Here is a 55,066-nt window from a genome sequence, read left to right as displayed (position 1 = left end):
CGCGGCAGGCTTTTGTCTTAATCACTCTGGCTGCGGCGCTATTAGCGGCGGTAGGTGTTATCGGCGAACGGCTAACATTCATCCCTGAATGGGTCATGTTGGCACTATTCTTGCTTGCATTTCTGTTGTACGGCTACTGCATCAAACGGGCATGGCGAGTGGCGCGTTTTATCAAGCGTATGAAGCGCCGGATGCGTCGTGCATCGCAAAATAAGCATGAATCTTAATCAGAGGCTTTTAGGCAGTGATGAAATCAGAATCTATGTCGTCGGATAAAACAGGATCTACCCATAATGAGCCTACTGTGGATAACGAATTAGATATCCGTAGCCTGTGCCGCACACTTTGGCGTGGCAAGGTGTGGATTATCGGTATGGCTATTCTTTTCGCTGCACTCGCGGTGGGTGTCTCTTATCTGGTGAAGCAGCAGTGGAGCGCAACGGCCATTACTGACAGACCAACAGTCAATAATCTTGGCGGTTTTTATTCTCAGCAGCAATTTTTGCGTAACCTGGACACCCGGATTAATAGCGGTGTTGCCAGTGAGCAGCCGGGGATTTCTGACGAAGCCTACAGCGAGTTTATTACCCAGTTAGCGGCCTACGATACCCGTCGTGACTTCTGGCTGCAAAGTGATTACTACAAGCAGCGGTTAGAGGGTGATGCCAAAGCAGACGCGGCATTACTGGATGAGCTGGTGAATAATATTGTTTTCACTCCCCGTGATGACAAAAAAATACTCAATGACAGTATTAAGCTAACGGCAGAAACCGCGACAGATTCCAATAAATTACTTCGCAGTTACATTGATTTTGCCAGCCAACGTGCGGCCAGCCATTTGAATGACGAGATTGAGGGGGCATGGGCTGCTCGAACTCAATCAATGAAAGCACAAGTCAAACGGCAGGAGGCGGTGGCACAAGCGGTGTTTGATCGTGAAGTTGCTGCGGTGAAGCAAGCATTGAAAGTCGCCAGCCAGCAAGGGATTAACCGTAATCAAACGGAGACCCCCGCTGAGCAGTTGCCAGACTCCAAAATGTTTATGCTAGGCAAGCCCATGCTCGAAGCTCGCCTAGAGACATTAGAGGCGACCGGCCCTAGTTTTGATATTGATTACGATCAGAACCGCGCCATGCTGGCCACATTGAATGTCGGCCCGACACTGGATAAAACATTCCAAACTTACCGCTACTTGCGTACACCGGAAGATCCGGTAACTCGTGATAGCCCGCGTCGTGTGTTCCTGTTGATTATGTGGGGCGCGATTGGGGCATTGGTCGGGGCCGGAGTGGTATTGGTTCGTCGCACCAGCACACAGCCATAATTGGCACTGTGGTTTAGATTCTAAATAAGCAGGTTAGATTCTAAATAAGTTGTTTAGACCCTAATAAATTGGCGTCGCAGACTGACAAAAAAAGTCGTTCTACGACGTCAGGTAAGAAGCGTATAAATCGCTAATGGGCGCATCGTGCGCCCAACTTGCAGGCGTTGTCTGCGGCTAACTGACCTTAAAGAGATTCACTGTGAAAGTGTTGACTGTTTTTGGCACCCGGCCTGAAGCCATTAAAATGGCTCCTCTGGTGCATGCTTTGGCTCAGGACGAAGCCTTTGAATCGCGAGTTTGCGTGACGGCTCAGCATCGTGAGATGTTGGACCAGGTGCTGCGTTTATTCGAGATTCAGCCGGACTATGATTTGAATATCATGAAGCCGGGACAGGGATTGACGGAGATAACCTGCCGTATTCTGGAGGGTTTAAAGCCGGTGCTGGCTGAGTTTAAGCCAGACGTGATCTTAGTTCATGGTGATACCACCACGACACTGTCGACCAGTCTCGCTGCGTTTTATCATCGCATTCCTGTCGGTCATGTCGAAGCGGGTTTGCGCACTGGGAATCTCTATTCTCCGTGGCCGGAAGAGGCCAACCGCCAACTGACGGGCCACCTTGCCATGTACCATTTCGCGCCGACGGAGAATTCTCGGCAAAATCTGTTACGTGAAATGGTGCCGGAGAGCCGCATTTTCGTGACCGGCAATACGGTGATTGATGCGCTGTTCTGGGTCCGTGATCGGGTGATGAACAATCCAGAACTGCGGGCCAGCCTGGCGCAACGTTACCCGTTCCTCGATACCAGTAAAAAGATGATTCTGGTCACTGGTCACCGCCGCGAGAGTTTTGGTGGTGGTTTTGAGCGGATTTGCAGCGCGTTAGCGGAAATTGCCCGTAAACACCCGGAAGTGCAGGTGGTTTATCCAGTGCATCTCAACCCTAACGTCAGTGAGCCGGTCAACCGCATCCTGAAAGGGATTGATAATATCATTCTGATCGACCCGCAAGATTACCTGCCATTCGTTTACCTGATGAATCATGCCTACCTGATCTTGACGGATTCTGGCGGTATTCAGGAAGAGGCACCTTCATTAGGTAAACCGGTACTGGTTATGCGGGATACCACCGAACGTCCGGAAGCTGTCGATTCAGGTACGGTTCTGTTGGTGGGCACTAATATTAATAAGATAGTTGATGCAGTGACCCGCTTGCTGACTGATGAATCTGCCTATCATCAGATGACCCGGGCACATAATCCTTACGGTGACGGGCATGCCTGTCAACGCATCCTTGAAGCTTTAAAGAATCATCAGGTGACGCTATGAGTTTTGAAACTATTTCTGTTATCGGTCTTGGGTATATTGGTCTGCCAACGGCTGCCGCATTCGCCTCGCGCAAGAAGAAAGTGATTGGTGTTGATGTCAACGCCCATGCTGTTGAAACCATTAATCGCGGTGCTATCCATATTGTCGAACCCGATTTAGACAAAGTGGTGAAAATTGCGGTTGAAGGGGGCTACCTTCAGGCGGTGACCAAGCCACTGGCCGCAGATGCGTTTCTTATTGCCGTGCCGACACCTTTTAAAGGCGATCATGACCCAGATATGGTTTATGTGGAATCCGCCGCTAAATCTATCGCACCGGTACTGAAAAAGGGTGACCTGGTCATTCTGGAGTCCACCTCGCCAGTGGGTGCCACTGAACAAATGGCCCAATGGCTGGCTGAAGCTCGCCCAGATTTGAGCTTCCCACAAAACGCCGGTGAAGAGGCTGATATTAGTGTTGCCTACTGCCCTGAGCGCGTGTTGCCGGGTCAGGTGATGGTTGAGCTGATTCAGAACGACCGTGTGATTGGTGGTATGACGCCAAAATGTTCTGCTCGTGCCAGTGAGTTGTACAAAATCTTTTTGGAAGGCGAATGTGTGGTGACCAACTCCCGCACTGCTGAGATGTGCAAGCTGACTGAAAACAGCTTCCGCGACGTTAACATCGCTTTTGCCAATGAGCTGTCACTGATTTGTGACGCACAGGGCATCAATGTGTGGGAATTGATTCGTCTGGCGAATCGTCATCCGCGCGTCAATATCTTGCAACCCGGCCCAGGCGTTGGCGGTCACTGTATCGCGGTAGACCCATGGTTTATCGTTTCTCAGAATCCAGAGTTGGCGCGCCTGATTCACACCGCACGTCTGGTGAATGATGGCAAACCGCTGTGGGTGGTTGACCGCGTGAAAGCCGCGGTGGCTGATTGTCTGGCCGCGACGGACAAACGTGCGTCTGAAGTGAAAATTGCCTGCTTTGGTTTGGCCTTTAAGCCAAATATCGACGATCTGCGCGAAAGCCCAGCGGTTGAAATTGCCCATTTAATCGCTGAATGGCACTCTGGCGAAACATTGGTGGTTGAACCCAATGTTGAGCAGCTGCCAAAATCACTGGTTGGTCACGTGACCTTGAAAGATACCGCCACGGCATTGCAGCAGGCTGATGTGCTGGTGATGTTAGTTGATCACCGCCAGTTCAAAGCCATCAAACCTGAAGATGTGAAGCAAACGTGGATTGTGGACACCAAAGGAGTATGGCGTTGAGACGTATTCTAGTCACAGGCGGGGCCGGTTTTATCGGCTCTGCGGTGGTAAGACATATTATCGATGGCACTTCAGATAGCGTGGTGGTGGTGGATAAACTCACCTACGCCGGTAATCTGGAGTCACTGGCGGTGGTCGCAAAAAGCGAGCGCTATGCATTTGAGCAGGTCGATATTTGTGATCGCGCTGAGTTAGACCGCGTTTTTGCACAGTATCAGCCGGATGTGGTGATGCATCTGGCGGCTGAAAGCCATGTTGACCGCTCCATTGATGGGCCAGCGGCCTTTATCGAAACTAACGTGGTGGGCACTTACACCCTGTTAGAGGCGGCGCGTCACTACTGGCAGCAACTCAGTGCTGAGGCCAAACTGGTGTTTCGCTTCCACCACATCTCAACGGATGAAGTGTATGGCGATCTGCATGGCACCGACGATCTGTTCACCGAAACCACCCCCTATGCGCCAAGCAGCCCCTATTCGGCATCTAAGGCATCCAGCGACCATTTAGTCCGCGCCTGGTTACGAACCTATGGTTTACCGACATTGGTGACCAACTGTTCAAATAACTACGGCCCGTATCATTTCCCTGAGAAATTGATCCCGCTGGTGATTTTGAATGCGCTGGCAGGCAAACCGCTGCCGGTATATGGCAATGGCGCGCAAGTCCGTGACTGGCTGTATGTTGAAGACCACGCGCGGGCGCTGTATCAGGTCGTGACAGAAGGCACAGTGGGTGAAACTTACAATATAGGCGGTCATAACGAACGCAGAAATATTGAAGTGGTTGAGACCATTTGCGCACTGCTGGACGAATTGGTGCCAGCAAAACCTGCGGGTATTGCTCAGTACCGGGACTTGATCACCTTCGTCAAAGATAGGCCAGGCCACGATATGCGCTATGCCATTGATGCAAGTAAGATTGAGCGGGAACTGGGCTGGCGGCCACAGGAGACCTTCGAAAGTGGGATCCGCAAAACCGTATTGTGGTATTTGAACAACGAATCTTGGTGGCGGCGTGTTCAGGATGGCTCCTACGCCGGTGAGCGTCTGGGTGACTTAGGGTAGATTCGAGTCTATTTATCATTGGGATGACGTCATTCAATCGTTTGCATGATGTTTTGCCTATTTATAACGTCTGCCTGATGGTTTCAGCAGATGGTATGTTTCAGGAGATCGTATGAAAGGCATAATTCTCGCTGGTGGCTCTGGCACCCGATTGCACCCCATCACCCGTGGCGTCTCTAAGCAACTGCTTCCGGTTTATGATAAGCCGATGATCTATTATCCGTTGTCAGTGCTGATGCTGGCCGGGATCCGTGATGTCCTGATCATCTCTACGCCAGAAGATCTGCCGTCGTTCCAGCGCTTGCTGGGTAATGGCGACGAGTTTGGTATTAATCTGAGTTATGCTGCACAACCAAGCCCTGATGGGCTGGCACAGGCATTTATTATCGGCGAAGAGTTTATCGGTAATGAACCTTGCTGCTTGGTGCTGGGCGATAATATCTACTTTGGTCAAGGCTTTAGCCCGAAACTGAAAGCCGTGGCGGCCCGTGAGCACGGAGCGACGGTGTTTGGCTATCAGGTTATGGACCCAGAACGTTTTGGTGTGGTGGAGTTTGATGATAACTTCCGCGCTTTATCTATCGAAGAGAAGCCGAGTCAGCCAAAATCCAATTGGGCGGTGACTGGGCTTTATTTTTATGACAATCAAGTGATTGATTTTGCGAAACAAGTTAAACCTTCTTCTCGCGGTGAGCTGGAAATAACTAGCATCAACCAGATGTATCTGGAACGCGGTGAGCTAACAGTTGAGCTGCTAGGTCGTGGTTTCGCCTGGTTGGATACCGGCACCCATGACAGCTTGATTGAAGCCAGCACTTTTGTGCAAACCGTTGAAAAACGGCAAGGTTTCAAAATCGCCTGTCTGGAAGAGATCTCATGGCGCAATGGTTGGCTGGATGATGACGGCGTAAGACGCGCAGCAACCGCGCTAGCCAAAACTGGTTACGGCAAATATTTGTTGGATCTGTTACATGCCCGTCCACGCCAGTATTGAGCCACTGGCCTGGGAGAGTGAATTTTTCCAGCGCCACAGTGCAAAACTGATTTTTTCCGACTCAGCCCCGCAACTTAATCCGGCTGAGTTGGAGCCTTATACCCTTACCCAAGCCAAAGTGCCCACCCATCGCCTTGATCTCATTGATTCCCTTGGTCAACTCGGCTTCAAATTAGTTGAGGGGGAGGTCGACTTGTCACTGGCCGTGGATATCAATACCGGAATTGGCACGGAAAATGCTTCATCTGAGGCAGATGGCAAACTTAGGGTCGCCACTGCTGAGGATATTCCGCTGTTGCGCAGTGTCGCCGCCAGCACTTTTACATTAAGCCGCTTTCGCGCACCTTGGTATGACCCACAAGACAGCGGGCGATTTTATGCATTGTGGGCTGAAAAGGCGGTATTGGGCACCTTCGACCATCAATGCTTATTGGTGATGAATTCGTTAGGGCAGCCAGCGGGTTTTGTGACGTTACGGGATCTGCAAGATGGCAGCGCACGTATCGGCCTATTAGGGGTATTCCCTGATTCGCAGGGTAAAGGTATCGGCACATCATTAATGTTGGCGGCAAAGCAGTGGTGCCATAGTCACGGGTTACCGCGGTTACGGGTGGCCACGCAGATGAGCAATATTGCTGCTTTGCGTCTTTATATTCGCAGTGGTGCTTCGATTGAGAGCACCGCGTATTGGTTATGCAGGGGATAAAATGATTCCATTTAACGCTCCACCGGTAGTGGGTACTGAACTGGGTTATATGCAGGCCGCGATGGCCAGTGGCAAATTATGTGGTGATGGTGGATTTACCCACCGCTGTCAGCAGTGGATGGAGCAGCATTTCGCTTGCCCAAAAGTGTTACTGACACCTTCTTGCACCGCCTCGCTGGAGATGGCCGCGTTATTGCTGGATATCAAGCCCGGCGATGAAGTGATTATGCCAAGCTTCACTTTCGTTTCGACCGCCAATGCCTTTGTGCTGCGTGGGGCGAAAATGGTGTTTGTTGATATCCGCCCAGACACTATGAATATCGATGAAACCAAGATTGAAGCGGCGATCACCGACAAAACTAAAGTGATCGTGCCGGTCCATTATGCAGGTGTAGCCTGTGAGATGGATACCATCATGGCGCTGGCGAAAAAGCATAATCTGTTTGTGGTGGAAGATGCCGCGCAGGGCGTGATGTCCACTTACAAAGGCAAAGCACTAGGCACTATCGGCCATATTGGTTGCTTTAGCTTCCATGAAACCAAAAACTACACCGCAGGCGGTGAAGGCGGCGCGACACTGATCAATGACCCGTCACTGATTGATCGTGCCGAAGTCATCCGCGAAAAAGGCACCAACCGCAGCCAGTTCTTCCGGGGTCAGGTAGACAAATATACCTGGCGTGATATTGGCTCCAGCTATTTGATGTCTGATTTACAGGCCGCTTACCTGTGGGGCCAATTGGAAGTGGCGCAACAAATTAACGAACGCCGTCTGGCGCTGTGGCATAGCTATTACCATGCTTTCAAGCCGCTGGCTGATGCGGGGCGCATTGATTTGCCGGTGATCCCCGCCGATATGGAACAAAATGCGCACATGTTTTACATCAAACTGCGCGACATCGACGATCGCTCTAAATTTATCAGTTTCCTAAAAGAAGCCGGGATTATGGCGGTCTTCCACTACATCCCTCTGCATGCTTGTCCGGCGGGTGAGGAGTTTGGCCGTATGGCGGGTGAAGATCGCTTTACCACCCAAGAGAGTGAGCGCCTGGTTCGCCTGCCAATCTTCTATAACCTGACGGATACCAATCAGAAAACGGTCATTAATACTGTTCTGAGTTACTTCGCCTGATATGTCTCTGGCAAAAGCATCGATTTGGACTGCTGGCTCTACGCTGATTAAGATTGGCGTAGGGCTGTTAGTGGTTAAACTGCTGGCGGTGACCTTTGGCCCCAGTGGTGTTGGGCAGGCGGGGAATTTCCGCCAGCTAATTACGGTATTAGGCGTGCTCTCCGGCGCGGGTATCTTTAACGGAATTACCAAATATGTTGCTGAATATCATCAGCAACCTGAACGCCTACGTGCGGTTCTGGGCACCTCATCCGCCATTGTGCTGGGGTTCTCGACGCTGCTGGCACTGATTTTCCTGCTGGCAGCGAAACCTGTCAGTATTGCGTTATTTGGCCATAGCGATTACCAGAATGTGGTGCGCGCGGTAGCGCTTATCCAGATGGGGATTGCCTACGCCAACCTGTTCCTGGCGATCCTCAAAGGCTATCGCGATGCGATGGGTAATGCGCTGGCGGTGATTGGCGGCAGCCTGATTGGGGTGCTGGCTTACTATATTTGCTTTCGCATTGGCGGCTATCCCGGCGCATTAGTGGGCTTGGCATTAGTCCCTGCGTTGGTGGTGATCCCTGCGGCAACCATGTTGATTCGCCGTAAAACCATTCCGCTGAGCTATCTTAAGCTGAGTTGGGATAAAGCTTTAGCCAGCCATTTAGGCAAATTTACTATCATGGCGCTGATTACCTCAGTGACCTTGCCGGTAGCCTACGTGATGATGCGAAACTTGCTGGCTGGCCAATATGGCTGGGATGCAGTGGGGATCTGGCAAGGGGTGAGCACTATTTCCGATGCTTATCTACAATTTATTACGGCGTCATTTACCGTCTATTTGCTGCCAACTCTGTCGCGACTCAAAGCGAAAGCGGATATTTCCCGCGAGATTCTGCGCTCACTGAAATTTGTCTTACCGGCAGTGGCGACCGCCAGTCTACTGGTCTGGCTGTTACGTGACTTTGCTATCTGGCTGTTGTTCTCACATCAGTTCACGGCGATGCGTGATCTCTTCGCCTGGCAACTGGTAGGTGATGTGTTGAAAGTGGGGTCGTACGTGTTTGGTTATCTGGTTATTGCCAAAGCCTCGCTGCGCTTTTACATTTTGACGGAAGTGAGCCAGTTCTTACTGTTGACCGGGTTTGCCCATTGGTTAATCCCAATGAATGGCTCGTTGGGCGCGGCACAAGCCTATATGGCGACTTATATTGTCTATTTCGCGCTCTGTAGCTGCGTATTCATTATGTATCGTAGACATTCATCACCGTAAACACTCTTTACAGCAGAAAAAAATGACAACCCTGATTCATGTACTGGGATCTGATATCCCGCACCATAATCTGACTGTGCTGCGCTTCTTTAATGATGTGCTGGCAACTCGCGTGCCCACAGAGCAGGTGCGGCACTTTATGGTGGCGGCAAAAGAGACAGCAGCATTTTCACTATTCACGCAGCTGGATATTGAAACGCACGGAAATAAAAAAGCTTTGGCTGAGGCGGTTATCGCCCGCGCACAGGCAGATCACAGCACGCGCTTCTTCTGGCACGGTCAGTTTAATGCCACCCTGTGGCTGGCGCTGTTGAGTGGCAAAATCAAACCACGGCAGGTCTATTGGCATGTCTGGGGCGCTGATTTATATGAAGACGCCAAAAGCTGGAAGTTTCGTCTGTTTTACCTGTTGCGCCGCCTTGCTCAAGGGCGAGTGGGTCATGTCTTTGCGACCCGTGGCGATTTAATCTATTTCCAGCAGCGCCATCCTCGGGTGCCTGCGTCACTGCTCTACTTCCCGACCCGTATGGACCCAGCATTAACAGCTATCAACGTGGAGAAGCCGTTGGCGGGGCCAATGACGATTTTAGTGGGGAACTCCGGTGACACCACTAACCGCCATATTGAAGCGCTGAAAGCGATTCATCAGCAGTTTGGCCCGGATGCCAGAGTGATCCTGCCGATGGGTTATCCGGCGAATAATGAGCTGTATATCGAGCAGGTCAGGCAGGCGGGGCTGGCACTGTTCGCCGCAGAAAATCTGCGCATCCTGACAGATCAGATCCCCTTTGATGACTACCTGAATATCCTGCGCGAATGTGATTTGGGCTATTTTATTTTCAATCGTCAGCAAGGCATTGGCACCCTGTGTCTGTTGACGCAATTTGGCGTGCCTTTTGTCTTGAGTCGTAAAAACCCCTTCTGGCAAGATTTGGCCGAACAGCATATTCCGGTGCTTTTCTATGGCGACTCACTGGATGAGCCATTGATTCGCGAGGCACAGCGCCAATTAGCCGGGCTGGATAAGCACGCTATCGCGTTCTTCAACCCCAACTACATTGAGGGCTGGCAGCAAGCGCTGGCACTGGCCGCAGGAGAACACCCATGACACTGGGGCAATTTGGCGGTCTGTTCGGCGTCTACCTGATCGCGGTCATTTTTATCCTGATCTTGACGTATCAGGAGTTTCGGCGCGTCCGCTTTAACTTCAACGTGCTGTTCTCCATGCTCTACCTGCTCACTTTCTATTTTGGCTTCCCGCTCACCTGCATGTTGGTGTTCCAATTTGGGGTGGCAGTGGTGCCGGTTGAGTACTTGCTGTATGCCATGCTCTCCGCCACGGCGTTTTATGCCATTTACTATGTGAGCTACAAAACACGGCTGACCAAGCCGCGCACTCAGCTGCGCACCCCGATTTTCACCATGAATCGGGTGGAGACCAATCTGACCTGGATGCTGCTGGCGCTGGTGGCTATCGGCACCGTGGGCATCTTCTTTATGCAGAATGGTTTCCTGCTATTTAAGCTGGATTCCTACAGTAAAATCTTCTCCAGTGATGTTTCGGGTGTCGCGTTGAAGCGCTTTTTCTACTTCTTTATCCCAGCCATGCTGGTGGTCTACTTCCTGAAACAGGACATGCGCGCCTGGTTCTTCTTCCTGGCGAGCACCGTGGCCTTTGGCATCCTGACCTATGTTATCGTCGGCGGGACGCGAGCTAACATTATTATCGCGTTCTCACTATTCCTGTTTATCGGCATTGTGCGCGGCTGGATAACCCTGTGGATGCTGGCGGCAGCGGGGGTCTTTGGCATTGTGGGGATGTTCTGGCTGGCGTTGAAACGCTATGGGCTGGATGTTAACGGGGCCGAGGCATTTTACACTTTCCTCTACCTGACACGGGATACCTTCTCGCCGTGGGAAAATCTCGGGTTGCTGCTACAGAACTACGACAAAATAGATTTTCAGGGCTTAGCGCCGATAATCCGTGATTTCTATGTGTTTATCCCCAGCCTCCTGTGGCCGGAGCGCCCAGACCTGGTGCTAAATACCGCCAATTACTTTACCTGGGATGTGCTGGATAACCACTCAGGGCTGGCAATCTCCCCCACTCTGATTGGCTCTTTGGTGGTGATGGGCGGGGTACTGTTTATCCCGCTGGGTGCCATTGTGGTCGGGTTAATCATTAAGTGGTTCGACTGGCTTTACGAACAGGGCAAAGCGGAAAAGAACCGCTACAAAGCGGCCATTCTGCAAAGCTTCTGTTTTGGTGCGATATTTAACATCATCGTCTTGGCCCGCGAAGGGTTAGACTCCTTTGTCTCGCGCGTGGTGTTTTTCTGCGTGATTTTTGGTGCCTGTCTGATACTGGCAAAATTGTTGTACTGGTTGTTCGATACGGCGGGTTTGATAACGCAGCGGGTTCAGCGTCGTGTTAACAGATCCAAACGCCTGTCCATGCCTGAAGCGGGCAATCAACTGTAAGGATTGTAATGGAACCGAATACTGCTATTCCAACCCAAGAAACTGACATTCCAAAATATAATGTCCGTGGTTTCGAGATCTGGGGCTTTCGTGACATGGCTCAGACACTGGATCATCTGTTGAGCAGTGGCCCGGTAAAAACCGGCACGCTGGTGGCAATGAATGCAGAGAAACTGCTGAAAGCCGAAGATGACGCCGCGCTGCGTGAACTGATTAACGAGGCTGAATATCTGTATGCCGATGGTATCAGCATGGTGCGGGCTATTCGCCGTAAATACCCGCAGGCGCAGCTCTCGCGGGTCGCAGGGGCGGACCTGTGGGAAGCTTTGATGCAACGCGCAGGCCAGCAAGGGACGCCGGTCTTTTTAGTCGGTGGCAAGCCGGAAATTCTGGCTGAAACAGAAGCCAAGCTGCGTGCGCAATGGAGTGTGAATTTGGTGGGGAGTCAGGATGGCTATTTCACACCAGAGCAGCGTGAGGCACTCTTTGCCCGTATTGCGGCCAGTGGCGCGGCGATTGTCACGGTTGCCATGGGCTCGCCTAAACAGGAGATGTTTATGCGCGACTGCCGTAAATTCTATCCTGACGCGCTGTATATGGGCGTTGGTGGGACTTACGACGTCTTTACGGGTCACGTCAAACGTGCGCCGAAGATCTGGCAGAATCTGGGGCTGGAGTGGCTTTATCGCCTACTGGCGCAGCCCAGCCGCATTCGTCGCCAATTCAAACTACTTAAGTTTGTGGGTTATTATTACAGCGGTCGCTTGTAATATTTTGAGCTAAGCAGGGTCACCTAAGGCCCTGCTATGATAACGATTCCACATATTCCCTCTGCTAATACCACGCCACTGTAATTCCATTCTGGAACCAATTTAATTCTTTTTATTCCATAAAGTTTTAGTTTCCTGTTTGCTAATCTGCCGCAGATACGGAACGATACGGCCCGGTTAGAGTTTTGCAGTCACTCGCTTTTTCATTATGTCTTTAACCTGTCGTTATTAATAATTAGGCTGAATACCTTATTCAGTCGCGTATTTTATTTTTTATAACTACAACAACCGGGGATCCGGAGCAGACACACACCAGTTGGTTTACAGAGGGATATATGGCAGACAACGAAGAGAAAAAAGGATTACACCGTGGGCTGGAAGCTCGGCATATTGAGTTGATAGCGCTTGGTGGCACTATTGGTGTCGGGCTGTTTATGGGGTCAGCCAGTACATTGAAATGGGCCGGGCCGTCGGTATTGCTGGCTTACATGATTGCCGGCTTATTTGTGTTTTTCATCATGCGCGCAATGGGCGAAATGCTCTATCTGGAGCCGGTGGCTGGCTCCTTCGCCGTATACGCACATAAATATCTCAGCCCCTATTTTGGCTATCTGACCGCCTGGGGCTATTGGTTTATGTGGATTGCGGTGGGGATATCCGAAATTACCGCCATTGGCGTCTACGTTCAGTTTTGGTTCCCAGAAATACCCCAATGGTTGCCCGCTATCGCCGGGGTCGCCATCGTGGCACTGGCTAATCTGGCGGCCGTCAGATTATATGGCGAGTTAGAGTTCTGGTTTGCGATGATCAAGGTCACCACCATCATCGTGATGATTCTGGTGGGGCTAGGGGTCATCTTCTTTGGTTTTGGCAATCACGGCCAGCCCATTGGTTTTGATAACCTGACCGCTCACGGCGGCTTCTTTGCGGGCGGCTGGAAAGGATTTATGTTCGCGCTGTGTATTGTGGTGGCATCCTATCAGGGTGTTGAATTGGTCGGCATTACCGCCGGTGAAGCCAGAAATCCGCAAGTCACCTTAAAGCGTGCCATCAATAATATCTTGTGGCGCATTCTGATTTTCTATGTCGGCGCGATATTTGTCATTGTCACCATCTTCCCGTGGAACGGCATCGGCACGGAAGGTAGCCCCTTTGTGCTGACCTTCGCTAAGATAGGGATCACCGCCGCCGCTGGGATTATCAACTTCGTGGTGCTGACCGCCGCACTGTCCGGCTGTAATAGCGGCATGTACAGTGGCGGGCGCATGTTGTATGCCCTGGCGAAAAACCGTCAGTTACCCGCTTGCCTGACAAAACTCTCCGCCAATGGTGTCCCGGTTAACTGCATTGCCGTCACTATCCTGTGTCTGCTGGTAGGATCTAGCCTCAATTACATCATTCCAAATCCGCAACAGGTGTTTGTGTATGTATACAGTGCCAGCGTCTTACCGGGTATGGTGCCGTGGTTTGTGGTACTGGTGAGCCAGCTACGTTTCCGGCAACTACATAAAGAGGCATTGAAACAGCATCCGTTTAAATCGATCATGTTCCCGTACGTCAACTACCTCACAATCGCCTTTTTGATTTGTGTGTTGGTGGGGATGGGGATTAATCCAGAGACGCGCTTATCTCTATTAGCTGGCGCAATTTTCTTAGGATTAGTCACCGCAGGCTATTTCGGCCTGAAAATGCATAAGCCAGTGCTGGTCGAAACGAAACGCCTATAAAACCAGCGAACAAGGCGAGGTGAGGGCTACCAACGGCTGACTTTTGTGGCAGACTGAGCAAAGCGTAAGCAAACAGGCCATTTCTTCTAAAAAAGCACTAGACAGCCAACTATTAAAACCGTAGTATCCTCACCCGCAACGGCGCTAAGCGCCCGTAGCTCAGCTGGATAGAGCGCTGCCCTCCGGAGGCAGAGGTCTCAGGTTCGAATCCTGTCGGGCGCACCATTAATTTTGTGTGCAAGAGCTGCGGTGGTAAGATTGCCGCGTACGACGAGTACGAAGTAAGTTGTAAGAAGTTATGGTGGCTATAGCTCAGTTGGTAGAGCCCTGGATTGTGATTCCAGTTGTCGTGGGTTCGAGCCCCATTAGCCACCCCAAATTTTGTGGAACATGCGATGGTGGCGGAATTGGTAGACGCGCTAGCTTCAGGTGTTAGTGTCCTTACGGACGTGAGGGTTCAAGTCCCTCCCTTCGCACCACACAAACATGTAGATTTTATTAATATTTACATGGACATAGGTCGCAAGACCATGTAGAGTAACAAGCAAGAAATCGGCGAGTAGCGCAGCTTGGTAGCGCAACTGGTTTGGGACCAGTGGGTCGGAGGTTCGAATCCTCTCTCGCCGACCAATTTCAGAAAAAACCCCGCAATGCGGGGTTTTTTTTCGTCTCTATTTTCTCTGTTTTTCTCTAGATAATATTGCCCCCGAGTTATCCCCATTCATTCTCTCCCTGTTTTGTTCACGACCAACGGCGCACTATCATTGTCATTTTCTTTATGCCCGAAACTTTGTTGCCGCCTTTTGATCAAATTAGACGGTTAGATTGCCCCGATCCGTGATTTATCCCCTCAGATCTTAAGTGTTGGCTTTTCGCGACAAAAGATGAATGCTTTGTCTCTAAATAGAGACATATAATAGATTGATAAATAAAAAGAAAAATGATGATGGTCTATTGCGTCGTTTTGTAGCGACAGATCACTCAGGGCGTGTTGCCATCAGTCAGGGCAGAGCAGGGCATGGAATGCCAAATGGGCATAAAAATAAATATATTGTTTATCAGCTGGTTAGATATTTATTTGCAGGCGATTGAGTGAAAATACTGCCGATTACGCAATTTGGCACGCTAACTGCAATATCTACCCAGTAGATGCTCATCTCACTTATTATGATAGCTTGGCTTTATAACCACTTCATAAACCCAGAGATGATGCAGAGCCGATTTTAGGGTGCCTATTGTCCATGTAAACGATGTTGAATATCTTCATCACATACCGGGCATAACGTTGAGTGAGGCGCCAACATGTTGTCTGTAGACCTGAAAATTTTAGACGCTTGCTGAAAACGGCAAGCGTTTTTTTTTGAATGCCCTTCGTATTTGAAGCCGCAGGGTTGTTAACTGCGCTCTTTCACCCGAATCACTTACCTAAGTAAGCTCATCAGGATTCATTCGCTTGCCGCCTACCTGCAACTCCAATTACTTTGGGCATTATCTCAGTTTAAAGTGGTTCGCCATTCTGCCGCAGGGTCGATAACAACCCCTCACGACGCGCTTGTGCGGCATCCTCAGGGCGATGCAGTTTATCCAAGGCATCCGCTAACCATGCATAATCATACCCATCTGGGCGCTGCGCAAGCGCGGCGGCAAAGGCTTCTCTGGCTTTCTCCCACTCACCGTGTTTCAGCATAAGCTGGCCCAAAGTGCTATTGAGTAACGGTGTCGCGCCATGCTGCTTGATTTGCTGGCGCAATGATTTCTCTAGCGGCTCGGGATTACCTGACTTCAGGCGTGGGATCAATAGCACCAAGCGCTCATCATATTGCCGCTTCAAACCATCCAGAATGATCTGCTGGGCAACATCATGATCATCACACTCAATCAGATGCTCAGCTAACGCCACTTGTAGCGGGATCTCGTTGCGAACTTTGCGGCTCTGATCTTTCCACCAACGTTTCAGGCCATCGCTACCCTCTTCCGCCATGCACTGATTCATCATGCCGATGTAAGCTTGCTGCTCAAGTGCGGCGATCTCCTCGGGCGAATGAAGCTGAACCTTGCCAATCGCCGGTAAAATTTCCAGCAATGAGCTGTAAGCGCCAGAGCGTAGGTAAGCTTGTTCCGCCAGGCGCAGGACTTCCGGATGGCGCGGTGCTTGATCCAGCAGGCGATCGACACCATGGCGCGCGGCATGAACGTGGCCCTGTGCCAGCTGAATGCGCACGCGGGTGATATCCACCGGCAGTTGGTCGGTATCGGCCACTTCTGCCGCCCGCTCCAGATATTGATTGGTGCGGAACTCATCACCGCGCTGCTGGGCGGCTTCCGCTGCCAGCAAATAGTTCACCATCGGTTGTTCAGCGTGATCAGCATTGCGGGTGAGCAACTTCTCCACCTGCTTAAAATCACCTTCAGCCAGTTTGATCAGCGCAGCTTTGGTTTGCTTACGGGCGCGGGTACGTTTACGACCCATAAACCAGCCACGGGTACGAGCTCCGGTGCGGAAAATCCGGCGCAGTATCCACTCCACTATCAGGAATGCGACCAAAACCAGCACCAGCATAATGACCAGACCGGTCACACTAGTCTCAACGTTATAGTTGTCGGTCTGGATCAACACATAACCTTGATGGCCAGCCAACATTGGGCCAAGGATGATACCGGCGGTCAGAATGAGGAATAACAGTAAAACACGCAGCATACTTATTCCCCCTGAGCGGCAGCTGGCGCTTGCGCCAGTAAGTTACGAACCCGAGTTTGCATCAATTTCTCCAGCATTGGCTGGCTCTTCAACTGATCAGGCACATCCATTGATATCGACTGCTGACTCAAGCTCTCTAATTCATCCAGAAAAGCCTTGGTGCTTGGGTCGTTCACATCAAAATAGGCGCGAACCCAAGTGGAGATAGTCTCGAGCGACTGTTTGTACACTTCATCCTGATGGCGAGGCACTGCCTGGGCCGCCACCAACAGGCGCGAGCGGATATTCTCGCGCAGATAAATGTCCTGATTCGGTGCCAACAGTGGCTCGGCGCTGCTATCACGGCGGCGAATAGTCATAAAATCAGACATAAAGCTGTGCCAGCTTTTGGTCAAGTTTTGGCGCCATTCAGATAATGAACTGGACAGCTCATCGCTATCGGCATCCATCGGCGAATCATCAATATTGTTGTCAGCCAGACGCAGATTATCGACCTGATTGGACAGCTGATTTAATTTGAGGATGATGCCGTCGAAGTCCACCTGGCTGACCGCCGAAAGGGTGCTGATATCCTCGGTCAAGGCGCGGCGCACATCTATCAGGCTGGGATCATTCATGTCAGCGAGGCTGGCATCGGCGCTTTTCAATAATGTGGCGGCGGTGGTGACGTCCTGATCGCTCCACAGTTTGCGGCCAGCCATTTTCACCAGAAAATCAGCCTGTGCCAGTAGCCAGGTTTTGGCGTCACTCCCTGAAATGGTGGCGACTTTTTCCTGCAACTCATTGAGTTGGCGAGTCAGCGAGGTCTGTTGGCGATCGGCGGCTTCCAGCGCCTTACCTTGTTGCTGCAACAATGACTCAAACTGTTGTTTTTCCTGCAACTGGCTCTGTTTTAGTTCCGCCAGCTGTTCTTGCAGCGAAAGGGTCGCCGCATCTTGTAACTGGGCCTGCTGGTGTCCGTAATAATAAAGCCCGGCACCCAGCGCGATAGCCAATGCAATAGCAATAGCCCCCAGAATTGGCCCGGTGCGTTTTTCCCGGCGGTTTTCAGGTGCTGGCTGTTGGTGCCTCTCAACCGCAGTGGTTGTCTCTTCCACTGGTGCGGATGGGGTATTTTGTTCCGTCATATTGGGCATCCCATAGTCAGGTTTCAGGTATGTTTTAGGTCTTGTAGCGCGCGGATCAGCGCGTCATTATCAGCATTCTCTGCCACCCGGATATCACTCCAGCCCATTTGGGCGGCCAGGGTAGCCAAACGATCACTCACCACCACCAAGCGGCAGCGTAGCAACCAGGAAGAACGATAGTAATCAGGAACTAAAGTATAGATCTGTTGTAACATTTCGCCGCTGGTCACCACTAGAATATTGACGCCAGCACGTTGCCAGTGAGCACTTTGTTCACTGCCATCATAAAAGATCGGGCTGCGTTGATAACATTCGCAGAAGGTTACCTCCGCCCCTCGCTGTGCAAGGCTCTCACCCAGCAGCTCTCGCCCGCCATTACCGCGCAATAACAGCGCCTTTTTACCGGCCAGTTTTTGCAGATCTGGCAATAATAACAGCATCTCGCTGGTCTCACCCATCGGCGGAAAGGTGACGTGCAACCGGTTGGCGGTATGCAGTGCCAGCGCGGTGCCACGACCAATAGCATAATAGGATAACTGCGCAGGCCATAACAGGTTATTTCTTTTTAACAGCGGGTTAGCGTAGCGCACGGCGTTCTGTGATAGCGCAAAAACCAGATCACCCGCCTGCATATTTTGCAGCAAGGCGGGCAGTTTTGGCAGGTCATCACCGGGCGAGAAATCAATCAAGGGGGCATGATAGGCAACCCGGCCCAGCGCACGCAGGCGGCTGACTAACTGCTCCCCAGCGGGGGAGGGACGGGTCACCAGAATGGTCATTGCGGTGGGTTATCCTGATAAACAGCGGCTAATATATCCCGCGCGCCACGTGAAAGTAGCTCATCGGCCAGCTCAATTCCCATTTGCTCGGCATTGTTAGCCGGGCCACGGCGCTCACCACGAATGATCTCACTGCCATCCGGTGCACCCACTAAGGCACGAAGCCACAGCACGTCGCCTTCCAATTCAGCATAGCTGCCAATCGGCACCTGACAGCCCCCTTCAAGGCGGGTATTCATGGCTCGTTCCGCACAGACGCGTAATTCTGTGTCGCGATGATTGAGTGGTGCGAGCAGTTGGCGAGTAAAATCATCGTCCAGACGGCACTCGATACCCACTGCGCCCTGACCCACCGCCGGTAACGACTCTTCGGCTGGCATGGCATAGCGGATACGGGTCTCCAGCCCAAGGCGGTTAAGGCCCGCGACGGCAAGAATAATCGCGTGGTAATCGCCGTTATCCAGCTTGGCGAGACGAGTACCGACGTTACCCCGCAGGTCACGGATAATCAGGTCGGGGCGGCGTTCGCGCAACTGGCACTGGCGGCGCAAGCTGGAGGTGCCGACGATGCTGCCAGCCGGTAGATCATCCAGATGGGCGTAATTTGATGAGACGAATGCGTCGCGCGGATCATCACGTTCGCAAATGGTGACCAGACCCAAGCCTTCAGGGAAAGCGATCGGCACATCTTTCATCGAGTGCACGGCAATATCAGCCCGGCCATCCAGTAGCGCTAACTCTAACTCTTTGACGAACAAACCTTTACCGCCCACTTTTGCCAGTGGCGTGTCTAGAATGATATCGCCGCGAGTGACCATCGGGACCAACTCAACGTGCAGGCTGGGGTGATTGGCTTGCAGTAAATGTTGAACATAGTGTGCTTGCCATAAGGCGAGCGGGCTTTGTCGCGTGGCAATTCGAATAATTTTGTCTAACATTGCTTGTTACCGTTTTATATTTTGCGGCCCATCCTACCATTGACCGACGAGTGCTGTCAGTGTGGTAGCCACATGATCAAGGCGGGTAAGAGTACAAGAAAGCAACTATTGTAACAAATGTGTGGCTGGATAAGGGGTTTATGCCTTCCTGCCGCGTATTGCTGCGTTGGCAGCGGCTTTCGCTGAAATTCATTGGTCCGTTGCCTGATTGCAGCGCGAATGATTTTAGTCAGAGAGAGACGTTATAATTGTAGGGATAGCTTTACTTTCTTTACGGTCAATCGGCAAGGTGTTAGATTGATCACGTTTCCAGCAATCATTCGTTAAATATTCTTCAAACAAACTGTTTTTTGGTCATTTCAACAAAAAGTATACGTTTTTTGAAAATACCCAATAAGCAACAAACGAATGTGGAACGCGGGTTTCTTTCTAAGCACCGGAACAATCAGGCGAGACGTCTTGTACCTCTACATCGAGACACTGAAACAGCGACTGGATGCGATCAACCAATTACGAGTCGATCGCGCTTTGGCGGCCATGGGGCCAGCCTTCCAAAAGGTTTACAGTCTGCTACCGACCCTACTACATCATCATCATCCACTGATGCCGGGTTACCTTGATGGTAACGTTCCCCATGGCGTCTGTATTTTCACGCCTAATGAAACGCAACAGGATTATCTGTCTGAGGTTGAAGCCAAGTCAGGCGCACCTCTAGAGCAGAGTGTCGGCGGCGAACTGCCGATTACGGGCGTCTATTCCATGGGCAGCACCTCCTCCATCGGGCAATGTCATACCTCGGATCTGGATATCTGGGTGTGCCATCAGGCTTGGCTTGACACTGAAGAGCGCCATCGCCTACAGCAAAAATGTAGCCTGCTGGAAAAATGGGCCGCATCAATGGGTGTTGAAGTCAGCTTCTTCCTGATTGATGAAAACCGCTTCCGCCACAATGCTAGTGGCAGTTTGGGTGGCGAAGATTGCGGCTCGACCCAACATATTTTATTGCTAGATGAATTTTACCGCAGCGCGGTTCGTCTGGCTGGGAAACGTATTCTATGGAATATGGTTCCGGTTGAAGAAGAGAATAATTACGATGATTACGTGCTGTCGCTCTATGCGCAGGGCGTATTAACGCCGAATGAATGGCTGGATCTGGGCGGTTTAAGCACCCTATCAGCGGAAGAGTATTTCGGTGCTAGTTTGTGGCAGCTGTATAAAAGTATCGATTCGCCGTATAAAGCGGTGCTAAAAACCCTGCTGCTGGAAGCTTACTCTTGGGAATACCCTAATTCCCAATTATTGGCGATGGAGATCAAACAGCGCCTACATGCCGGTGAAATTGTGGCCTTCGGCCTTGATGCTTACTGCATGATGCTCGATCGCGTCACCCGCTATCTGACCCAAATCAATGACACCACTCGGCTGAATCTGGTGCGCCGCTGCTTCTACCTGAAAGTGTGCGAGAAACTCTCTCGTACCCCAGCGAGCGCGGGCTGGCGGCGTGAAATCCTCAGCCAACTGGTCAGTGAGTGGGGCTGGAGCGATGAGGATCTGGCAGTGCTGGATAATCGCGCCAACTGGAAGATTGAACGGGTGCGTGAAGCGCATAACGAGCTGTTGGATGCGATGATGCAGAGCTATCGCAATTTGATTCGCTTTGCGCGCCGCAACAACCTGAGTGTCAGCGCCAGCCCGCAGGATATCGGGGTACTGACCCGTAAACTGTACGCAGCATTTGAAGCTTTGCCGGGTAAAGTGACACTGGTTAACCCGCAAATTTCGCCGGATCTTTCCGAAGAGCACCTGACCTTTATTCATGTTCCGGCTGGCCGCGCGAACCGCCCTGGCTGGTACTTGTATAATCAAGCGCCTGCTATGGACACTATCGTCAGCCATCAGCCGCTGGAATATAACCGCTACCTGAACAAATTGGTGTCGTGGGCCTATTTCAACGGCCTGTTGACCAGCAAGACCCGACTGCATATTAAAAGCGCCAATTTGTGCAATACCACCAAACTGCAAGAGTTGGTGACGGATATCTCCCACCACTTCCCGCTGCGCCTACCTGCGCCAACGCCGAAGGCACTGTATAGCCCGTGCGAGATCCGCCACCTGGCGATTATCGTCAATTTGGAACATGACCCGACTGCCGCTTTCCGCAATCAGGTGGTGCATTTTGATTTCCGTAAACTGGATGTATTCAGTTTTGGCGAGCAGCAGCAGTGCTTGGTCGGTAGTATCGATTTGCTGTATCGCAACTCGTGGAACGAAGTGCGTACCCTGCATTTCAGCGGTGAACAGGCGGTATTGGAAGCGCTGAAAACGATTTTAGGTAAGATGCATCAGGATGCTGCGCCGCCAGAGTCGGTGGATGTGTTCTGCTATAGCCAGCATTTACGCGGCTTGATTCGTACCCGAATTCAGCAACTGGTCTCTGAGTGCATTGAGCTGCGCTTATCCAGTACTCGTCAGGAGCCGGGCCGCTTCAAAGCGGTGCGTGTTTCCGGTCAGACGTGGGGATTGTTCTTCGAGCGCCTGAGTGTATCAGTGCAGAAGCTGGAAAACGCGGTCGAATTCTACGGGGCTATCTCCAATAACAAACTGCATGGGTTATCGATTCAGGTCGAAACCGATCAAATTCATCTGCCGCCGGTTGTCGACGGTTTTGCTAGTGAAGGGATCATTCAGTTCTTCTTCGAGGGCACCGCAGATGAAAAAGGTTTTAATATTTACATTTTGGATGAATCAAACCGCGTTGAGGTCTATCACCATTGCGAGGGCAGTAAAGAGGAGTTGGTGCGGGATGTCAGCCGGTTCTACTCCTCTTCTCATGACCGCTTTACCTACGGCTCCAGCTTTATCAACTTCAACCTGCCACAGTTCTACCAAATTGTGCAGTTAGATGGCCGCACGCAAGTTATTCCGTTCCGCAGCAATACGTTGTCTCAGCTGTGTGCCAATATTGCCGAGAAAGAAGCCAGCATACCCACACAGCGGTGCCAGCGGCATTGATAATTTTAGATGTCTCAAGGGGCACATAAAAAATTGTGTCCCTTGAGGTTAATGATAATTCACCACGTAGAGAACTTTTAGATCGTAAAGATGTCTTCCCTTTGAATAGAAAGGTATTCTTGGTGGTCTTGTTCTCACAAGCTAAGATGGAGTCATCAGGGGGTCGCACTCTGAACAAATAAAATGAATTTAATATTTAAATCAATTTAATTTTTCATTTTCAAAAAAATCGCGATAGGCATTGAATATATTAATGTCTAAACTTATGGCTGGATTTATTTTTGTTCTGTCTAATGACTGGTTTATATCATATAAATTGGTTTTTCTATATATATCTGTTGTTAACCTTCGTTCTTCAACAGCAGTAAATACTTCATCGGTGTTCTTTTGCATAAATTCCAAATGTTCTTTATCAACAGGTCCGTGTAAATAAATATAATGTGACATTCCATTTAATACCGAAAAGGGTAGTTCATCTAAATGAATGGTAAAACAATCCCTAATAATCTGGCTTGTCCGTCCATTTGCATTTGGTAGTAGATGTAAATATTGGAAATCTGAGGTTAATTTAAATATTTTAAGAATGTCATTTTCTTTATGGGCATTGACTAATTCATTAGCAAAATTATAAAAAGATTTTTTTTTGTTTTCAATGGAAAAATCAGCAATTCCATTTATTGCTACAAACCCTTTTGTGTCGATGGACATTTCTATTTCACACTCTAATGCACTGAGTGTTAACTTCCCATTTTCTATTTTATTAAATGCATCTTCAAATTTATACATAGTTGTTTTATGAATTTTAAACCCGGATCTGCAATTGTCATACATGGCATTAGGCGAGACTAATAAAGTGATAATATCTTCTATACTTGACACTATTCTTGCTACTTTTTCATCATGCTGGATATTTTTGTGATTATTAAACGTGTCATTTAATGCAGAGAGAAATTTGGCATACCCTTTTATCATAAGTGCATTATCATCTTCGTTATTAGCACAATGACCAAGGTCTTTTTTATTGTATGCGATGATAGGGTTGATTTCATGTACTGCTTCAACATACAAACAAGGAAGTAATATTTGTAGTTGTTTGTTATCTAATTGATTAAATCTTGCTTGTACTTTGTTTTCTATATCAAGTGATTCTCTGAATAGATTAATGGCTTTCTCTTCTTGATGAAGAACGTCATAGGTTTTTAATTTTTCTACACAGGCATTAAGTTTTATATATTTGTCTTTATCAGAAAGAGGAAGCATTACAATATCATCTAACTCTATCGTCACATCAGTAATATCAACATTATCCCAAATTATATTAGTAAGTTTAGCTCCGGAAAGGTCAGCGCCATTTAACTTTGTATTTGTCATATTTGCACCGCTGAGATCGGCATTTGTAAAATCAACGTGGGATAAATCAAGGTTACTGAAATCTACCCCTTTAAAGTCGATCCCCGCAAAAGATAGCCTCATTGAGGCATTCGAGTTAAATTTACATTGCTCTGATACTATTTCTCTCTTTAGAACTAGAATTTTTTTTATATCTTCAGGTTTATCATTTTCTGATGTTTTTGTATTAAGAATATTATCTATTTCATTAATATTCAGTGTATTGTATTGATCGCTATCATAATAACTTGCCAGGTTGGTATAGTATATGCTTGATATCATTCTTATTGATTCCTCTTGAATAGGTCTACCGCTTTCCAAACAGTATTAAGTATTAATTTGTTGAGGCATAAGTATTCCATTATTTTTATTATAAGATATAGGGTGTTCACTGGGGATTGTTATTGGTTTATCTTTAATCAAGAGAGGAGGCCAGAACGTATCTTCCATACCAGACAGGTTATTGTTACCTAACTGGTATGGAAATTCTTGCCGTAGGGATTATTTGCCGAAACTCACTTCTTCACCGGCCTGCTCACTGGCGGCTGTGGATAGTTTGGCGAAAAATTCTACGCCGCTGCGTGAGCAATACCAGTGCCCATCACGGTAATCAAAATGGTAACCACCCGCTTTGGTGGCCAGCCAGACCTGATGTAGTGGCTCTTGGCGGTTAATCACGATTTTGCTGCCATTCTCAAAAGTCAGGGTCATCACCCCGCCATTGGTTTCATAATCGATATCACTATCGCCGCTAAAACTATCCAGTGTTTCTTCAATGCAAAGCATCAATTGATCGGCTAACTGATGAAACTCACTATCGTTCATATTCAATTCCTATTGCTTTTCATGATCCACCTGCGATTATAGAGACCTTGGACGCATGAATCACAGGCATTTAGGTGCTAAAACAATTTACAGGCGTTAGAAATGAAAAAAGAACTAGGTTGGCCACTGGTGGCGATGCTGCTGCTCGCGCTCTCCGGCTGTGGCCTGAAAGGCCCACTATACTTTCCGCCGTCAGACAAACCAAAAACAGAAACAACGCAACCCGATAGTGGCAAGATAGAACGCAATCAGCAGGATTTATCTGGCGCAAAACAGAGTCAGACTATCGCCGGGCCACAGTGATTAGCCCGATCGCCGCCAGAGAGTGTCAGTGTCGAGCTTAGCCAGTACCGAATTGAGCCAGCAATAAAAATGAAAGTCAGCGGAGTATGAAATGCAGTTCTCCAAAATGCACGGTCTTGGCAACGACTTTATGGTTGTCGATGCAGTTACCCAAAATGTTTACTTTTCGCCGGAGTTAATCCGCCGATTAGCAGACCGGCACACTGGCGTGGGCTTTGATCAAATGTTGGTGGTTGAACCGCCTTACGATCCTGAGCTGGACTTTCACTACCGTATTTTTAATGCCGATGGCAGCGAGGTCTCTCAGTGTGGCAATGGCGCGCGCTGCTTTGCCCGTTTTGTCCGGCTGAAGGGGTTGACCAACAAGCGCGACATCAGTGTAAGCACCCAAACTGGCCGCATGATCTTGAGTGTCACGGAAGATGAAGAGGTTTGCGTGAATATGGGTGAACCCAACTTTGACCCGCAAAGCGTCCCTTTCCGGGCAACTAAAGTTGAGAAAACCTATATTTTTCGCGCGGCAGAACAGACGGTTTTATGTGGTGTGGTGTCGATGGGCAACCCTCACTGCGTGCTGCAGGTCGATGATGTTTCGGTTGCCAATGTTGCGCTGCTGGGTCCAGTATTAGAAAGCCATGAGCGCTTCCCTGAACGGGCGAATATCGGTTTTATGCAGGTGGTTAGCCGTGACAATATCCGCCTGCGGGTGTATGAGCGCGGAGCCGGTGAAACCCAAGCTTGCGGCAGCGGCGCTTGTGCTGCGGTGGCCGTCGGTATTCAGCAAGATCTGTTGGATGAAGAGGTCACGGTGGAGCTGCCGGGTGGTAGTTTGCTTATCAGTTGGAAAGGGCCTGGTCACCCACTGTATATGACGGGGCCAGCAACCCATGTGTACGACGGATTCATTCACCTATAACAGTACCCTGCATCCTTGACACCGCAGGGGTGTTAGCTGCACATACTCACCCGAATCACTTACTGATGTAAGCTCATTGGGATGAGTTTGCTGGCAGCCTACCTGCAACGCCAATGATTTTGGGTATACTATCAAAGGTACTGAAGTATGACGGGTGTGACATGAAAAGTTATGAGGAGCAGGCGTTAGAGGGTATCGCGTTAGACGACGATGCTGTCATGCAGTACTTATTGCAAAATCCCGACTTCTTTATCCGCAATGCCCGTCTGGTCGAACAGATGCATATTCCCCATCCGGTTCGAGGCAGTGTCTCGCTGGTGGAGTGGCAACTGGGGCGACAGCGTAACCAGATTGGCCAGTTGGAAGAGGAGATCACCTTGCTGATGGAGCAGGCTGGCCTGAACGAAGTGCTGTTCAACCGCTTACTGCAACTGCAAAGTCATCTGGCGGCGGCCAGCAGCTTGCAAGATATGCTCAATCGCTTACAGCGCTGGGCCAGAGATTTCGGGCTCAGTGGTGCCAATGTCCGGTTATTCAGCGACCGCTGGCATATTGGTGCGCCATCTGACTTCACTCATTTAGGGCTTTCTCGCCACGCCTTTGAGCCGCTACGCATTCAGCGGCTAGGCAGTGATAACCACTATCTCGGCAGCTTGAATGGGCCGGAACTGCTGCTGTTACTGCCTCAGGCGAAGCAAGTCGGTTCGGTGGCGCTCTCATTGCTGGGCAAAGAGGGTGATTTGGGCGTGATTATCTTCAGCAGCCGCGACACACAGCACTATCAGCAAGGCATGGGCACCGTGATGCTCAATCAGCTATCCACGCTATTGCCAAGCCTGCTGGCGCGTTGGATCGAGCCGGCATGACCGAGTTCAGTACCTCACTTGCCCCGCAGGTCGAGGCTTTTCTGCGTTACCTCAAAGTGGAGCGCCAACTCAGCCCGCTCACCATCACCAGCTATCGACGCCAGTTACAGGTGCTGATGGAGATGGGCGAGCAGATGGGGCTGGCACACTGGCAGCGGCTTGATGCCGCGCAGGTTCGCTCACTGGTCTCCCGCAGCAAACGCGCGGGTTTGCACGCCTCCAGCCTGGCATTGCGGCTCTCGGCGTTGCGCAGTTTTCTCAATTGGCTGGTTAGCCAGGGTGTCATGCAGGCCAACCCCGCCAAAGGGGTGAGTACGCCGCGCTCTGGTCGCCATCTGCCGAAAAATATTGATGTCGATGAAGTGGATAAACTGCTGGATATCGACCTCAACGATCCTCTGGCGGTGCGCGACCGCGCGATGCTGGAAGTGATGTACGGCGCAGGTCTGCGGCTCTCTGAACTGGTGGGCATGAACTGTAAACACGTGGATTTAGCCAGCGGTGAAGTCTGGGTGATGGGTAAGGGTAGCAAAGAGCGCAAAGTACCGATCGGCAAAACGGCAGTGACATGGCTGAATCACTGGCTGGCGCTGCGCGAACTGTTTGAGCCGCAAGATGACGCTATCTTCTTAGCCAATACCGGCAAGCGAATTTCGGCGCGTAATGTGCAAAAGCGCTTTGCCGAATGGGGCGTGAAGCAGGGGGTCAGTAGCCATATCCACCCACATAAATTGCGCCACTCCTTCGCCACACACATGCTGGAATCCAGCGGCGATCTGCGCGCAGTACAAGAGCTACTGGGCCACGCCAATCTGACCACCACACAAATTTATACCCATCTCGACTTTCAACATCTGGCAACCGTGTATGATGCTGCTCATCCACGGGCCAAACGAGGCAAATCCTGATGCATTTTTATCGTCCACTTGAGCGTATTTCCGCCATTACCTTCGATTTGGATGACACGCTGTATGACAATCGCCCGGTAATCACCCGCACTGAACAAGAGTCAGTGGCTTTTTTGCAGCAGTACCATCCTAATTTGGCGCAGTTGCAAGCAGCGGATTTCCAGCGTTTTCGCAGTGAGTTACTGGCGCAAGACCCGGATATCTACCACGATGTGACCCAGTGGCGCTGGCATGCCATTGAGCTGGGCCTAATCCGCCATGGCCTGAGCAAATCAGAGGCGCAATGTGGGGCCGATGCCGCCATGGAGAACTTTGCCCTGTGGCGCAGTCGCATTTATGTGCCGGCAGAGACTCATGACACGCTGAGCGCGCTGGCTGAGCACTATCCGCTGGTGGCTATCACCAACGGCAATGCTGACCCTAAAGCTTGCGGCCTCGACCACTATTTTCAGTTTGTGCTGCGCTCCGGCCCCCATGGCCGTGCCAAGCCGTTCCGCGATATGTACCATAAAGCGGCTAATCATCTGGATATCCCGCTGAAACATATCTTGCATGTGGGCGATGATCTCACCACGGATGTAGCAGGTTCGCTGCGTTGCGGAATGCAGGCGTGCTGGATCAATGACCGGCAACAAAGCCTGATGACCGCCAGCGATAGTCGATTATTACCCCATATTGAGATTTCTCAGTTGGCATCTCTGACAGCATTGCTATAATCCCCTGCAATAACTCTGTATAAATTCACAGTGGAATGGTGGTAAAATACTCGGATAGCCGGTAATTTGACCATCTTCCCTTATCCGATAAACGGTGCCTATGGACGTTTCTGATCTGCTCGACAGCCTAAATGAAAAACAACGCGAAGCCGTGGCTGCGCCACGCTGCAACCTGTTGGTACTGGCCGGTGCAGGCAGTGGCAAAACCAGGGTGCTGGTGCATCGTATTGCCTGGCTGCTATCAGTAGAAAACGCCTCGCCCTATTCGATTATCTCGGTCACCTTCACCAATAAAGCGGCGGCGGAAATGCGCCACCGTATCGAGCATCTGATTGGCACCAGTCAGGGCGGAATGTGGATCGGCACTTTCCACGGGTTGGCACACCGGCTGCTGCGCGCCCACCATATGGATGCCAATCTGCCGCAAGACTTTCAAATTCTGGACAGCGACGACCAACTGCGCTTATTAAAGCGTCTGGTTAAAGCGTTGAATTTAGATGAAAAACAGTGGCCGCCACGTCAGGCCATGTGGTACATCAACGGCAAAAAAGATGAAGGATTACGTCCGCAGCACATTGAAAGTTATGGTAATCCGATTGAAGCCACCTGGTTGCGGATTTATCAGGCGTATCAGGAAGCCTGTGACCGCGCAGGGCTGGTGGATTTTGCTGAGCTCTTGCTGCGCGCCCATGAACTGTGGCTCAACAAACCCCATATTCTTAACCACTATCGCGAACGCTTTACCAACATTCTGGTGGATGAGTTTCAGGATACCAACAACATCCAATATGCCTGGATTCGCCTGCTGGCGGGCGACCGTGCGAATGTGATGATCGTCGGCGACGATGACCAGTCAATTTATGGCTGGCGCGGGGCGCAGGTCGAGAATATCCAGCGTTTCCTGAAAGACTTCCCCGGTGCCGAAACCATCCGGCTGGAGCAGAATTACCGCTCAACCAGCAATATTTTGACGGCGGCCAACGCCCTGATTGCCCACAATGATGGTCGCATGGGGAAAAACCTCTGGACCGAAGGGGCTGAAGGCGAGCCAATCTCGATCTATTGCGCCTTTAACGAGCTGGACGAAGCCCGCTTTGTGGTGAACCGCATTCGCGCCTGGCAGGACAATGGCGGCGCGCTGAATGATTGCGCCATCTTGTATCGCAGCAACGCCCAATCGCGCGTATTGGAAGAGGCTTTGTTGCAAACGGCGATGCCGTACCGCATCTATGGTGGTCAGCGCTTCTTCGAACGTCAGGAGATCAAAGATGCGCTGGCCTACCTGCGCCTGGTCTCTAATCGCAATGACGATGCCGCTTTTGAACGAGTGGTCAATACGCCAACCCGTGGTATCGGCGATCGCACGCTAGATGTGGTGCGCCAGACCGCCCGTGATCGCCAGTTAACCTTGTGGCAATCAACCCGCGCCATGTTGCAGGAAAAAGTGCTGGCAGGCCGCGCGGCCTCTGCACTGCAACGTTTTGTCGAGTTGGTGGACTCACTGGCCCATGAAACCGCAGATATGCCGCTACATGTCCAAACTGACCGGGTGATCCGTGACTCTGGTTTGTGGTCGATGTACGAGCAAGAAAAAGGCGAGAAAGGTCAGGCGCGGGTAGAGAACCTTGAAGAGCTGGTCAACGCGACCCGCCAGTACAGTTATCAGGATGAAGATCAGGACTTAATGCCACTTCAGGCATTTCTCTCTCATGCAGCCTTGGAGGCGGGAGAGGGGCAAGCGGATGCCTATCAGGATGCCGTGCAGCTAATGACGCTCCACTCAGCCAAAGGTTTGGAGTTCCCGCAGGTATTCATCGTGGGCATGGAAGAGGGGATGTTCCCAAGCCAGATGTCACTCGATGAGGGCGGGCGTCTGGAAGAGGAGCGCCGACTGGCCTATGTCGGCGTCACTCGTGCGATGCAAAAACTGACATTGTGTTACGCCGAAAGTCGCCGATTGTACGGCAAAGAGGTGAATCATCGTCCCTCCCGCTTTATCGGCGAACTGCCGCCGGAGTGTGTCGAGGAAGTGCGGCTGCGCGCGACAGTCTCTCGCCCGGTGAATCACCGCAGCATGGGGACGCCAATGAATGAGAATGACAGCGGATTTTCATTGGGCCAGCGCGTGCGCCACCCTAAATTTGGCGAAGGCACCATCGTTAATTTGGAAGGTAGCGGCGAACATAGTCGCTTGCAAGTGGCATTCCCCGGTGAGGGGATTAAGTGGTTAGTCGCGGCCTATGCGCGATTAGAGGCCGTTTAAATTACCCTTCGGCCTTGATGCCGCAGCGGTGTTAGCGGCTCTCATTTTGGGTCGCCTGTTTTGCATCGGTTTCGGCCTGCAATAAAATAGCTTTCGCCATCCATTGGGTGACATCCTGAATATCGGCATCATCCAGATGCCAAATATCTTTCAGCACCATAAATACTTCTGAACCATAAATTAGCGAAAACGCGTGGATCACCCGTTGCAGAGCTTCTGGTGTCAGTTTTCCTTCCAGAGGCTCTACCGCCAATTTTAACAATCGCTTACGGTTACCACGGACCAATTTCTCTTCATTGTTCGGGTTGCTGCGGTTATCAGCCCATTGCTGCAATGACAAATGCAGTGCGGCACGTAGCACGCCCTCATGTTGCAACATGCGCGGATAAGCAAAAGAGAGCAGTTCGGCAATGCGCTGCCCTGCATCAGGCTGGGTCGGTTGCCATGCCAATATTGGACCGAGACTTTCATCGACCATAGCGGAGACTAACGCACTTTGTGTCGGGAAATAGCGGTACGCCGTTGCACGAGAAAGCTGGGCGGCGTTTGCCACCTCGGTTATCGACGGAAACGCCCCTTGCTCGTACATCGACATGGCGGTATCAATCAGTAACCGCCGGGTCCTCGCCTTGATGGTGGTTAACGATGGAGGGGCGCTGTCCTGTTTATCTTGATTATTCACGGTCACTCCAGGGTCTACAGATCGTCTGCGCGCCCACTATAACAAACCGTCGACACAAGTCTCTATGAAAGCATTTCATGCGCAAATTAATTTTGAGACTACAGTCTCATATTTCAGTCATGCACTTTGCAGAAATGATACTCTAGTCTCAATATGATTCCATCTTAACCAACTCGCTTCATTGTTCGGCTATAAGCAAAAAAGATAAGCCCCCAATAAAAAAAAGTGAGCTGCTTAAATTTTGTGACATTCCGCACTCATAGAAGGATGTTCAGATGCCCCGTCATATTTTTATCGCGACAACCTCAGATACCAAAGGCGAAGAGCTGGCCTATGTCAGCGCATTGATTAAGGCAACCGGACTGACGACGGTCACGGTTGATTTATCGACCAAGGGAGGGAAGCGCGACAGCGGCGCGGATATCACGGCTGAGCTAGTGGCGAGCTACCACCCTGATGGGTGTCAGGCGGTTTTCTGTGGTGACCGAGGGCGAGCGATTAGCGCAATGGCGGTGGCATTTGAGCGATTTATGGTGAGCCGTGATGATGTCGCCGCACTCTTAGGTTTGGGCGGCTCCGGTGGAACGGCGCTAATCACACCAGCAATGCAGAGTTTACCTATCGGTACTCCTAAACTGATGGTGTCGACTATGGCTTCTGGTGATGTTTCTGGCTACATCGGCGCGAGTGATATAGCCATGATGTATTCTGTTACCGATATTGCTGGGCTAAATCGTATCTCTCGGCGGGTGCTGAGTAATGCGGCCCACCAAATTGCGGGGGCGGTCTATTTCGCCAAAGAGGAGTTACAGGTAGAGGATAAACCGGCGTTGGGTTTGACCATGTTCGGTGTAACAACCCCCTGTATTCAGGCGGTTAGCGCAGCATTATCAGCAGAGTATGACTGCCTGGTCTTCCATGCCACTGGCAGCGGCGGCAAAGCGATGGAAAAACTGATTGAAAGTGGTTTGCTGGCGGGGGCGCTTGACCTAACCACCACCGAAGTCTGTGATCTGTTATTTGATGGTGTATTGGCCTGTGGCCCAGAGCGCTTTGATGCCATTGCCCATTCCCATATCCCTTACGTCGGCTCCTGTGGCGCGCTGGATATGGTCAACTTCGGTAGCCCGGCAACTATTCCGGCTAAATATGCCGATCGATTGTTCTATAAGCACAATGCACAAGTCACGCTGATGCGCACCACCGAGCAAGAGAACATTAAAATGGCACGCTGGATTGGCGAGAAGCTAAATCGTTGCCAGGGAGAAGTGCGCTTTTTAATTCCGGAAGGTGGATTTTCGGCGCTGGATGCTCCCGGCCAGCCATTCTGGGATGAAAAGGCACTGAACGCCTTTATCCAGACGCTGGAAGAGACGGTGATTCAAACCGATAAGCGCCGCCTGGTCCATTATCCGCTCAACATTAACGACCCTCAGTTTGCGCAAGCTGCGGTAGAGAATTTTAAAGCGATCGCGAAGAGCCCAACCCATTAGGGCCAATTTATAGTGGAGAAGCAGATGCCAAAATTTCAACGCCAGGCCATCTTGGCCAAATTCCGGGAAATGATTGCCCGCCGTGAGCCAATTATTGGTGGCGGTGCGGGGACAGGTTTGTCAGCCAAATGTGAAGAGGCTGGCGGGATTGATTTAATCGTTATCTACAACTCAGGCCGCTATCGCATGGCAGGTCGTGGTTCGCTGGCGGGGTTGCTGGCGTACGGCAATGCCAACGAAATTGTGGTTGATATGGCGAAAGAAGTGCTGCCCGTAGTGAAAAACACCCCAGTACTGGCTGGGGTTAATGGCACTGATCCCTTCTGCCAGTTTGACCATTTTTTAGATCATTTGCAGGACTTGGGCTTTTCTGGTGTACAGAACTTCCCAACGGTGGGCTTAATCGATGGTAACTTCCGCGCCAATCTGGAAGAGACCGGTATGGGCTATGGCTTGGAGGTGGAGATGATCCGTCTGGCCCACGAAAAAGATCTGCTAACGACACCTTATATCTTCAGTGCCGCCGATGCGGTCGCCATGACACAAGCAGGTGCCGATATTATTGTTCCTCACATGGGGCTGACCACCGGCGGCAATATTGGCGCAGACACGGCGCTGAAATTGGCGGACTGTGTGCCTTTGATTAACGACTGGGCGGCAGCCGCCAAAGCGGTACGTGAAGATGTGATTGTGTTGTGCCATGGCGGACCAATCTCTACGCCTGAAGATGCCCAATATATTCTGGATAACTGCCCGCAATGTGACGGTTTCTATGGTGCCAGTTCGATGGAACGGTTACCGACAGAAATTGCACTGACGGACACGACCAGACAGTTTAAAAAAATAACACGTTGATATTATTGCCAATACTTAAGGGAAAGCCTGTATGTGAGTTTGGCTAAGTGATCGGCTAAATGAAGGTGCAGGATACGTAAAACCGAGGTCAATTCTGACCTCGGTTTTTTTTGATCATTATTTAAATAAAAAACATTGATGCTGCCACTCGAGAACTATGAGTATAGTTTTAAATATAATCTGCCCAAGATTAATAAAGCCATTATCAGGATTTGCTTTTAAATATTTATGCACACTATTTCTACCGAGGTAATTTATATAACTACTGTTATTGTGGGGATTATATGATTAGAGTAATAAAGAAATCACAATGTGATGACAAAACGCTATTTAATATAGCCACCAGCTTGTATTTATACCCAACAGCAATACTTGCACATCACTTTGGAATTTTTGAATTTATTGCTAAAGATAATAAAAATGCATCCGAAATTTGTGCATTTATTGGTATTGAACTGAGATCTGTTGAGGTTGTGATGGCGGTTGTATTGGCGCTGGAATTGGTCGAGCTAGAGGATGGGCGTTATAAGCTAACAAAAGTCACTGAGGAGTTTTTACTTAAAAAAAGTCCTAATTATTGTGGGTACTATTGGGATCTGATTTATTGCATTGGGGATAATTTCTCTTTGGCTAGTTTAGAAAACGTGATGAGAAAACCTGACAGGCAAAAAGAAGAGGAGGAAACCTTATTTGAAGAGAGTGTATATCACACGGAAAAAGCAGGCGCTTTTACGAAAGCTATGCATGGCGTCAGTATTGGTGCGGCGAGTGTATGGCCGGATAAACTGAATTTGGCTGATTATCACTGTATGTTAGATATTGGCGGTGGTTCGGGTGTACATTCTGTCGGGGTAGTTACCCGTTGGCCTAATATTCGTGGAATTATTTATGAGCTTGCTACGGTAGGCCGTATCACGACAGATTTTATAAAATCCTATGGGCTGGAAAAAAGAATATTAATTCATATTGGCGATATGTGGTCTGAACCTTACCCAGAGGCCGATATTCATTTTTATTCAAATGTACTTCATGATTGGCCAGAGCAGGAAAATATATTTTTGACCAAAAAAAGCTACGATGCCCTACCTCATGGTGGTCGGATTATTATTCATGAAATGCTTTTTAATGATGATATTTCTGGGCCATTGGCGGTCGCAGGATATAACGTCACCATGTTAAGTTGGAGCCAAGGAAAACAGTACTCTTATTCAGAGATGAAACAGATACTTCACTGTGCAGGGTTCTGTGATATTGAGATTATTCCTGCATTTGGCTATTTCAGCCTTATTACGGGCGTTAAGCCTTAACACGTCCGCTTTAGGCATCACTCCACATTAAATTTTTGTTACCGCTGTACCAGCAACTCTCAGGGAGGGTGTCCTATTCTGTTGGGGTCGGCGCCTGAAGGCATAAAATCCCACATTATCATAATGAACTGAGTACAGAATTCTGAACGCTCTGTTGACAGTCTTTTTCTTCTCGGCGTAACATGCGCGCACTATTCTTTATGAGGACATTCGCCTTGGACACACCCAGTAGATGCTGGCTCAATAACCTGTTCATATGGTGCAACTTCTAAGGCTATCCTCCTATTTGCTGATAGCCTTCGTGGTTGTCAGCGGCCCCGCTAAACCGTCGCTGTGAGTCAGATCTCCTTATGGTCTGAAACATAGAGTATTTTTCAATACTTGCCTGTTTCTGTGCTTCAATGCGTTATCCCTATCCATCACCGCAAGGGAGTTTTGGCACATGCTGAGCGCATTTAAATTAAGCAACAATCGCTTATCCCGTTTGGAGCTGGATGAATCAGATGACCTGACCACCTCAATTTGGGTCGATTTAGTCGAGCCGGAAGAGGGTGAGCGGGAACGCGTCCAGTCTGAGTTAGGGCAAAGCCTGGCAACCCGGCCAGAGCTGGACGACATCGAAGCATCCGCCCGTTTCTTCGAAGATGAAGATGGTTTGCATATTCACTCCTTCTTCTATTACGAAGATGCGGAAGACCACGCCGGTAACTCAACCGTGGCATTTACCATCCGTGATGGCCGCCTTTATACCCTGCGTGAGCGTGAATTACCGGCTTTCCGTTTGTATCGTATGCGGGCCCGTAACCAGACGCTGGTTGATGGCAATGCCTATGAACTGCTGCTGGATCTGTTCGAAACCAAAATTGAACAGTTAGCCGATGAAATAGAAAACATTTACAGCGATCTGGAAGCGTTAAGCCGTGTCATTATGGAAGGCCAGCAGGGCGATGAGTATGATGCTGCGCTTTCGACCTTGGCAGAACAGGAAGATATCGGCTGGAAAGTGCGACTCTGTCTGATGGATACCCAGCGAGCGCTGAATTTCCTGGTGCGTAAGGCGCGGCTGCCCAGCGGTCAGTTGGAACAAGCTCGAGAAGTGCTGCGCGATATCGAATCCCTGCTGCCACACAATGAATCCTTGTTCCAGAAAGTGAACTTCCTGATGCAGGCGGCGATGGGTTTTATCAATATCGAGCAGAACCGCATCATCAAGATATTCTCGGTGGTATCGGTGGTTTTTCTGCCGCCGACACTGGTGGCATCCAGCTATGGGATGAACTTTGAGTTTATGCCCGAGTTGCGTTGGTCGTTCGGTTATCCGGCGGCCATTGGGCTGATGATTATTGCGGGGTTAGCACCCTATCTCTATTTCAAACGCAAAAATTGGTTATAACGTTGCGCTACTGCTGCCACGATAAAAAAACGCCCACGGACTCACTCAGCGGGCGTTTTGCTTTGTGACAGCAATATCAGGCCTCTTTTAGGTTACGTCTCTTATGTTGGGTATAGAGCGCATCCAGCGTGAACAGCAGCAGGGCGACCCAGATAAAGATGAAGGTCACCATCTTATCGCTGCCAATCGTCTCACCATAGAAGGTGACCGCCAGAATAAACATCAGGGTCGGCCCGAGATACTGGAAAAAGCCCAGTGTCGACAGCTTTAAACGCGAGGCGGCGGCAGTGAAGAACAGCAACGGGATGGTGGTAATCACCCCGGCGGCGGCCAATAGCAGGTTAAGCGACCAGGCATTAGCGCTCATATGGCTGGTTGGGCTATCGGCAATCAAGAACAGATAGACCGCCGCAATGGGTAACAGCCACAGAGTTTCAACCAGCATACCGGTTTGGGCATCGACCCCCAGCTTTTTGCGTATCAGGCCATATAAAGCGAAGGTAATCGCCAGACTCAGCCCAATCACGGGCAGAGAACCAAACTGCCACAGCTGAATCAACACACCGGCAAAAGCCAATGACACCGCCACCCACTGCATACGACGAAAGCGCTCACCAAGAAAGATCATGCCAAACAACACATTCACCAGCGGATTAATGAAGTAACCCAAACTGGCTTCCAGCATATGGTTATTGTTCACTGCCCAGATAAATATGAGCCAGTTACTGGCAATTAATACAGCGGTCACAGCCAGCAATAACAGGCGCTTACCATTTTTACAGGCACTGCGGACTTGCGGCCAATTGCGGCTGACGGTGAGCAGAATCAACATAAAGAAAAATGACCAGATAATCCGATGGGTCAAAATTTCATCAGCCGGCACCTGTTGGATGAGCTTGAAGTAAGCGGGGGCGATACCCCAAATAAAATAGGCGGCCAGAGCAAAAAAAATGCCCTGACGAGTTCGTTGTTTATCCATGGTGTGGCTCAGAACAAGAGAGGAGATGCGGTGAGTGTACTTAACTTCAGGCTACGAATCATCACCGCTGAAGATCAAATCAGCCAACCAGATAGGTCGCGGTTGCGCTGGCGATATGAATTTGCTGATCATTATGCAACTCAACGCGGGCGACAGACACCTTATTGCCACTGCGCAAGATACTGCTGCTGGCGATAAAATGCTCACCACGACCGGGGCGCAAATAGTCGACACGCAGGTCGATAGTGCCCATTTTGGCGAGTTTCATTTGTAGTTGTTCTTGGATCAGCGGTTCATGGCGAACTAAGCTGTTACCAACACAGACTAATCCTGCGGCCACATCCAGTACCGCGGCGATAACCCCGCCGTGCAGAATTCGTTGTGCGGCATTGCCGACCAGTTTGTCACTGTTATCGAAAGTGATTTCTGCGTAGTCTTGCTCGAAACGGGTTAATTTCAGCCCGAGTTCACGGTTAAAGGGCATGTGATACACAAAAACTTCGCCGATCATGCGGCGAGCATCTTCTAACGTTAGTGATGTTACTGACATTGCGCTCTATTCTCTCGATATTACCCACGGGTAATAAGACTGTAAGTTAACTAATTGTTTATTTTATGCTTCTATTTTGTTGTTTTCCAGTCGTTAAGTCATAAACCCAAACAATACTAAGGTCGGGTAACATTTGCGTGTAGAATGAGCTGTTTTCATTACAAATAGAAATAATTCGTAAGATGATGGGGGATGATAATGGGTAGATTTTGGCGGGTATTGATAGGGTTATTACTGGTGCCAACCTTGGTACAGGCAGAGCCAGCAAAGGTTGAGAGTATTCATGATGCGCCTGCGGTGCGCGGCAGTATTATCGCGGCAATGTTGCAGGATCACGATAACCCGTTTCTGCTTTATCCGTATGAAACGAACTATCTGTTATATACCTATACCAGCGATATCAATAAGGATGCGATCAGCTCTTATGATTGGGCTCAGCAAGCCAAGAAAGATGAAGTTAAGTTTCAGCTGAGTTTAGGTTTCCCTATCTGGCGCGGTATTGCTGGCGAGAACTCATTGCTGGGTGCGTCCTATACGCAGCGTTCTTGGTGGCAGGCGTCGAATAGTGATGAGTCCTCGCCATTCCGTGAAACCAACTATGAACCGCAACTGTTCCTGGCATGGGCAACAGATTACGAACTGGCTGGCTGGACCTTCCGTGAAGTGGAGTTTGGTTATAACCACCAATCCAACGGGAAAGCCGATCCCACCTCACGTAGCTGGGATCGGGTTTATACCCGCGTAATGGCACAGCGTGGTGATTTGGAAATTGACCTGAAACCTTGGTATCGTCTGCCAGAAAATGATGCCAAAGATGACAACCCAGATATCAATAAATACATGGGTTATTATCGCCTGAAAGTGGGTTATGCCCTGGGTGACAGCGTGTTCAGTATTGATGGTCACTATAACTGGAATACCGGTTTCGGTGGCGCAGAGATGGGCTGGAGCTACCCGATCACCAGTCATGTTCGCTTCTACACGCAAGTGTTCAGCGGCTATGGTGAGTCAATGATCGACTATAACTTTAGGCAAACACGGGTGGGTGTGGGTATCATGTTGAACGATGTCCTTTAACGTCACCCGGCGTTAGAACAGTTTCAGACACAGGCCGGTTATCGGCCTGTGCAGATCTTATAGTTGGGGAACAGTGTGTCGACCGCAGCAGTGATAAATAGGGAACTACTGGCAGTGCAAGTATTGCGAGATACTTTCGGCTATCAGCAGTTCCGGCCCGGACAACAGGAAATTATCAACGCCACCCTAGAGGGGCAAGACTGCCTGGTCGTGATGCCAACGGGCGGTGGTAAATCCTTGTGTTATCAGATCCCGGCACTGGTGACTGACGGATTGACGCTGGTGGTATCTCCCCTAATTTCCCTGATGAAAGACCAGGTCGATCAACTGCTGGCCTATGGTGTGGGGGCGGGGTGCTTAAACTCGTCACAGACGCGGGAGCAGCAATTGGCGGTGATGGACGGCTGCCGCAGTGGTCAGATTAAGCTGCTGTATATCGCGCCAGAACGGCTAGTGATGGAGAGCTTCCTCGACCAACTGCATCAATGGCGTCCTGCGCTGTTAGCCGTGGATGAAGCACACTGCATCTCCCAATGGGGCCACGACTTCCGCCCGGAATACCGCGCCCTTGGGCAACTAAAGCAACGATTTCCTCATTTACCGGTAATTGCCCTGACCGCCACGGCTGATGAAGCCACACGGGGCGATATCGTGCGTTTACTCAATCTGGATCAGCCACTGATTCAGGTTAGCAGCTTTGACCGCCCGAATATCCGCTACACCTTGGTGGAGAAGTTCAAACCGCTCGATCAATTGTGGCGCTTTGTCCAAGACCAGCGCGGCAAAAGTGGCATTATTTACTGCAACAGCCGCGCCAAAGTGGAAGACACCACAGCGCGCCTGCAAAGCCGTGGCTTGAGTGTCGCCGCCTACCACGCGGGGCTGGATAACGAACGGCGGGCGCAGGTGCAGGAAGCTTTCCAGCGCGATGACTTGCAAGTGGTGGTCGCCACCGTGGCTTTCGGCATGGGGATTAATAAGCCCAATGTCCGCTTTGTGGTCCATTTTGACATCCCGCGCACCATCGAATCTTACTATCAGGAGACGGGGCGTGCCGGGCGTGATGGTTTACCCGCCGAAGCAGTGCTGCTATATGACCCGGCTGACATGGCGTGGTTGCGCCGCTGTCTGGAGGAGAAACCCGCGGGTGCGCAGCAAGATATTGAGCGGCATAAATTAAATGCCATGGGGGCGTTTGCTGAAGCGCAAACCTGCCGTCGGTTAGTGTTGCTCAACTATTTTGGTGAAGGTAAGCAGCAGTCGTGCGGCAACTGCGATATCTGTCTCGATCCGCCAAAACGTTACGATGGCCTGGCTGATGCACAAAAAGCCCTCTCCTGCGTGTATCGCGTTGGGCAGCGCTTTGGTCTGGGTTATATCGTCGAAGTGCTGCGCGGGGCCAATAACCAGCGCATCCGCGAGTTTGGTCATGACAAACTCTCGGTGTACGGCTTGGGCCGCGAGCAGAGCCATGAACACTGGGTCAGTGTATTGCGCCAACTGATTCATCTGGGGCTACTGAGCCAGAATATCGCCCAGTTTTCGGCCCTACAACTGACCGAGGCCGCGCGTCCGGTATTGCGTGCTGAATTGCCGTTGCAACTGGCGGTGCCGCGCATTCAAAGTTTGAAAGTGCGCAGCAGCGCTAATCAAAAATCCTATGGCGGCAATTATGATCGCAAGTTGTTTGCCAAATTGCGCAAACTGCGCAAATCTATCGCCGACGAAGGCAATATTCCGCCTTATGTGGTGTTTAACGATACCACCTTGCTGGAGATGGCGGAGCAGATGCCAATTACTGCCAGCGAACTGTTGAGTGTCACAGGTGTGGGGCAACGCAAACTCGAGCGCTTTGGTGCGCCCTTTATGGCGATGATCCGCGACCATGTGGATAACAACGATGATTAACACACTGCTTTCCCTGTAGAGAGAATTTACCCATGCTAATGCTATTTCTGACTGTTGCACTGGTTCACCTGGTCGCGCTGATGAGTCCGGGGCCTGACTTCTTTTTTGTTTCACAAACCGCCGCCAGCCGTTCGCGCAGTGAAGCGATGAAAGGGGTGATCGGAATTTCTCTCGGCATTGTTGTCTGGGCGGGAGTAGCACTGATGGGGCTGAACCTGATTTTGCAGAAAATGGCGTGGCTACACCAAATTATCATGGTCGGTGGCGGCTTGTATCTGTGCTGGATGGGCTGGCAATTATTGAAATCTGCCCGTGCCAAACGTCATGGGATAGAAGGTGAGGTGCAAGTTGCGTTACCTGCCCGTGGCCGCACTTTCCTGCGGGGCTTCCTGACCAATCTCTCGAACCCGAAAGCCGTTATCTATTTCGGCAGTGTGTTCTCATTGTTTGTTGGCGATGATGTGAGCGCCAGTGTGCGGTGGGGCTTATTTGTGCTGATCGTGGCTGAAACTTTCGTGTGGTTTAGTGTGGTGGCCTGCGTCTTTGCCCTGCCAGTGATGCGCCGTGGTTATCAGCGGTTATCCAAATGGATTGATGGTCTGGCTGGGGTCTTGTTCGCCGGTTTCGGCATTCACCTGATTTTATCCCGCTAATCCATATTGCAACCTGAATAATATTCCAATTGGTGGGGCGTCCCGGTTGGAATATCATTTTTGATAGCTGTATTACACTTTTCTGGCGGTTGCCAATAGCGCGCCAATTAACATAAATAAGCCACCAAAGATTCGGTTCAGCAATTTCATTTGCTGGGGTGATCGGATCCAGCCAGCAATGCGCGTGGCGAGGGTGGCGTAACCTATCATCACAATGATATCGACAATCACGCTGGTGCTGCCGAGGATCAGGTATTGCGCTACTTGCGGTTGATGCGGCAGCACAAATTGCGGGAACAACGCGGCCAGAAAAACAATGCTTTTCGGGTTGGTGAGGTTAACAAACACCGCGCGCTTAAACAGTTTTCGCCGTGGCATACTGTTGGCAAGGGCATGTAAATCCAGTGCGCCGGCCGCCCGCCACTGCTGAATGCCTAGCCAGATTAAGTAAGCTGCCCCGAGCCATTTTAATATTTCGAATGCTAGCAGTGACTGTGAAATGAGTGCACCAAGCCCCACGCCAACCAATACAATATGAACGGCCAGCCCCAGTTGTAAGCCGCAAATCGAGGCGATAACCCCGCGAGTGCCATGACTGATGGTGGTGCTCATGGTGTTAATAGCACCCGATCCAGGGGAGAGACTGAGGATAAGTGTTGTCAGCAGATAGGTTAACCACCAGTCTAAGGTCATCGGCAAAGTTCCCTGAATGTCTCATTTTATGCCACAATACTCTATTGCTAATCGTTGTGCTATGGCTCACATAATCGCAGCTTCGCTCGGCTTAAGGATGCAATCAATCACACTATGCCGTTAGATAAATACTATGCCGTTAGATAATCAGAAGAATAATTGGCTCAACCGCGAAGCGCAGTTTGCTGCTTTTGTGAACGGGCCGTTATTGGATTTCTGGCAACAGCGAGATGAAGATGAGTTTATCGGCGTCGATAACATCCCCATCCGCTATGTCCGCTTTTGCGCGCCGCAACATACTCGCGTGGTGGTGGTGGTGCCTGGCCGCATTGAAAGCTACGTCAAATATCCTGAAGTCGCTTATGATCTGTTCCAGCAAGGCTATGATGTCATAGTGCTGGATCATCGTGGACAGGGGCGATCCGGGCGGATGCTTGCTGATCATCACCGCGGTCATGTGATCAAATTCGATGATTATATTGAGGATTTTGCGCAACTGGTGCAGCGCGAAATAACCAATAGCCATTATCAGCAGCGTTTTGCACTCGCTCACTCCATGGGGGGCGCGATTCTGACGCGTTTTCTGGCCCAAGAGCCGACCGCCTTTGATGCTGTGGCTTTATGCGCCCCAATGTTTGGCATCCACTTGCCGATGCCGGGCTGGCTGGCGCACCGGATTGTTGATTGGGCCGAGCGGCATCAGAAGCTGCGGGATTATTACGCGATTGGCACTGGGCAGTGGCGGCCACTGCCCTATTTGGTCAATATGCTGACCCACAGCCGCGAGCGGTATCGCCGCTATTTACGTCAATACGCCGACACCCCTGAAATTCGTGTCGGCGGGCCAACCTATCATTGGATCCGCGAAAGTCTGCTGGTGGGTGAACAAATTATCGCGCAAGCAGATAAAATTACCACACCGGTACTGTTGTTACAGGCCAGTGAGGATCGGGTGGTACATAACCCGGCCCATAACGCCTTTTCTCAGGCAATGACGCTGGCGGGGCACCCTTGCGAAGGGGGGCAGCCTAAGGTCATTCAAGGCGCACGCCATGAGATCCTGTTTGAGCGGGACACACTGCGTGCCGAGGCGCTAAGCGCCATATTGCGCTTTTTTGCGCAACATCAACCATCAGTCGGCCATGAAGGCCCCGACGCCACCAGAGGTTAGAACATACCGTTATGTATCATGTCGTTGCTTCCGATTTAGATGGCACGCTGCTATCACCAGATCACATTCTGACGCCTTATGCCAAAGAGACACTAAAGTTGCTGACTCAGCGTGATGTGCACTTTGTGTTCGCCACTGGCCGTCATCATATTGATGTGGCGCAAATCCGTGACAGCCTGGAGATCAGCGCCTTTATGATCACCTCCAACGGCGCTCGCGTACATAACACTGAGGGGGAGCTGATTTTCACCCATAACCTCGATGCGGATATTGCCCGTGATTTGTACAACATTGAACACCACAACCCCGATATTCTGACTAACGTCTATCTGAACGATGACTGGTACATGAACCGCGAAAGCCCGGCGCAGAAAGAGTTTTTCCGCGAATCGGTGTTCAACTATCAGGTATTTGAACCGGCATTGCTGCCGACCGAAGGGGTGTGCAAGGTTTACTTTACTTGCGAAGATCATGACAAATTATTGATTTTGGAAGAGGCCATCAACGCACGTTGGGGCGATCGCGTGAATGTCAGTTTCTCCTTTCCGACCTGTTTGGAAGTGATGGGCGGCGGTGTATCCAAAGGCCACGCCCTTGAGCAAGTTGCCAAAATCATCGGCTATTCACTTAAAGAGTGCATCGCGTTTGGCGATGGCATGAATGATTTGGAGATGCTCTCTATGTCGGGTAAAGGTTGCATCATGCAGGATGCCCACCAGCGCCTGAAAGATATGTTGCCGAATCTGGAAGTGATTGGTTCGAATGCTGATGATGCGGTGCCACACTATCTGCGCAAGATGTTTTTAGGCACAGATAAATAGAAGTTGCTTTTCCATCAGGCAAAAAAGTGGCGCGATAACGATAATCACGCCACTTTTTAACTTATTTTTTTAACTTCGTCTTTCAACTTTCGGGCTTTAACTTACTGATGCTGCCCCTGCTTTTGCAGGAACTGCACGCCCTTATCTGGGAAGTCGGTAAACACCCCATCAACCTGCGCCTGGTTGTAGATAATGTCGAACAGCTGATTGACGTCAGTGGCGTATTTAGGCAGTTTATCCGCACGGATAGTGAACGGATGAACCATCATGTTATTGGCATGGGCTTCCTTGACCATATCCGTCAACTTGATGTTATTCGGCGTGGAGCTTTCAACAACCAGCATATGGTAGTCAGGGCCGATGCCGTCAGCATACTGCGCCACTTGCTTCATTGCGCCTGGCTTGAACATCCAGTCGTAGCTGTAATTCACCCACTTGCCATCTGGCTTCTGCTCGTAGGTCTCATTCCAATCGGTATAGGCCACCAACTGAATCAGCTTCAGGTTCATGCCCATCTTCGGTTCCAGCTCATTTTTAATGCGCTTTAACTCATTCGCATCAAAGCATTGCAGATAAACCTTATCGGCTTTGTTGGTATAACCATACTGCTTCAACACTTCCAGCACCTTGGTGGAGATATCTTTACCCTCCTGCTTATGGAACCACGGCGCTTTGATTTCAGGATAAATGCCAATGTTCTTACCGGTCGAATGATTCAGCCCCTGAACAAATTCAATCTCTTCCTGGAAGGTGTGCACGCGGAAGTCAGATTTGCCCATCGGGAAACGGCCCGGATAGCTCTGCACTTTTTTACCATTCTTATCAATATCAAAACCTTCGGTAAATTTCAGTGACTTGATTTCCGGCAGTGTAAAATCAATGGCGTAATAACGGCCATCTTTGCGTGCGCGATCGGGGAAGCGATCGGCGACATCTGTCACCCGATCCAGATAATGGTCGTGCAGCACCACCAGCTCATTATCTTTGGTCATCACCAGATCTTGCTCAAGATAATCAGCGCCTTGCGCATAAGCCATAGCTTTAGCGGGCAGGGAGTGCTCAGGTAGATAGCCACTGGCACCGCGATGCGCGATAACAACTTTTTCTGCTGATTTATCTTTAGCTAATGGTTCCGCCGCTTGCGCCTGACCGGCTATTGAAGATGCCAGAATAATACTCGCCAACACGGTTTTGATGTGGGTTTGCATTGATAGTGCTCCATCTTGAAATCTATTGGGTATAGGTTCTAGGGGGTAAAAAAGGCCGTGACGCTATCCAATCCATAAATAACGACACAGCCTGTCATCAACTTAACTCGCTGAACTATCAGAACTTATAGGTCCTGCTTTCTCGCCAGCTCTTCGTGATGCTTTTTCTCGCTGAACATCACGACGATCAGTAATATTACGGCCAGAATACTGCCGCCAATCATGACCATAAAGCCGCCATCCCAACCGAAGTAGTCAACGGTGTAACCGACGATGGCACTCGCCGCAACCGAGCCACCTAGGTAACCGAACAGGCCGGTGAAGCCCGCCGCCGTCCCTGCCGCTTTTTTCGGTGCTAATTCAAGGGCATGTAAACCAATCAACATCACCGGGCCATAGATCAGGAAGCCGATGGTGATCATACAGGCCATATCGATACCCGGATTACCGACCGGGTTCAGCCAGTAAATGATGGTCGCGATAGTCACCAGCGTCATAAAGAACACGCCAGTTGCACCACGGTTGCCTTTAAACACTTTGTCGGACATCCAACCGCACAGCAGTGTCCCTGGAATACCAGCGTATTCATACAGGAAATATGCCCATGACGATTTATCCAGCGCGAAGTGCTTCACTTCTTTCAGGTAGGTAGGTGACCAGTCGAGGATGCCGTAACGCAGCAAATAGACAAAAACGTTAGCAATCGCGATGTACCACAACAGCTTGTTGGGCAAGATGTACTGCATGAAGATCTGCTTCGCTGTCAGCTCTTCTTCCGCTTCTTTACTGTAATCGTCCGGATAGTCGTTTTTGTACTCTTCAATCGGCGGTAAGCCCACAGATTGAGGGGTATCGCGCATCAGCCCAAAGACAATCAATGCCACCAAAATGGCACCGAACGCAGGCATATAGAGTGCTGCTTTCCAGTCGTTAAACCACGCCATCCCCAGCAGGAACAGCAATGGCGGCAAACCGCCACCCACGTTATGGGCGCAGTTCCAGACCGACACGATACTGCCGCGCTCTTTCTTCGACCACCAGTGCACCATGGTTCGGCCACACGGCGGCCAACCCATCCCCTGGAACCAGCCGCACAAGAACAGCAGCACAAACATCACGGCAATGCTGGAGGTCGCCCAAGGCACGAAGCCCATAAACAGCATCACGGCGGCGGAGAGAATCAAACCGGCGGAGAGGAATACCCGCGGATTCGAGCGGTCAGAGACCGACCCCATGATGAATTTTGAGAAACCGTAAGCAATGGAAATACCGGATAGTGCGAAACCAAGATCCCCGCGAGAGAACCCCTGTTCGATCAAATACGGCATAGCCAAAGTAAAGTTTTTACGCACGAGATAGTAGGCAGCATACCCAAAGAAAATGCCCATGAATATTTGCCAGCGTAAGCGGCGGTAAGTTGGATCGACCTGGTCTGTGGGAAGCCGTGCCACATGTGGCGCGGGCTTGAAAATACTCAACATGAGTGCCTCCGATGGCTTTTTGTTGTTTTTTACCCCGGTTTCTCTACCCGGTGGTTAAACGGCGTACATGCTCTCGTTTATGTTCTATAACGAACGCCATGCTAGATAAATTCGAGCTACTTATCTGTGAGTGATGGCGCATTTGTTACAGTTATATGAAAGCAGGGGCAATTTTGAGCGATTGGTTAACATTTTGAAACCAGTAATGAGAAATTACCTGTGACTTTGATCACAATCATGGTTTTAAAGCACCATAATAGTTTCGTTTTTAGTTCGTTTTTGTTCCTTATCAAACAATACCCATAAAGAGTGTGGCTCAATAGACGCATAATTAGCCGCCAGGCGGCTGTCTGATAATGCGGGGTCTTTCATGACGAACAGTTCTCCTTACACAGAAACGGATGTCATCATCATCGGTGGCGGCGCAACCGGCGCAGGGATCGCACGAGACTGCGCCCGCCGGGGTTTGGCTTGTACGTTGTTGGAGCGGCATGACATTGCCACCGGCGCAACGGGTCGCAACCACGGTTTACTACACAGTGGCGCACGTTATGCGGTGACTGATGGCGAGTCCGCCCGTGAATGTATTGAAGAAAACCGGATCCTAAAACGTATTGCTCGCCACTGTATTGAGCAAACAGATGGCCTGTTTATCACCCTGCCAGAAGACTCTCTGGAGTATCAGCAGCAATTTATCGCCCGCTGTCAGGAGGCGGGGATCGAAGCGCAAGCCATTGATCCCAAACAGGCCCTGCGGCTGGAACCGGCTGCTAATCCCGCATTGATTGCCGCTGTTCGCGTCCCAGATGGCACTGTTGATCCCTTCCGCTTAACCGCTGCCAATATGCTGGATGCTCGTGAGCACGGTGCGAATGTGCTGACTTATCATGAAGTTATCGGTCTTTTACGCCAGGGTGACCGTGTGAGCGGCGTGCGCGTTTTCGATCATAAAAATCATCGCCAATATGAGATCCATGCGCAGATTGTGGTAAATGCCGCTGGGATCTGGGGGCAGCACATTGCCGAATACGCGGATCTTCGTATTCGCATGTTTCCTGCCAAAGGCGCGCTACTGATCCTCGGCCATCGGATCAATAACATGGTGATCAACCGCTGCCGTAAACCGGCGGATGCGGATATTTTGGTCCCCGGCGACACCATCTCATTGATCGGCACCACCTCCACCCACATCGAATATGACCAAATAGACAATATGGTGGTCACCGCGCAAGAGGTGGACACCTTAATCCGCGAAGGGTCAAAACTCTCGCCACAACTGGCGCAAACCCGCATTCTACGGGCTTACGCGGGCGTCAGACCGCTGGTGGCCAGTGATGATGATCCGTCAGGGCGCAATGTCAGTCGTGGCATCGTGCTACTGGATCATGCCAGCCGTGATGGGCTGGAAGGCTTCATCACCATCACCGGCGGCAAACTGATGACCTACCGTCTGATGGCGGAGTGGGCCACCGATAAAGTGTGCGAAAAACTGGGTGTGACCGCGAGCTGCACCACCGCCCAAGAGCCGCTACCCGGCTCGCAACAATCGGCGGAACAGACCCTCAGCAAAGTGATTTCGCTGCCCGCCAGCATTCGCGGTTCTGCGGTTTATCGCCACGGCGACCGCGCGACACAGCTCCTGGCGGGGAATCGGCTCGACAACAGCCTGGTCTGCGAATGTGAAGCGGTCACGGCGGGTGAAGTGCGCTATGCCGTTGAGTCATTATCCGTGAACAACCTGCTGGATTTACGCCGCCGCACCCGCGTCGGCATGGGCACCTGTCAGGGCGAACTTTGCGCCTGTCGGGCCGCCGGTTTACTCAGCCGCTTTAAAGTGACGACTCCGCAACAATCCCGCGAACAGCTGGTGCAATTTCTCAATGAGCGCTGGAAAGGTGTGCGCCCAATAGCCTGGGGCGACGCGTTGCGGGAGAGTGAGTTTACTCATTGGGTCTATCAGGGATTGTGTGGTTTGGATGACACCCCGCCCGTGGCCCCTGTTCAGGAGAAACACGATGAAATTTGATGTCATTATCATCGGCGGTGGCCTGGCTGGCCTGGCTTGTGGGATACGGCTGGCTGAGCAAGGCAAATATTGTGCAATTGTCAGCGCGGGCCAAAATGCGCTGCACTTCTCCTCCGGCTCTTTGGATCTATTGGCAAAATTACCCGACGGGCGCGTGGTCAGCCAGCCGTTAACAGCAATTGATGCTTTGGCTGAATTGGCCCCTGAACACCCCTACAGCAAAATGCGCCAGGCCGGAGTAGTGGGCGAATTGAGTGAATTAGCGCCACAAGCCGAAGCCCTGTTACAGCGTTGTGGCCTGAAACTGGTGGGCAGTGCGGCCAAAAATCACCTGCGCTTGACGCCATTAGGTGGCTGCCGACCCACCTGGCTCAGCCCGGCGGATATTCCGGTTGCGCCACTGGAAGGCCCACTACCATGGCAAAACGTCGCGGTTATTGGCATTGAAGGCTTCCTCGATTTTCAGCCACAGATGGTCGCCAGCGCTTTGCAGGAGCAGGGTGTTGAAGCCACGGCGGATTATCTGCATTTGCCGGCACTCGACCGCTTGCGCGATAACCCCAGTGAATTCCGTGCGGTGAATATCGCCCGCCTGCTGGATCTACCGGAGAATCGGCAACCACTGGCAGATGAGCTAGCGCGCTTATCATCGGATGCGGAAATGATTTTACTGCCAGCCTGCATCGGGCTGGATGAGTCCGCTCCGCTGGAGGCGCTGCGCGCGGCAGTCGGCAAACCGATTCAGCTGCTACCGACACTGCCGCCTTCGTTACTCGGCATCCGCTTGCATCAGGCGCTGCGCCAGCGCTTCCAGCAGTTGGGCGGCATCACCATGCCCGGCGACGCGGTACTGCGCGCTGAATTGGTGGGTAACCGAATTACCGGACTGTATAGCCGCAACCATGGCGACATTCCGTTGCGCGCGGCCCAAATAGTGCTCGCCAGCGGTAGCTTCTTCAGCAATGGGCTGGTTGCCACCTTCGAGCATGTTTATGAGCCGATACTGGATCTGGATATCTTATCGCTGCCGAACCGGGCTGACTGGAGCCGCAGCAATATGTTTGCCCCGCAGCCTTACCTACAATTTGGTGCTAACACCGACAACCGGCTACGGGCGCTGCGTGGCGGTGTTGCACTGGATAATCTGCACGTGATCGGCGCGGTGTTGGGGGGATACGATCCGCTGCAACAGGGCTGTGGCGCGGGCGTATCACTGACCAGCGCCCTGTTCGTCGCTGAGCAGATTGTCAGCGCTATGGAGGTGACATTATGACCGGGTTGCCACAGAACAAAGAGAGCGGCACTTTTTCTCAGGATCTACCGCAGGATAAGCATTTGGCGCGAGATAACAGTTTTGAAAGTTGCATTAAATGCACGGTTTGCACCACCTATTGCCCAGTGGCGAAGGTCAACCCGCTCTATCCGGGGCCGAAGCAAGCCGGCCCGGATGGTGAGCGCCTGCGCCTGAAAGATCCGGCGCTGTATGACGATGCATTGAAATATTGCACCAACTGTAAACGCTGCGAGGTTGCCTGCCCGTCGGATGTCAAAATCGGTGACATCATCCAGCGCGCTAAAGCCAATTACAGTAGCCATAAACCGAAACTGCGCGACGCGATCCTCAGTCATACCGACATCATGGGTACACTCTCGACGCCATTCGCGCCGGTTATTAATGCGATCACGGGTTTGAAACCCGTGCGGACCTTGCTGGATAAAGCGCTGAAGATTGACCACCGCCGTGAATTGCCGAAATATTCGTTCGGCACCTTTCGCCGTTGGTATCACAAACAGGCCGAGAAACAGCAGCAATATGCGGAGCAGGTCGCGTTTTTCCACGGCTGTTTTGTTAACTACAACCACCCGCAGCTGGGGAAAGATTTAGTCAGCGTATTCAACGCGATGAACATTGGCGTGCAACTGCTTAAGCGGGAGAAGTGCTGCGGTGTACCGCTGATCGCTAATGGTTTTATTGAGCAGGCGAAAAAACAGGCGCGGGTCAATCTGGAATCACTGACTGACGCCGTGATTGGACGAGATATTCCGGTGGTCGCCACCTCCTCCAGCTGTACTTTTACGCTGCGCGATGAGTATCCGCATTTGTTGGATGTCGATACTGCGCCCGTGCGCGACAAGGTGGAATTGGCCACTCGCTACCTCTATCGCTTATTGGATCAGGGGCGTGAATTGCCGCTGAAAGCTCTTTTTTCCTCAAAAAACAAGCCACTGCGCATCGCCTACCACACGCCATGTCACATGGAGAAAATGGGCTGGACCGCCTATACCCTGGCTTTATTGCAGCGCATTCCCAATATTGAGCTGGTGGTGCTAGATTCTCAGTGTTGCGGCATCGCCGGGACCTATGGTTTTAAATCAGAGAATTACGCCACAGCGCAAGGGATAGGAGCATCGCTATTCCAGCAAATTGAGGAGAGCGGTGTCGATCTGGTGATCACCGACTGCGAAACCTGCAAATGGCAGATTGAGATGTCGACGAGCAAGAAGTGTGAGCATCCAATTACGTTGCTGGCGCAAGCTTTAGTCTAGGGCTATGGGGACAGAGCGCGATTGACTGCGCTCTGTTGAGGAGGGCTATTTCAGTTTCAAGGTGCTGATGATGGACTCTGCTTCAGCTTGTGCTTGCTGCTGATTTTCAGCTGGCAGGGTAATTTGCAGTGTCATCAAATGGTTATCGACTCTCCCCATCAATACGGATGAGTAGGCTTTCTGGCCGCCACTGGTAATAATGCTGTCCAACTGCTGGAAAGGTTGCCCGTCGATTTTAATCGCTTTATTCGTCACCACTTGCAAATTAGCATCGCGCGCACGCTGTTGATTGGCTAAACGGCCAGTCAGCACCTCCAGCGCTTCACTAGTGTTATCGCCTAAAATCACGATCACGGCTTTATCGCCGGTTTTATTGGCGAAAACAGACATATTATTGGCTTGATTGCCCATTTTTCCGCTTTGGTCCGATAAATCTGCGGGCAAACTCAACGCGACTTTGCCTTCCAGCAGGCTGACCGCCTGACCCACATTTTTATCGTTGCCGCTATCACAGGCGCTGAGTCCTACAACCAGCAGGCCGACGGCGAGAAACTTGGTAATTTTATGCATGGGAGTTCCTTATTAATGCTGAGCGCGTGTCAAATACGATGACTCACCGTCACCGATAACTAATCAGTTATTAATGATCAATCACTCTATCGCACCTTATTCAGTCGCTAAAAGCAACCTATTGTTCTGCGGGCAACCAAGAGGTGGCGGTTTTAGGAGAAATCCATAAGCGGTTGTTGGTCAGCGAGGGGCAACCACAGGGGTGTGGCTGCCTGAATAGCCATTAATGTGTCGCAGAACTGACAGTCGCCAATGCTTGCTGGTTGGTCTTACGGGCAAAATATTTCAGCAATACATTGAGCATCACGCCATAAGCCGGCAGGAAGAACAACATGCAGATCAGCAACTTAAAGCTGTAATCTACCAGGGCGATCTCCACCCAGTTTGCCGCCATAAACGGATCAGAACTGCGGTAGAACGCAATAAAGAAGAACGCCATAGTATCGCTGATGTTACCGAAGAACATCGCTGCCGTCGGGGCAACCCACCAGGCACTGCGCTGACGCAGGCGGTTAAACACCTGAACATCGAGAATTTGCCCAAGCACATAGGCCATAAAACTAGCGGCTGCGATACGCGCCACGAGCAGATTAAAGCTGGTTAACGCCGGGAGCCCTTGCCAGCTTCCCTGATAAAACAGGGTTGAAATCAGGTATGAAATCAGCAGCGCAGGTACCATCACTGACAGAATAATCCGGCGCGCCAAAGGAGCACCAAAAATCCGCACAGTCAGGTCGGTGGCTAAGAAGATAAACGGAAAGGTAAAGGCCCCCCAGGTGGTGTGAAAACCGAAGATAGCGATCGGCAATTGCACCAGATAGTTACTGGAGGTAATGATGACGATATGGAATAGCGATAGCCATACCAAAGCGGTCATCCGCTGTTGGGGAGTAAACGAAAACATAAATGTGACCTTTTTGGTTATTGGGGTGAGGGAACCCAAACAAAATGTACCGTAATTTTACGGCGCGGCGGCATGATACCCGTTTGCGCAACGAATGCAATGGTTAATTTTAACGCAAACGTTAGCACTACTTGCACCTAAAAATCGGCGGGGTAAACTAGGCGTCTTTGTAAACTATGCAACTTCGTAAACGAACGCCACTTCGTAAACGAATGCGGCTTCGTCAGCCAGCTTATAAATTCCGATACTTTTGCGCAACTGCGTACTGACCCACAAGAGAGCCGTCATGACCGATATTTTTGCTAATCCAGATAAAACACTTGATGCATTGGGCCTGCGCTGCCCAGAGCCGGTGATGATGGTACGTAAAAAGGTCCGCCATATGGAAGATGGCCAAACACTGCTGATCATTGCTGACGATCCGGCCACCACCCGTGATATCCCCGGCTTTTGCCGCTTTATGGATCACCAGTTGTTGGCCCAAGATACCCAACAGACACCCTATCGGTATCTGGTGAAGAAAGGGGCAAAGGTGGAGTAATTTGCCCCTTTCGTCTTAGCTCTTAAACATCTTTTTTTCGCAATAACCGCAACGCGTTAGCCGTCACCAATGCGGTGGCACCTGAATCTGCTAATACCGCCAGCCACAAGCCGGTTAAGCCCAGCAGCGTGGTCACCAGAAAGATCCCTTTCAACCCTAATGAGATAGTAATATTCTGGCGGATATTGGCATTTGCCGCCCGCGATAACAGAATGATCTCTGCCAGGCCGGTCAATCGGTTATGGGTGAGTGCGGCATCGGCGGTTTCCAACGCCACATCAGTGCCACTGCCCATCGCAATACCAATACTGGCCGCTTTCATCGCTGGCGCATCATTGATGCCATCCCCGACCATCACTGTCGGGCGAGCTTGATTCAACGCCATCACCGCCTGCACTTTATCTGCAGGCAACAACCCGGCACGGTAATCAATTCCCAACTCACTGGCAATTGCCGCTGCCGCCCGTGGGTTATCGCCAGTCAGCATCACACCTTGGATGCCCAGTTTTTTCAGTGAATCAATGGCTTGCTTAGCATCAGTACGTAGTGTGTCACGTAACGCCAATAAGCCAATAAACTTCTCATCCTCCAGTACGGCGACGGCAGTTTTACCGCTACTCTCCAACTGATCGAGCTGCGTTTGCCACTCAGCAGTCAATAACCCCGCAGGCAATTTACCGGGCGCACTGACTAGCACCGCTAATCCATTCACTCTGCCCTCAACGCCGATACCTGCCAGCGCGCGCCGCCCTTCGGCCAGCGGTAGCAGTGGGGTATTCTGTTGTGCTCGCTGCATAATCGCCACAGCCAGCGGATGGTGTGATCCGGCTTCGACCGCTGCTGCCAGGGCCAGCAGGCGGGTTTCACTTACGCCATTGACTGGCAGAATATCGGTGACTTTCGGTTTACCCTCCGTCAGTGTACCGGTCTTGTCGAAAGCCACGGTTTGAATGCGCCCAAGCTGTTCCAGCGCCGCACCGCCTTTGATCAGTGCGCCGCGCCGTGTTGCCGCTGCCAGCGCCGAGGTAATGGCCGCTGGAGTCGAAATAACCAGCGCGCACGGACAACCAATCAGCAGCAACGTCAAGCCACGGTAAATCCAACTCTCCCAAGGCTCGGCGAAAGCCAATGGCGGCACCAACATCACTAGCACCGAGAGCAACATAATCGCAGGGGTATAAATACGGCTGAAACGGTCAATAAAGCGTTCAATGGGCGCGCGACGTTCTTCTGCTAATTCAATAAGTTGCAGGATTCTGTCAATGGCGTTATTACCCGGTTCTGAAATCACTCGCATCTCGGTGGCGCGGTCGACGGATAAGCACCCCGCCGCGACTTTTTCGCCTTGCTGCCGCTCAACAGGGATTGACTCCCCAGTAAGGGCACTCTCATCAAAGCTGGCGAACGGGGTCATTAATTCGG

Annotated in this window: 49 protein-coding genes, 4 tRNA genes and 1 pseudogene (1 of these 54 running past the window's edge); 38 read left to right on the top strand and 16 right to left on the bottom strand. The window is 50.9% G+C overall.

Going from position 1 to position 55,066, the window contains the following annotated elements:
* From AACW11_RS02990 to AACW11_RS02905, 18 genes and pseudogenes are all read left to right on the top strand, one after another.
* Positions 1 to 227 (top strand): annotated as a pseudogene (locus AACW11_RS02990) (UDP-N-acetylglucosamine--undecaprenyl-phosphate N-acetylglucosaminephosphotransferase); the annotation flags it as partial.
* A gap of 20 nt (positions 228 to 247) precedes the next feature.
* Entirely contained in the window at positions 248 to 1,324 is a 1,077-nt protein-coding gene (gene wzzE / locus AACW11_RS02985; RefSeq protein WP_212585898.1) for an ECA polysaccharide chain length modulation protein, read from the top strand.
* 199 nt (positions 1,325 to 1,523) lie between these two features.
* Entirely contained in the window at positions 1,524 to 2,654 is a 1,131-nt protein-coding gene (gene wecB / locus AACW11_RS02980) for a non-hydrolyzing UDP-N-acetylglucosamine 2-epimerase (RefSeq protein WP_005275700.1), read from the top strand.
* On the top strand, positions 2,651 to 3,913 hold the full coding sequence (gene wecC / locus AACW11_RS02975) for a UDP-N-acetyl-D-mannosamine dehydrogenase (protein WP_212585897.1): 1,263 nt from the start codon (positions 2,651 to 2,653) through the stop codon (positions 3,911 to 3,913). The genes wecB and wecC overlap by 4 nt, the downstream gene beginning before the upstream one ends.
* On the top strand, positions 3,904 to 4,977 hold the full coding sequence (gene rffG, locus AACW11_RS02970; RefSeq protein WP_212585896.1) for a dTDP-glucose 4,6-dehydratase: 1,074 nt from the start codon (positions 3,904 to 3,906) through the stop codon (positions 4,975 to 4,977). The genes wecC and rffG overlap by 10 nt, the downstream gene beginning before the upstream one ends.
* A gap of 112 nt (positions 4,978 to 5,089) precedes the next feature.
* Entirely contained in the window at positions 5,090 to 5,971 is an 882-nt protein-coding gene (gene rfbA, locus AACW11_RS02965; RefSeq protein WP_212585895.1) for a glucose-1-phosphate thymidylyltransferase RfbA, read from the top strand.
* Positions 5,949 to 6,677 (top strand): dTDP-4-amino-4,6-dideoxy-D-galactose acyltransferase, encoded by a 729-nt coding sequence (gene rffC / locus AACW11_RS02960; RefSeq protein ID WP_212585894.1) that lies wholly within the window; start codon positions 5,949 to 5,951, stop codon positions 6,675 to 6,677. The genes rfbA and rffC overlap by 23 nt, the downstream gene beginning before the upstream one ends.
* 1 nt (position 6,678) lies before the next feature.
* On the top strand, positions 6,679 to 7,809 hold the full coding sequence (gene rffA / locus AACW11_RS02955) for a dTDP-4-amino-4,6-dideoxygalactose transaminase (protein WP_212585893.1): 1,131 nt from the start codon (positions 6,679 to 6,681) through the stop codon (positions 7,807 to 7,809).
* A 1-nt stretch (position 7,810) separates the two neighbouring features.
* Positions 7,811 to 9,067, top strand: a complete 1,257-nt coding sequence (gene wzxE, locus AACW11_RS02950; RefSeq protein WP_212585892.1) for a lipid III flippase WzxE — start codon at positions 7,811 to 7,813, stop codon at positions 9,065 to 9,067.
* Positions 9,068 to 9,089: 22 nt separating this feature from the next.
* Positions 9,090 to 10,175, top strand: a complete 1,086-nt coding sequence (locus AACW11_RS02945) for a TDP-N-acetylfucosamine:lipid II N-acetylfucosaminyltransferase (protein ID WP_212585891.1) — start codon at positions 9,090 to 9,092, stop codon at positions 10,173 to 10,175.
* A complete protein-coding gene (wzyE, locus tag AACW11_RS02940; RefSeq protein WP_212585890.1) occupies positions 10,172 to 11,548 on the top strand; it encodes an ECA oligosaccharide polymerase in 1,377 nt (458 codons plus the stop codon). Before AACW11_RS02945 ends, wzyE begins: the two co-directional genes overlap by 4 nt.
* A gap of 8 nt (positions 11,549 to 11,556) precedes the next feature.
* Positions 11,557 to 12,318: a lipopolysaccharide N-acetylmannosaminouronosyltransferase gene (wecG, locus tag AACW11_RS02935; protein WP_049602583.1), complete on the top strand. Its 762-nt coding sequence runs from the start codon at positions 11,557 to 11,559 to the stop codon at positions 12,316 to 12,318.
* A gap of 335 nt (positions 12,319 to 12,653) precedes the next feature.
* Entirely contained in the window at positions 12,654 to 14,045 is a 1,392-nt protein-coding gene (gene thrP, locus AACW11_RS02930) for a bifunctional threonine/serine APC transporter ThrP (protein ID WP_212585889.1), read from the top strand.
* A gap of 148 nt (positions 14,046 to 14,193) precedes the next feature.
* Positions 14,194 to 14,270: transfer RNA gene (locus AACW11_RS02925), tRNA-Arg, on the top strand.
* Between the two features lie 76 nt (positions 14,271 to 14,346).
* Positions 14,347 to 14,422, top strand: a tRNA-His gene (locus AACW11_RS02920).
* Positions 14,423 to 14,437: 15 nt separating this feature from the next.
* Positions 14,438 to 14,524, top strand: a tRNA-Leu gene (locus AACW11_RS02915).
* Between the two features lie 74 nt (positions 14,525 to 14,598).
* Positions 14,599 to 14,675, top strand: a tRNA-Pro gene (locus AACW11_RS02910).
* Between the two features lie 291 nt (positions 14,676 to 14,966).
* The gene (locus AACW11_RS02905; RefSeq protein ID WP_212585888.1) at positions 14,967 to 15,137 is read left to right on the top strand and encodes a hypothetical protein; all 171 of its coding nucleotides are present in this window, start codon (positions 14,967 to 14,969) and stop codon (positions 15,135 to 15,137) included.
* Between the two features lie 406 nt (positions 15,138 to 15,543).
* Here the strand turns inward: AACW11_RS02905 and hemY are convergent, their stop codons facing one another.
* Genes hemY through hemC form a run of 4 tightly spaced genes read right to left on the bottom strand, consistent with a single transcriptional unit; the run spans position 15,544 to position 19,587 of the window.
* The gene (hemY, locus tag AACW11_RS02900) at positions 15,544 to 16,743 is read right to left on the bottom strand and encodes a protoheme IX biogenesis protein HemY (protein WP_212585887.1); all 1,200 of its coding nucleotides are present in this window, start codon (positions 16,741 to 16,743) and stop codon (positions 15,544 to 15,546) included.
* 2 nt (positions 16,744 to 16,745) lie between these two features.
* Positions 16,746 to 17,870: a uroporphyrinogen-III C-methyltransferase gene (gene hemX, locus AACW11_RS02895; RefSeq protein WP_212585886.1), complete on the bottom strand. Its 1,125-nt coding sequence runs from the start codon at positions 17,868 to 17,870 to the stop codon at positions 16,746 to 16,748.
* Between the two features lie 23 nt (positions 17,871 to 17,893).
* Positions 17,894 to 18,649 (bottom strand): uroporphyrinogen-III synthase, encoded by a 756-nt coding sequence (hemD, locus tag AACW11_RS02890; RefSeq protein ID WP_212585885.1) that lies wholly within the window; start codon positions 18,647 to 18,649, stop codon positions 17,894 to 17,896.
* Positions 18,646 to 19,587 (bottom strand): hydroxymethylbilane synthase, encoded by a 942-nt coding sequence (gene hemC, locus AACW11_RS02885; RefSeq protein ID WP_212585884.1) that lies wholly within the window; start codon positions 19,585 to 19,587, stop codon positions 18,646 to 18,648. Before hemC ends, hemD begins: the two co-directional genes overlap by 4 nt.
* Positions 19,588 to 20,046: 459 nt before the next feature.
* Between hemC and AACW11_RS02880 the strand changes: the two genes are divergently transcribed.
* A complete protein-coding gene (locus AACW11_RS02880) occupies positions 20,047 to 22,599 on the top strand; it encodes a class I adenylate cyclase (protein WP_212585883.1) in 2,553 nt (850 codons plus the stop codon).
* Positions 22,600 to 22,800: 201 nt separating this feature from the next.
* On the opposite strand, the gene AACW11_RS02875 is transcribed toward AACW11_RS02880, so the two are convergent.
* Both AACW11_RS02875 and cyaY read right to left on the bottom strand, forming a co-directional pair.
* Positions 22,801 to 24,270: a pentapeptide repeat-containing protein gene (locus AACW11_RS02875; RefSeq protein ID WP_212585882.1), complete on the bottom strand. Its 1,470-nt coding sequence runs from the start codon at positions 24,268 to 24,270 to the stop codon at positions 22,801 to 22,803.
* A 219-nt stretch (positions 24,271 to 24,489) separates the two neighbouring features.
* Positions 24,490 to 24,813, bottom strand: coding sequence for an iron donor protein CyaY (cyaY, locus tag AACW11_RS02870; RefSeq protein ID WP_212585881.1), 324 nt, complete (start codon positions 24,811 to 24,813; stop codon positions 24,490 to 24,492).
* Between the two features lie 102 nt (positions 24,814 to 24,915).
* Between cyaY and lptM the strand changes: the two genes are divergently transcribed.
* The 6 genes from lptM (at position 24,916) to uvrD (ending at position 30,785) form a co-directional block, all read left to right on the top strand.
* The gene (gene lptM, locus AACW11_RS02865) at positions 24,916 to 25,116 is read left to right on the top strand and encodes an LPS translocon maturation chaperone LptM (RefSeq protein ID WP_212585880.1); all 201 of its coding nucleotides are present in this window, start codon (positions 24,916 to 24,918) and stop codon (positions 25,114 to 25,116) included.
* Positions 25,117 to 25,207: 91 nt separating this feature from the next.
* Positions 25,208 to 26,032, top strand: coding sequence for a diaminopimelate epimerase (dapF, locus tag AACW11_RS02860; protein WP_212585879.1), 825 nt, complete (start codon positions 25,208 to 25,210; stop codon positions 26,030 to 26,032).
* Positions 26,033 to 26,193: 161 nt separating this feature from the next.
* Positions 26,194 to 26,898, top strand: coding sequence for a DUF484 domain-containing protein (locus AACW11_RS02855; protein ID WP_212585878.1), 705 nt, complete (start codon positions 26,194 to 26,196; stop codon positions 26,896 to 26,898).
* A complete protein-coding gene (gene xerC / locus AACW11_RS02850; protein ID WP_212585877.1) occupies positions 26,895 to 27,806 on the top strand; it encodes a tyrosine recombinase XerC in 912 nt (303 codons plus the stop codon). Before AACW11_RS02855 ends, xerC begins: the two co-directional genes overlap by 4 nt.
* Positions 27,806 to 28,522: a 5-amino-6-(5-phospho-D-ribitylamino)uracil phosphatase YigB gene (gene yigB, locus AACW11_RS02845; protein ID WP_212585876.1), complete on the top strand. Its 717-nt coding sequence runs from the start codon at positions 27,806 to 27,808 to the stop codon at positions 28,520 to 28,522. The genes xerC and yigB overlap by 1 nt, the downstream gene beginning before the upstream one ends.
* A 100-nt stretch (positions 28,523 to 28,622) precedes the next feature.
* The gene (uvrD, locus tag AACW11_RS02840; RefSeq protein WP_212585875.1) at positions 28,623 to 30,785 is read left to right on the top strand and encodes a DNA helicase II; all 2,163 of its coding nucleotides are present in this window, start codon (positions 28,623 to 28,625) and stop codon (positions 30,783 to 30,785) included.
* Between the two features lie 31 nt (positions 30,786 to 30,816).
* Here uvrD and AACW11_RS02835 read toward each other — a convergent pair whose 3' ends face one another.
* Positions 30,817 to 31,467, bottom strand: a complete 651-nt coding sequence (locus tag AACW11_RS02835; RefSeq protein WP_212585874.1) for a TetR/AcrR family transcriptional regulator — start codon at positions 31,465 to 31,467, stop codon at positions 30,817 to 30,819.
* A gap of 275 nt (positions 31,468 to 31,742) precedes the next feature.
* Between AACW11_RS02835 and AACW11_RS02830 the strand changes: the two genes are divergently transcribed.
* From AACW11_RS02830 to corA, 4 genes are all read left to right on the top strand, one after another.
* Positions 31,743 to 32,960, top strand: a complete 1,218-nt coding sequence (locus tag AACW11_RS02830) for a Tm-1-like ATP-binding domain-containing protein (RefSeq protein WP_212585873.1) — start codon at positions 31,743 to 31,745, stop codon at positions 32,958 to 32,960.
* Between the two features lie 24 nt (positions 32,961 to 32,984).
* Positions 32,985 to 33,815, top strand: coding sequence for a phosphoenolpyruvate hydrolase family protein (locus AACW11_RS02825; protein WP_212585872.1), 831 nt, complete (start codon positions 32,985 to 32,987; stop codon positions 33,813 to 33,815).
* Between the two features lie 284 nt (positions 33,816 to 34,099).
* The gene (locus tag AACW11_RS02820; protein ID WP_212585871.1) at positions 34,100 to 35,122 is read left to right on the top strand and encodes a methyltransferase; all 1,023 of its coding nucleotides are present in this window, start codon (positions 34,100 to 34,102) and stop codon (positions 35,120 to 35,122) included.
* Between the two features lie 442 nt (positions 35,123 to 35,564).
* Positions 35,565 to 36,515 carry a magnesium/cobalt transporter CorA gene (corA, locus tag AACW11_RS02815; protein WP_212585870.1) on the top strand — a complete coding sequence of 317 codons (951 nt, stop codon included), beginning with the start codon at positions 35,565 to 35,567 and terminating at the stop codon, positions 36,513 to 36,515.
* 76 nt (positions 36,516 to 36,591) lie between these two features.
* Here corA and rarD read toward each other — a convergent pair whose 3' ends face one another.
* Both rarD and AACW11_RS02805 read right to left on the bottom strand, forming a co-directional pair.
* On the bottom strand, positions 36,592 to 37,494 hold the full coding sequence (gene rarD, locus AACW11_RS02810) for an EamA family transporter RarD (RefSeq protein ID WP_212585869.1): 903 nt from the start codon (positions 37,492 to 37,494) through the stop codon (positions 36,592 to 36,594).
* A gap of 79 nt (positions 37,495 to 37,573) precedes the next feature.
* Entirely contained in the window at positions 37,574 to 38,044 is a 471-nt protein-coding gene (locus AACW11_RS02805; protein ID WP_212585868.1) for a thioesterase family protein, read from the bottom strand.
* A gap of 198 nt (positions 38,045 to 38,242) precedes the next feature.
* Here AACW11_RS02805 and pldA point away from each other — a divergent pair, with 198 nt between their 5' ends.
* The 3 genes from pldA to rhtC all read left to right on the top strand — a co-directional run bounded on the left by pldA (position 38,243) and on the right by rhtC (position 41,682).
* Positions 38,243 to 39,121 carry a phospholipase A gene (gene pldA / locus AACW11_RS02800; RefSeq protein WP_212585867.1) on the top strand — a complete coding sequence of 293 codons (879 nt, stop codon included), beginning with the start codon at positions 38,243 to 38,245 and terminating at the stop codon, positions 39,119 to 39,121.
* A 75-nt stretch (positions 39,122 to 39,196) separates the two neighbouring features.
* Positions 39,197 to 41,029, top strand: coding sequence for an ATP-dependent DNA helicase RecQ (gene recQ, locus AACW11_RS02795; RefSeq protein ID WP_212585866.1), 1,833 nt, complete (start codon positions 39,197 to 39,199; stop codon positions 41,027 to 41,029).
* Between the two features lie 32 nt (positions 41,030 to 41,061).
* Positions 41,062 to 41,682 carry a threonine export protein RhtC gene (gene rhtC / locus AACW11_RS02790; RefSeq protein ID WP_212585865.1) on the top strand — a complete coding sequence of 207 codons (621 nt, stop codon included), beginning with the start codon at positions 41,062 to 41,064 and terminating at the stop codon, positions 41,680 to 41,682.
* A 72-nt stretch (positions 41,683 to 41,754) separates the two neighbouring features.
* On the opposite strand, the gene rhtB is transcribed toward rhtC, so the two are convergent.
* Positions 41,755 to 42,375 (bottom strand): homoserine/homoserine lactone efflux protein, encoded by a 621-nt coding sequence (gene rhtB, locus AACW11_RS02785; protein WP_212585864.1) that lies wholly within the window; start codon positions 42,373 to 42,375, stop codon positions 41,755 to 41,757.
* Between the two features lie 133 nt (positions 42,376 to 42,508).
* Here rhtB and pldB point away from each other — a divergent pair, with 133 nt between their 5' ends.
* Both pldB and yigL read left to right on the top strand, forming a co-directional pair.
* Positions 42,509 to 43,546: a lysophospholipase L2 gene (gene pldB, locus AACW11_RS02780; protein ID WP_212585863.1), complete on the top strand. Its 1,038-nt coding sequence runs from the start codon at positions 42,509 to 42,511 to the stop codon at positions 43,544 to 43,546.
* A gap of 11 nt (positions 43,547 to 43,557) precedes the next feature.
* Positions 43,558 to 44,367, top strand: a complete 810-nt coding sequence (yigL, locus tag AACW11_RS02775; protein ID WP_212585862.1) for a sugar/pyridoxal phosphate phosphatase YigL — start codon at positions 43,558 to 43,560, stop codon at positions 44,365 to 44,367.
* Between the two features lie 101 nt (positions 44,368 to 44,468).
* Here yigL and glpQ read toward each other — a convergent pair whose 3' ends face one another.
* The 3 genes from glpQ to AACW11_RS02760 all read right to left on the bottom strand — a co-directional run bounded on the left by glpQ (position 44,469) and on the right by AACW11_RS02760 (position 47,428).
* On the bottom strand, positions 44,469 to 45,575 hold the full coding sequence (gene glpQ, locus AACW11_RS02770) for a glycerophosphodiester phosphodiesterase (RefSeq protein WP_212585861.1): 1,107 nt from the start codon (positions 45,573 to 45,575) through the stop codon (positions 44,469 to 44,471).
* Between the two features lie 125 nt (positions 45,576 to 45,700).
* Positions 45,701 to 47,056, bottom strand: a complete 1,356-nt coding sequence (gene glpT, locus AACW11_RS02765) for a glycerol-3-phosphate transporter (RefSeq protein ID WP_048618858.1) — start codon at positions 47,054 to 47,056, stop codon at positions 45,701 to 45,703.
* Positions 47,057 to 47,299: 243 nt separating this feature from the next.
* On the bottom strand, positions 47,300 to 47,428 hold the full coding sequence (locus tag AACW11_RS02760) for a hypothetical protein (protein WP_258953875.1): 129 nt from the start codon (positions 47,426 to 47,428) through the stop codon (positions 47,300 to 47,302).
* Here AACW11_RS02760 and glpA point away from each other — a divergent pair.
* Genes glpA through glpC form a run of 3 tightly spaced genes read left to right on the top strand, consistent with a single transcriptional unit; the run spans position 47,427 to position 51,629 of the window.
* Complete coding sequence (gene glpA, locus AACW11_RS02755) at positions 47,427 to 49,082, top strand: anaerobic glycerol-3-phosphate dehydrogenase subunit A (RefSeq protein ID WP_212585860.1); 1,656 nt, start codon at positions 47,427 to 47,429, stop codon at positions 49,080 to 49,082. The two genes, AACW11_RS02760 and glpA, sit on opposite strands and share 2 nt — an antisense overlap.
* Complete coding sequence (gene glpB, locus AACW11_RS02750; RefSeq protein ID WP_212585859.1) at positions 49,072 to 50,355, top strand: glycerol-3-phosphate dehydrogenase subunit GlpB; 1,284 nt, start codon at positions 49,072 to 49,074, stop codon at positions 50,353 to 50,355. Before glpA ends, glpB begins: the two co-directional genes overlap by 11 nt.
* The gene (gene glpC / locus AACW11_RS02745; RefSeq protein ID WP_212585858.1) at positions 50,352 to 51,629 is read left to right on the top strand and encodes an anaerobic glycerol-3-phosphate dehydrogenase subunit GlpC; all 1,278 of its coding nucleotides are present in this window, start codon (positions 50,352 to 50,354) and stop codon (positions 51,627 to 51,629) included. The genes glpB and glpC overlap by 4 nt, the downstream gene beginning before the upstream one ends.
* Positions 51,630 to 51,674: 45 nt before the next feature.
* On the opposite strand, the gene AACW11_RS02740 is transcribed toward glpC, so the two are convergent.
* On the bottom strand, positions 51,675 to 52,199 hold the full coding sequence (locus tag AACW11_RS02740) for a DcrB family lipoprotein (protein WP_212585857.1): 525 nt from the start codon (positions 52,197 to 52,199) through the stop codon (positions 51,675 to 51,677).
* A 223-nt stretch (positions 52,200 to 52,422) separates the two neighbouring features.
* Positions 52,423 to 53,103 carry a 7-cyano-7-deazaguanine/7-aminomethyl-7-deazaguanine transporter gene (locus AACW11_RS02735; protein WP_212585856.1) on the bottom strand — a complete coding sequence of 227 codons (681 nt, stop codon included), beginning with the start codon at positions 53,101 to 53,103 and terminating at the stop codon, positions 52,423 to 52,425.
* Positions 53,104 to 53,389: 286 nt separating this feature from the next.
* Here AACW11_RS02735 and tusA point away from each other — a divergent pair, with 286 nt between their 5' ends.
* Complete coding sequence (tusA, locus tag AACW11_RS02730) at positions 53,390 to 53,644, top strand: sulfurtransferase TusA (protein ID WP_212585855.1); 255 nt, start codon at positions 53,390 to 53,392, stop codon at positions 53,642 to 53,644.
* 22 nt (positions 53,645 to 53,666) lie between these two features.
* Here tusA and AACW11_RS02725 read toward each other — a convergent pair whose 3' ends face one another.
* Positions 53,667 to 55,066: the 3' portion of a zinc/cadmium/mercury/lead-transporting ATPase gene (locus AACW11_RS02725; protein ID WP_212585854.1), read on the bottom strand. It continues 928 nt past the right edge of the window; 1,400 of the gene's 2,328 nt are visible here — the last part of the coding sequence; its start codon lies off the right edge, out of view; it ends in the stop codon at positions 53,667 to 53,669.

The organism is Yersinia sp. Marseille-Q3913 (genome assembly GCF_963892745.1).
GTDB classification, from domain to species: Bacteria; Pseudomonadota; Gammaproteobacteria; order Enterobacterales; family Enterobacteriaceae; genus Yersinia; species Yersinia bercovieri.
Note: the sequence above shows the minus strand (reverse complement) of the source record. Positions and strands in the feature narration are given on the sequence as shown.

What these genes read in the sequence shown, in the direction of transcription:
- wzzE (WP_212585898.1), top strand. Translation starts at nt 248, where the DNA reads ATGAAATCAGAATCTATGTCGTCGGATAAAACAGGATCTACCCATAAT.
- wecC (WP_212585897.1), top strand. Translation starts at nt 2,651, where the DNA reads ATGAGTTTTGAAACTATTTCTGTTATCGGTCTTGGGTATATTGGTCTG.
- rffG (WP_212585896.1), top strand. Translation starts at nt 3,904, where the DNA reads ATGGCGTTGAGACGTATTCTAGTCACAGGCGGGGCCGGTTTTATCGGC.
- rfbA (WP_212585895.1), top strand. Translation starts at nt 5,090, where the DNA reads ATGAAAGGCATAATTCTCGCTGGTGGCTCTGGCACCCGATTGCACCCC.
- rffC (WP_212585894.1), top strand. Translation starts at nt 5,949, where the DNA reads ATGCCCGTCCACGCCAGTATTGAGCCACTGGCCTGGGAGAGTGAATTT.
- rffA (WP_212585893.1), top strand. Translation starts at nt 6,679, where the DNA reads ATGATTCCATTTAACGCTCCACCGGTAGTGGGTACTGAACTGGGTTAT.
- wzxE (WP_212585892.1), top strand. Translation starts at nt 7,811, where the DNA reads ATGTCTCTGGCAAAAGCATCGATTTGGACTGCTGGCTCTACGCTGATT.
- AACW11_RS02945 (WP_212585891.1), top strand. Translation starts at nt 9,090, where the DNA reads ATGACAACCCTGATTCATGTACTGGGATCTGATATCCCGCACCATAAT.
- wzyE (WP_212585890.1), top strand. Translation starts at nt 10,172, where the DNA reads ATGACACTGGGGCAATTTGGCGGTCTGTTCGGCGTCTACCTGATCGCG.
- wecG (WP_049602583.1), top strand. Translation starts at nt 11,557, where the DNA reads ATGGAACCGAATACTGCTATTCCAACCCAAGAAACTGACATTCCAAAA.
- thrP (WP_212585889.1), top strand. Translation starts at nt 12,654, where the DNA reads ATGGCAGACAACGAAGAGAAAAAAGGATTACACCGTGGGCTGGAAGCT.
- hemY (WP_212585887.1), bottom strand. Translation starts at nt 16,743, where the DNA reads ATGCTGCGTGTTTTACTGTTATTCCTCATTCTGACCGCCGGTATCATC.
- hemX (WP_212585886.1), bottom strand. Translation starts at nt 17,870, where the DNA reads ATGACGGAACAAAATACCCCATCCGCACCAGTGGAAGAGACAACCACT.
- hemD (WP_212585885.1), bottom strand. Translation starts at nt 18,649, where the DNA reads ATGACCATTCTGGTGACCCGTCCCTCCCCCGCTGGGGAGCAGTTAGTC.
- hemC (WP_212585884.1), bottom strand. Translation starts at nt 19,587, where the DNA reads ATGTTAGACAAAATTATTCGAATTGCCACGCGACAAAGCCCGCTCGCC.
- AACW11_RS02875 (WP_212585882.1), bottom strand. Translation starts at nt 24,270, where the DNA reads ATGATATCAAGCATATACTATACCAACCTGGCAAGTTATTATGATAGC.
- cyaY (WP_212585881.1), bottom strand. Translation starts at nt 24,813, where the DNA reads ATGAACGATAGTGAGTTTCATCAGTTAGCCGATCAATTGATGCTTTGC.
- lptM (WP_212585880.1), top strand. Translation starts at nt 24,916, where the DNA reads ATGAAAAAAGAACTAGGTTGGCCACTGGTGGCGATGCTGCTGCTCGCG.
- dapF (WP_212585879.1), top strand. Translation starts at nt 25,208, where the DNA reads ATGCAGTTCTCCAAAATGCACGGTCTTGGCAACGACTTTATGGTTGTC.
- AACW11_RS02855 (WP_212585878.1), top strand. Translation starts at nt 26,194, where the DNA reads ATGAAAAGTTATGAGGAGCAGGCGTTAGAGGGTATCGCGTTAGACGAC.
- xerC (WP_212585877.1), top strand. Translation starts at nt 26,895, where the DNA reads ATGACCGAGTTCAGTACCTCACTTGCCCCGCAGGTCGAGGCTTTTCTG.
- yigB (WP_212585876.1), top strand. Translation starts at nt 27,806, where the DNA reads ATGCATTTTTATCGTCCACTTGAGCGTATTTCCGCCATTACCTTCGAT.
- uvrD (WP_212585875.1), top strand. Translation starts at nt 28,623, where the DNA reads ATGGACGTTTCTGATCTGCTCGACAGCCTAAATGAAAAACAACGCGAA.
- AACW11_RS02830 (WP_212585873.1), top strand. Translation starts at nt 31,743, where the DNA reads ATGCCCCGTCATATTTTTATCGCGACAACCTCAGATACCAAAGGCGAA.
- AACW11_RS02825 (WP_212585872.1), top strand. Translation starts at nt 32,985, where the DNA reads ATGCCAAAATTTCAACGCCAGGCCATCTTGGCCAAATTCCGGGAAATG.
- AACW11_RS02820 (WP_212585871.1), top strand. Translation starts at nt 34,100, where the DNA reads ATGATTAGAGTAATAAAGAAATCACAATGTGATGACAAAACGCTATTT.
- corA (WP_212585870.1), top strand. Translation starts at nt 35,565, where the DNA reads ATGCTGAGCGCATTTAAATTAAGCAACAATCGCTTATCCCGTTTGGAG.
- rarD (WP_212585869.1), bottom strand. Translation starts at nt 37,494, where the DNA reads ATGGATAAACAACGAACTCGTCAGGGCATTTTTTTTGCTCTGGCCGCC.
- AACW11_RS02805 (WP_212585868.1), bottom strand. Translation starts at nt 38,044, where the DNA reads ATGTCAGTAACATCACTAACGTTAGAAGATGCTCGCCGCATGATCGGC.
- pldA (WP_212585867.1), top strand. Translation starts at nt 38,243, where the DNA reads ATGGGTAGATTTTGGCGGGTATTGATAGGGTTATTACTGGTGCCAACC.
- rhtC (WP_212585865.1), top strand. Translation starts at nt 41,062, where the DNA reads ATGCTAATGCTATTTCTGACTGTTGCACTGGTTCACCTGGTCGCGCTG.
- rhtB (WP_212585864.1), bottom strand. Translation starts at nt 42,375, where the DNA reads ATGACCTTAGACTGGTGGTTAACCTATCTGCTGACAACACTTATCCTC.
- pldB (WP_212585863.1), top strand. Translation starts at nt 42,509, where the DNA reads ATGCCGTTAGATAATCAGAAGAATAATTGGCTCAACCGCGAAGCGCAG.
- yigL (WP_212585862.1), top strand. Translation starts at nt 43,558, where the DNA reads ATGTATCATGTCGTTGCTTCCGATTTAGATGGCACGCTGCTATCACCA.
- glpQ (WP_212585861.1), bottom strand. Translation starts at nt 45,575, where the DNA reads ATGCAAACCCACATCAAAACCGTGTTGGCGAGTATTATTCTGGCATCT.
- glpT (WP_048618858.1), bottom strand. Translation starts at nt 47,056, where the DNA reads ATGTTGAGTATTTTCAAGCCCGCGCCACATGTGGCACGGCTTCCCACA.
- glpA (WP_212585860.1), top strand. Translation starts at nt 47,427, where the DNA reads ATGACGAACAGTTCTCCTTACACAGAAACGGATGTCATCATCATCGGT.
- AACW11_RS02760 (WP_258953875.1), bottom strand. Translation starts at nt 47,428, where the DNA reads ATGAAAGACCCCGCATTATCAGACAGCCGCCTGGCGGCTAATTATGCG.
- glpB (WP_212585859.1), top strand. Translation starts at nt 49,072, where the DNA reads ATGAAATTTGATGTCATTATCATCGGCGGTGGCCTGGCTGGCCTGGCT.
- glpC (WP_212585858.1), top strand. Translation starts at nt 50,352, where the DNA reads ATGACCGGGTTGCCACAGAACAAAGAGAGCGGCACTTTTTCTCAGGAT.
- AACW11_RS02740 (WP_212585857.1), bottom strand. Translation starts at nt 52,199, where the DNA reads ATGCATAAAATTACCAAGTTTCTCGCCGTCGGCCTGCTGGTTGTAGGA.
- AACW11_RS02735 (WP_212585856.1), bottom strand. Translation starts at nt 53,103, where the DNA reads ATGTTTTCGTTTACTCCCCAACAGCGGATGACCGCTTTGGTATGGCTA.
- tusA (WP_212585855.1), top strand. Translation starts at nt 53,390, where the DNA reads ATGACCGATATTTTTGCTAATCCAGATAAAACACTTGATGCATTGGGC.